The following is a 54,259-nucleotide window of genomic DNA, read 5'->3' on the forward strand; positions in this document are numbered from 1 at the left end:
ACCCGGCCCGCGCCGCCGCAGTTCGTGGCGGTGCTCGACTACACCGTGCTGGAACGCCCCGTCGGTGGCCCGAAGGTGATGCAGGAGCAGTTGCGCCACATTATCGAGGTGGGCCGCCGCCCTCGCGTCCACTTGCACCTGGTGCCGCGCGGCACGGGCGCCTACCCGGGCCTGAACGGAGCCTTCGTCATCGCCACGCCGCCCGAGGGCGGCGACATCGCATACCTCGAAAACCAGTTGCAGGGCTCGATCGTCGAGCGGAAGGTGGACGTACACTCCCTGCAACAGATTTGGGAGTCCGTGCGGGCGGAGGCGATGCCGCACGGGGCCACCCTGGCGGCGATCTCGGAGGCGGCAGAGGCATGGACCTGACCGGCGCGGTCTGGCGCAAGAGCACCCGGAGCAGCGGCAACTCGGGCGACTGTGTAGAGGTTGCCGACAATCTGCCGGGCGTGGTCGGCGTGCGGGACAGCAAGGACCGGCAGGGTCCGGTGCTCACCTTTTCCCCGGCGGGCTGGGCGGCGTTCGTGGAGTTCGCCAAGCGGCGCTGACCGAGATCCCGTTACTCCGGTCGGTGAGCCGGCCGGCGCAATCACTTTGACAGGGCGGCTGCTTCGGTGGCTAGAACAACCGGCATTTCCGGATAAGGATCCGTGATAGGCGCACGCTGTTCGCGGATCCGTTGCCGGACCTCGGCCAAGGCAGGGCCGGCGACGTAGTGTCGGCCCCGCCTCTCTCCTCGTGCCTCTAGCAGGCCCTGGTCAGCAAGGCGGGTCAGATCGCGGGTGGCGGTGCGCTCCTCGACGTTGGTGAGCTTGATGTAGAGGGGGCGGCGGACACGGTATCCCAGGACTGCCTCGTAGAGCAGTCCGGTGACACGCTCCGGGAGTTTCCCTGCGCTCACCACGGCGTCCAGTTCCCTCCAGATCGCCGAGGCCTCCTGAAACCGCCGGGCGACGGTTTGCGCCTGCATGTGATGAGCACGCAGATTGAATGCCACCCACAGAGCCGCCGACCCTCCGGGACTCCAGCGTCCCTTACCAGTGATTGCCAGGACCCGGTAGTAGTCCTCTGTGTTGCTTCCCAACCATTCCTCGATGCTGGAAAAGGCCGGCTCGACGATCGCCTCTCGAGACAGCACCAGCGTCTGGAGCGCGCGGGCCATACGCCCGTTGCCATCGCGAAACGGATGGATCATCACCAGGTTCAGATGGGCCAGCGCGGCCTTGACAAGCGGGTTCGTGGTGTCGTCGGAACGTAGGTGCGCGGTCAGTTCCTCCATCAACTGGGGCACGTGATCGGCGTCCGCACCCTCGTACACACGTCGGTCGGTCCGCTCGTCGTGCACATAGATCGGGCCCTTGCGGTACTGCCCCGGGCTCTTTGCCAGGTCGTGCGACAGCATCATGTAGTGCATGCTTCGGATGACCGATGTGTCGAAGCGGAAGTGGGGGTCGTCGGCGCTCTGCAGAACGTAGCCCAGGGCCTGCCGATAGCCACGAATCTCGGCAAAGGTTCGATCGTCGGCGCTCAGGGGCTCCGCGTCCTCCAGCGCGGCAGCGGCGTCGTCCTCGGCAACGACATATCCCTCAATGCTGTTGGAGCCGAGAATCGCCTTGGCCAGCAAGGTTCTACGCAGCCCGCCGGTCCAGCGACGCGGGGTGCGGATGACATCGGCCAAGCTGCGCCGCATGTCGTGGACCTCCGCCAGCACGGACCGGTCGCGGTCGGTCAGATCGGCCGTAGCGTAGATCATCGCTTCGTGTCCTTATGTCTCTTTGAATGAGACAACCCTACGCCGGTTCGATGCTTGTCGCAAATAAAGAGACAAAGAGACGGGAGGGCGGCCGGCCGCGTCGGCTGCCATGCCGTTCGGGTCCGCCGGTGCCTTGCCTGTGTGGTTACCGGCGAGTAGCGTGCGGGCATGTCCGTCGACTCTCGCCAGGTGGCGGCCGGTCTGCTGGAGGCTGTGCCGTTCGCCCGTACGCTCGGTATCGAATTCGTCGAGGTCGCGCCCGAGGCCGAGGGCGGGGTACGCGCGGTCGTCCGCCTCCCCGACGCCCCGGAACAACGTAACCACGTCGGCGGCCCGCACGCCGGGGCCATGTTCACCCTCGGGGAGACCGCCTCCGGCGCGGTGGTGCTCGCCGCGTTCGGGCAGGTGCTCGACCGGGCGGTGCCGCTGGCCGTGACCGCCACGATCGCGTACCAGAAGGTGGCCCTCGGGCCGGTGCTGGCCACCGCCCGACTGGGGTGCACCCCGGCGGAGGTGCTCGCCGAGCTGGACGCCGGGCAGCGCCCGGAGTTCCCGGTCGAGGTGGAGATCGGCACCGAGGACGGCACCGTCACCTCGGCGATGACGGTGACCTGGACGCTCCGCCCGAATCGCTGACGCCCGAATCGGGTTTGTCCGGCCGGTCCGCTGGATAGGGTCGTAACGTGCTGGGTCTACCCGCTCACGTGACCGCCTGTCTCTTCGATCTGGACGGTGTGCTGACGCAGACCGCCAAGGTGCACAACGCCGCCTGGACGGAGACGTTCGACGCGTTCCTGAAGAACCGTGCCGAGGCCACCGGCGAGCCGTTCCACCCGTTCGACCCCGGCCCGGACTACAACCGGTACGTGGACGGAAAACCGCGCGCCGACGGAGTGCGCTCCTTCCTGGCCTCCCGTGGGATCAGCCTGCCCGAGGGCACGCCGGACGACCCGCCGGAGGCGGACACGGTCAACGGGGTGGGCAACCGCAAGAACGTGGTCCTGCTCGAGCGGCTCCGCGACGACGGGGTCGAGGTCTACCAGGGTTCGGTGCGTTACCTGGAGGCGACGGCCCGCGCCGGGCTGCGCCGGGCGGTCGTCTCGGCCAGCGCCAACGCGCAGGCCGTGGTCGAGGCGGCCGGGCTGGACCGGCTGCTGGAGGCCCGGGTGGACGGGCTGGTCGCCCACGAGCGGGGGCTGCGCGGCAAGCCGTACCCGGACACCTTCCTCGCCGGCGCGCAACTGCTCGGGGTGGTGCCGGCGCAGGCCGCCGTCTTCGAGGACGCCCTCTCCGGGGTGGCCGCCGGGCGGGCCGGCGATTTCGGGTACGTGGTGGGCGTCGACCGGGTCGGCCAGGCCGACGACCTGCGCGCACACGGCGCCGACGTGGTGGTGACCGACCTGGCCGACCTGCTGACGGAGCCGGCCCGATGATCCGGGAACGGGCGTATCCGGTCGAGCCCTGGCACGTCCGCGAGACCCGGCTCGACATGGACGTGCTGGCCCAGTCCGAGTCGGTGTTCGCCCTCTCCAACGGCCACGTCGGGCTGCGCGGCAACCTGGACGAGGGGGAGCCGCACGGCCTGCCCGGCACCTACCTCAACTCCTTCTACGAGCTGCGGCCTCTGCCGTACGCGGAGGCCGGCTTCGGCTTCCCCGAGTCCGGCCAGACCATCGTCAACGTCACCAACGGCAAGCTGATCCGGCTGCTCGTCGACGACGAACCGCTCGACGTCCGGTACGGCGAACTCCTCTCCCACGAGCGGATCCTCGACCTGCGGGCCGGCACCCTGCACCGGGAGCTGCACTGGCGCTCGCCGGCCGGGCGGGAGGTCAAGGTCCGCAGCACCCGGCTGGTGTCGTTCACCCAGCGCACGGTCGCCTTGATCAACTACGAGGTCGAGCCGGTCGACGGGCCGCTGCGGCTGATCCTCCAGTCCGAGCTGGTGGCCAACGAGACCCTGCCGCCGCAGAGCCGCGACCCGCGGGTGGCCGCCGTGCTGGAGTCGCCGTTGCAGGCCGAGGAGGAGCTGACCACCGCCGACGGTGGGCTGCTGATCCACCGGACCAAGGTGAGCGGGCTGCGGGTCGCCACCGCGATGGCGCACGAGGTGCACGGCCCGGAGCGCACCACGATCTCCTCCGAGGGGTACGAGGACTGGGTCCGTACCACGATCGGCGGCGTGCTCAAGCCCGGCCAGACGCTGCGGGTGGTCAAGTACCTCACGTACGGCTGGTCCAGCCGGCGGTCGCTGCCGGCGCTGCGCGACCAGGTCGGCGCGGCCCTCGCCGCGGCCCGCCTGGACGGCTGGGACGGCCTGCGCCGGTCGCAGCGGGAGTACCTGGACGAGTTCTGGGACGCCTCCGACGTGCGGGTGGAGGGCGACCCGGAGGTGCAGCAGGCCGTCCGCTTCGGGCTGTTCCACGTGCTCCAGGCCGGTGCCCGCGCCGAACGCCGGCCGATCCCCGCCAAGGGCCTCACCGGCCCGGGGTACGACGGGCACGCGTTCTGGGACACCGAGATGTTCGTGCTGCCCGTGCTCACCTACACCCAGCCGAACGCGGTACGCGACGCGCTGTACTGGCGTCACTCGACCCTGCCGCAGGCGCACGACCGGGCCCGGACCCTGAACCTGCGGGGCGCCGCCTTCCCGTGGCGGACCATCGAGGGCCCGGAGTCGTCGGCGTACTGGCCGGCGGGCACCGCCGCGTTCCACATCGCCGCCGGCATCGCCGACGCGCTGCGGCGGTACCTGCTCGCCACCGAGGACGAGACGCTGGAGCGGGAGATCGGCCTGGAGCTGCTGGTGGAGACCGCCCGGCTCTGGCGCTGTCTGGGCCACCACGACCGGGACGGGCAGTTCCACATCGACGGGGTGACCGGCCCGGACGAGTACACGGCGGTCAAGAACGACAACATCTACACCAACCTGATGGCCCAGCGGAACCTGCTGACCGCCGCCGAGTGCGCGATGCGCCTCCGGGACCAGGCGCTCGACCTCGGGGTGACCGATGAGGAAGCGGCCGCCTGGCGCGACGCCGCGCGCTCGATGCACATCCCGTACGACGAGGACCTCGGCGTGCACCAGCAGGTGGAGGGGTTCACCCGGTTGCAGGAATGGGACTTCGCGCACACCCCGCCCGAGAAGTACCCGCTGCTGCTGCACTACCCGTACTTCGATCTCTATCGCAAGCAGGTCGTCAAGCAGGCGGACCTGGTGCTGGCCATGCACTGGCGGGGCGACGCGTTCAGCGGCCCGGAGAAGATGCGCAACTTCCTCTACTACGAGCGGCGGACCGTCCGGGACTCCTCGCTCTCCGCCTGCACCCAGGCGGTGATGGCGGCCGAGGTGGGCCACCCCGAGCTGGCGCACCGCTATCTGCGCGAGGCCGCGCTGATGGACCTGCACGACCTGAACGAGAACACCCGTGACGGCGTACACATGGCCTCGCTGGCGGGTGCCTGGATCGCCCTGGTCGCCGGCTTCGGCGGCCTGCGCGACCACGAAGGCATCCTGTCCTTCTCGCCACGGCTCTCCAGCCGGCTGAGCCGCCTGGAGTTCTCGCTCCAGTGGCGTGCCATGCGGCTGCGGGTCGACGTCCGGCCGCACCAGACGACGTACTCGTTGCGACACGGCGGGCCGGACACCGTGCTGGAGCTGCGGCACCACGGCGAGCCGATCCGGGTCACCTGCGAGCAGCCGGTCACCGTGCCGGTGCCGCCGGCCGACCCGTCCGGCCCGTCGCCGGAGCAACCGCCGGGGCGGGCGCCGCTGCTGCACCTGCCCGAGGACGTCGGCTGAGCCGGCCCGGCCCTGGTCGATCCAGGGCCGGGCCGGCCGGGTCGGACGTCAGAACTGGCGGCCGTTGGACGGTCGCCCCTCGGCGTCGCGGGGCGCCATCGCCCGCGGGTCGTCGGCGGTACGCGCCTGCGCCGCTTCGTCCGCCCAGTCCCGGGAGCGCTTGGCGTCCTGTTCGCGGCGTTCCCGGTCGGCGTTCTGTTGCCGGGACCTGTTCTGCTGCTGGGCCATGACGATCCTCGCGATCCGTCCGGGGCGCGGCTGCGCCGGTCCGTGGGTCACCCCGCGCCTTCCCGATCGGCCTGGCGGCAAACGGCGGCTCAGGCGTCGAGGTGCCGGGCGAAGCTCAACCGGAGGTGATTCTTGGGCCGCGAACCGACGATCGAGCCGACCACCTGGCCGCCCCGGAACACCAGCAGGGTCGGCAGGGACATCACCTGGTACGCCCGGGTGGTTTCCGGATTCTCGTCCGTGTTGAGGGTGACGAAGCGCAGCGCGTCGCCGAACTCCTCGGCCAGTTCCGCCAGGTGCCGCGACACCGCCCGGCAGGGCGGGCACCACTCCGCCCAGAAGTCGACCACCACCGGCCGGTCGCCGGCCAGCACGGTGGCGGCGAAGGCCGCGTCGGTGACCGCGGTCAGTCGGCTCCGGGTCGTGTCCTGAGGCATGTTTCCTCCCGTTGGGCGATCGCGCGGGCGAGTTGGTCTTGCAACTGTCGACGGACCGCGCCGAGCCGGTCGAGGTAGTCGTCCACCTCGGCGAGCTTGCGGCGCAGCACGGCGACCGAATCCGGGCAGACGTCGCCGGAGCTGTTGCCGGCGCGCAGACAGGCCACGAACGGGCGGATGTCGTCCAGGTCGAAACCCACCGCGAGCAGCGAACGGATTTCGTGGACGACGCGCAGCTCCGCCTCGTCGTAGCAGCGGTAGCCGTTGGCGGAGCGGCGTGGCCGCACCAGCCCCCGGGACTCGTAGTAGCGCAGCGTCCGGGTGCTCGTACCGGCCCGTTCCGCCAGCTCACCGATCCGCATCCGAACCTCCCTCGCCGGTCACGCTAAACCTTGCCGCCGACGTCAAGGCAACCCCGGCGCGGGAGAGGTGAGGTGGGGAGCGGTGGGGGTATGCGGGTGGTGGGAGGTGCGGGCATGGAGACGCGCGAGGTGAGGATTCCGGTGGTCGAGGGCGGTCTGGCCGCCGACGTGATCATGCCGTCGGGCGCGATCGGCGTGGTGCTCTTCGCGCACGGCAGTGGCAGCTCGCGGCACAGCCCGCGCAACGTGGCCGTCGCGCACCAGCTCAACGCCCGGTCGCTGGCGACCGTGCTGGTCGACCTGCTCACCCCCGACGAGGACGTGCTGGACGCGCGCACCGCCGAGCTGCGCTTCGACATCGGGATGCTCGCCGAGCGGCTGGCCGCCATCGTCGACTGGATGGGCGACGATCCGGCGTTGCGCCCGCTGCCGGTCGGCCTCTTCGGAGCCAGCACCGGCGCGGCGGCGTCCCTGGTCGCGGCGGCCAGCCGGCCGGACCGGGTGGCCGCGGTGGTCTCCCGTGGCGGTCGGCCCGACCTGGCCGGCAACGCCCTGACGGCGGTACGCGCCCCGACGTTGCTGCTGGTCGGTGGACTCGACGAGGAGGTGATCGTGCTCAACGAGCAGGCGCGGGCCGAACTGGGCGAGGTGGCCGAGCTGCGGATCGTCCCCGGCGCCACCCACCTCTTCGAGGAGCCCGGCACCCTCGACCAGGTGGCCGACCAGGCCGGCACCTGGTTCGCCACCCACCTGCGTACGCCGCACCCGGCCTGAGCCGGCTACTCCCCGCGCAGCAGGCTGGGCAGCTCGTCCAGGGTGGTGAGCGGCTGTCCGTCCCAGGCGGGATCGGTGTCGGAGTGCTGGATCGTCCGGATCACCGTCATGCCGGCCGCAGCCGCCCCGCCCAGCTCGCCGTCCGCGCCGTCGCCGACGAAGACACAGTCGGTGGGGTCGACGCCCAGCCGCTCGGCCGCCGTCCGGTAGATCGCCGCGTCGGGCTTGGCCAGCCCGACCGTGCAGGAGAAGACCGCCGCGTCGAAGCGGCGGGCCAGCGCGCTGGAGCGCCACGCCTCGGCGGTCTCGGCGGTGGCGTTGCTGATCAGGCCGAGCGGGCGGCCGTCGGCGCGTAGCGCGTCCAGCAGCGCGAGGGTCTCCGGCGCGACGCCGTCCAGCAGCCGGGCGGCCAGCTCCCGGCGGTGCGCCGCCGCGCGGGCCACCTGCTCCTCGGTCGGCGTGCCGCCGAGCCGCCGGGCGAGATTGCGTACGGTCTCCGCCACGTCCCAGCCCAGCATCCGATCCCGCCAGGTCGCGTGGTACGCGGCGACCAGCGCGGCCGGCTCCACCCCCACCATCAGCGCCATCTCGCCGACCACCCGGTCCCGTTCGGGGTTCGCTCCGTCGACGAGCGTGTGGAAGAGGTCGAAGATCACCGGCTGCGGCACGGCCACATGCTATCCATGGAAAAGGCCGGCCTCCCGCATAGGGGAGACCGGCCCTCGTGGCGCTCGGTCAGGAGCTGTAACCGCGGCTGGCGATCCAGTTGGCCAGGTCGGTCACGTTCATCCAGTACGTCGGCTCGCCCGGGCTGGCCGGGTCGGCGATCAGCACCGTCTTGCCGTCGTCCTTGTAGTCCACCGCCGTCAGGTAGTGACCCGTGTAGCTGTGGGCCACCCCGTCGACGTCCAGGGCGGTACCGATGATGTTGGCGACCACCGGGCGGCCCTGGTCGACCGCGGCCTTGACGTCGGTCCGGAGCTGCTCGACCTGGTCCTGGTTGGCCGCGTTGTCCCGGATCTCGGTGGTCTTGTACTTGCCGTCGGTGTACTCGTTGAGCACCCGGGTGATGTCGAAGGCCGAGTCGGTGCCGTTCACCGTGGTACCCAGCTTCTGGGCCAGCTCGTCCTGGCTGACCTGCTTGCCCTCGGCCGACAGGGCGATCCGGGTCGAGGCCGGGCCGCAGTAGTAGTAGTTCGGCTGGGCCTGGTACTGGTAGCCGGTGCGGCGGTCGCTCTTGCCGCTGCCCTTGTCCGGGGAGGCCGAGGTGACCGGTTTGGCGGTCGCCGGAGCGGCGTGCGCGGCCACGGCGGGACCGGCGACCACGCCACCGGACATGACGAGACCGGCGACGGAGAGCATGCTCCTACGGAAGATCTGGTTCATTTCGAAGCTCCATTCGGGGGTTGACGTCCGGGGACGCGGCACCGGGAGTGGCGCTCGGGTTCCGCAACGACAGCCGTGGGCCGGGCCATTCCGCCCGTCGGCCGTCGTGCTCGTCGTACGAGAAGTGGAACGACCAGGTGGTGGCCGGGATTTCCGCCGGTGGCATGGCCCCGGTCACCCCCGGAAGCGGTCATTCATAACGAACGCCGTGAAGGGTGCGAGTGCCCCCGAAAAGTGGGTCGGTCGGGCCGTGGCCCGGGCCAGTCGTGATCAGGACACGGGACGGCGCGGGTGGACCGGCCCCGGCGGGACGGGCGCGTGACCGGGCGGCCCGAGCTGCGTCGCGCGCCGCCGGGCGGCCAGCCGGCCCAGGTAGAACAGGGCACCGGCCAGCACACCCATGTCGTCCAGGTAGATCGGGTCGGGCAGCAGGTCCACCGGGAGGATCGCGTAGATCAGCGCGCCGTAGAACGCCACCTTGCCGCCGACGCCGAGCGTGCCGAGCAGCCGGCGGGTCCGTACCACCCGGACGGCGAGCAGCACCGCGCCGACCAGCGTCGCCAGCGCGAAGAGACCGGCGAGCACGACCAGAACCCAGGCCTCACGGGACACAGCGTCACGCTAACCGAACCGGGCCAGTTCCGCCCGGTGTCAGTACGCCGGCACCGCCGCCCGACCCCGGGCCGCCGGCGTGATCTCGCGGGTGATCTCGGCGTGACCGGCCGGCAGCTCCCGGGTGGCCTCCGGCCCGACGAGATCCACGATGGACAGCTCCGACTGCGTCTCGGGCTCGGGACGGGTCGCCGCGTACGCCTCGTCGCGCAGGCTCCGCGCGGCGACGGCGGCCAGCTCGGCGGCCTGCCAGGCGGCCTGCTCCCGCTCCCGGGCGGCCTGCTGCCGGCCGTGCAGGTTGTCCCGTACCAGCCGGCGCAGCAGCAGTTCCTGCTCCACCGGGTGCCGGCGAGGGTCCCAGCCCCGGTGCCCGAGGATGTCGCTGAGCTGCCGCACGGTGATCTCCTTGCGCCACTGCGCGTCCAGCGCGGCCCGGTGCAGCCAGCGCTCCCGGTCCGCGTACTCGGCGGGCGTCCGGGCGGTACGCGGCAGGGGCAGCGCGGCGGCGGCGGCCAGTCGACGGACGTCCTCCTCGGCCGCCTCGTACGCCCGCCACGCCTCCTCGACCTCCTCCTGGGCGGCCAACCACTCGGCCCGCCGCCGCTCGGCGGTGGCTGTCGCGCGGGTCGCCGCCACCTCGATCTCCTGCGCGTACCGGGCCCGCTCGCGGGTCTCCTCGGCCAGCTCCAGGCTGCTCGGCCTGGCCGCCTCGCTGATCCGGTCGCCGAACAGCGGCCGGAACCGGCCCGGTCGGACGACCATGGCGGCGACGACGATCGCCGCCACGGCGAGCAGGGCCAGCCAGATCCCGGCGGCCTGGGGAACGTCGGGCAGGACGGTGGAGAAGACGGTCTGCATCACCAGCACCTCATGGTGGAACGGTCGGAACTCGCGGTCTGGGCCCGCTGGGCGGGCGGCGGATCGCCGTGGGCGCGCCGGGCGCGAAGGCACCGCATGGGCCGTACCCGATGGGACGGCGAGGAACGCACCGGAGGCCGCGCGGGCGGCCGACGTGCTCAGGCGCGCGGCGGGCCGCGACGGGCGATCGACGCCCGGCCGGGATCGGCGGCCGGCACGACGACGGCGGTCGCGGCCGGTGCCGCGACGTCGTGGTCGACGTGCCGCGGCGGTACGCCCGGCACCGGCGACACGGACGCCGGGCGCGGCTGCCCAGCCGTGACCTCGGCAGCCGGCGTGGCCAGCCGGACCTCGGCGGCCGACGGGTCGCTCACCGCGTTCGCGGGCCGGACGATCGACGCGGCGGAAGCGGAGGCGGGCGCGGCGGAGGCCGGCGCGGCGGCCAGCCCGTTGAACCCGACGACGAGCACCAGGGCGGTCACCGCCACCCGGGTCAGCTCCCGCAGGGTGCGCAGCGTCGCCGCCCAGAGGGACGGGGCGAACGCTACGGGCAGCACCAGTCCAACGTATCCGGCGGGGCCGAGTTGTGCAGCTCGACAAGAGCGCGGGCGACGTGACCCGCCCCACCCTCCGCCATGGACGGACGGCGTTCGCGCGAGGCGGCCCACCCGGTGCCCCGAGCCACCGGGTGGGCCGTCGGAGTCACTCGAACCGCAACCCGTCCGGACGGGTCAGCCGCCAGAGCACCGGCAGGCTCGCCAGGGTCACCAGCAACACCACCCCGGCACCGAGCCCGACGCCGAGCCCCACCACCGGCCAGCTCACCACCACCGGTGCGCCCACCATCTTGAGCAGGGCCGCCCCCATCGCCACCCCCATGCCGGTGGCGAGCACCAGCCCGGCCAGCACCGGCACCCCGGTCTGGCCCAGCACCGACCAGCCGAGCGTGCTCCGGGGCGTACCGACGGCGACCAGCGCGGCGAGCAGCCGGCGGCGCTCCCGGAGCTGCTCCAGGACGCCGACCAGCATGCTCACCCCGATCAGCAGCAGGGTGACCACCGCACCGGCGAGCAGACCGCGCCGGACGTTGGCGAACTGCGAGCTCTCCCGCACCTCGATCAGCGCGTTCACCGAGGCGAACAGGTCCATCCCGGCGACCTCGGCGCGGACCCGTTCCGCCGCGTCCCGGTCCTCGGGATCCAGGCTGAGCAGCGCGGCGGCCGAGACCTGGGCGCGCGGCAGGGCCGGCATCGCCTTCGGGGTGACCAACACGGCGGTGTGCCGCGCCCCCATCGGGTCGTCGCGTACCGGCACGGTCCGGGCGTTCGCCGGAACCCGCCAGGTCGCGGCGCCGTCGCCGAGGCTCAGCCGGGCGCCGGGACCGATGCCGGCGATGGGGTCGTCCGGCCAGATCAGGAAGACGTCACCGTCGGCGCAGGACCCGAGGTCGCCGTATTCGGCAAGCGTCGCGCAGTCACCGATCAGCACCTCGGCGACGCGGACCTCCGACTCGTCTACGCCAAGAGGGATTGCCGTCAGAAACTGGGTGCCGACGCTGCGCGTCACCCCCGGGATGGCCGCGACCTGCGCCAGGGCCTTTTCGGGCTCGGGCAGGTGGTACAGCCGGACGGCGACCTGGGCCCGGCTCGGGTCCTGGCCGGTGGTCTGCCGGAACTGGTCCTGCACGCCGGCCACCAGCATCTGCAACCCGATGGTGCCGGCCACGGCGACGGCCACCCCGCTGACCAGCCGGGCCGAGGCGGCGCTGTCGAGCTGGAGCCGCCGCACCGCGAGCTGCCAGGGCGGCGGGCCGCCGTGCAGCCGGCGTACCAGTACGTCGACCAGCCAGGGCAGGAGGGCGACCGTGCCGACGAGCAGCAGCACCGTGCCAGCCGTGACCTGGGCCTGGACCGTGTCGGAGCGGGCGGCCCGGACGTCGACGAGCGGCTGGAGCAGCGCGAGCCCGGCCGCGGGCAGCAGCAACCGCCACCAGAGGCGGCGCCGGACCGGGGTGGCCCGGCGGCTGACCCCCAGCGGCGTGACGAGCACACCGCGCAGGGCCAGCAGCGCCACCCCGGCGGCGAGCAGCGGCACCCCCAGCGCCACCAGCGCCACCAGCCACGGCGCCGGGCGCAGGTCGCCCGGAAACACGCTGATGTCGTAGAGCGAGACCAGCGGCGCCAGTTGGCGACCGGCCAGGAAGATCAGCGCGCCGGCGGCGAGCCCGAACAGGGCGGCCGTGCCCGCCTCCGCGGCGGCGATCCGGCGGACCATGCCGGCGTCGGCCCCGAGCAGCCGGAGCGCGGCGAGGCGGCGGTCGCGCTGCTCACCGCCGAAGCGGACGGCCGCCCCGAGGAAGACCATGATCGGCAGCAGCAGCACCACGAAGACCACCACGACGAGCAGCCACAGCACCGGACTGAGTTGCTCGCCCGGGCCGGTGCCGCCGAAGTGGTTCAGGCGCATCCCGCGCTCGGGCGGAATGGCGTCGCGGCCGAGGTAGAAGGCCAGCTCGTGGGGGCCGGACAGGCCCTCGGGAGCGATCGTGCCGGTGACCCGGGCCCCGCCCAGGCGGGGTGCGAACAGCGGACCGTCCGGCGAGTCGAGCAGCGCGCGCAGCGCCGGTGAGACGACCGCCTCGCCGTCGCGGGGGAAAGCGGCGAGCCCGGGTGGCACCGGCGCGTCCGGGCCCTCCGCGTGCACGATCCGCCCCCGCACGAAGCGCCCCCGGAAGTCGGTGTCGACCGGGACGACCAGGAACGTGTTCGCCGCCGCCGACAGATCCGGCTGGTCGACCCAGTCGGACCGGGCCGCGGTCCGGTTGGCGCGGGCGTCGATCGCGCCGGGCGCCGCCGCGGCGAGCAACAGCATCGCGACGCCGACGCCCACGCCGAGCGCGGTCAGCAGGGTCCGCGTCCAGCCCTCCCGCCCGCCGGTGAGGGCCATCCGGGCGCCCATCAGCAGGTCGCCCAGCCCGGCCCACAGCGGGCCGCCGGGGCGTCGGAACTCCGGTGTGGTCACGCCACCTGCTCCAGGCTGCGGGCCCGGCCGTCGCGGACCACCACCTCCCGGTCGGAGTACGCCGCCACCCGTGGCTCGTGGGTCACCAGCAGGACGGCCGCCCCGGACTCCCGGGCCGCGTCGGCGAGCAGGCGCATCACCCGCTCGCCGTTGAGCGAGTCCAGGGCGCCGGTGGGCTCGTCGGCGAACACGACCCGCGGGCCGGTGACCAGTGCGCGGGCCACCGCGACCCGCTGCCCCTGGCCGCCGGAGACCTCGCCCGGGCGCTTGCCGGCGACGTCGGTCACCTCCAGCCGGTCCAGCCACTCGGTGGCCCGCCGTTCCGCCTCGCGGCGGCGTACGCGTTCCAGCCGCAGCGGCAGCGCGACGTTCTCCAGGCAGGTCAGCTCCGGTACGAGCTGCCCGAACTGGAAGACGAAGCCGAACTCCCGGCGGCGCAGCGCGCTGCGGGCCGGATCGGAGAGGGCGGTCAGCTCGATGCCCCGGTAGTGCACCAGTCCCTGGTCCGGGCGCACGATGCCGGCCAGGCAGTGCAGCAGCGTGGACTTGCCCGAGCCGGACGGGCCCATCAGCGCCACCACCTCGCCGGCGCGTACGGACACCGACGCGCCGGCGAGGGCCTGGGTCGGGCCGAAGGACTTGTGCAGGTCCGTTCCGGTCAGCAGGACGTCGCCGGTCATCCGTGGACCTCCTTCGCCAGTTCGTCGAGGCGGGCGGTGGTCAGTTCCAGCCAGCGCAGGTCCGCCTCCAGGTGGAAGAGCGCGTGGTCACAGATGAGCTGGTCGGCCAGGTCGCCGTGGGCCTTGCGTCGGGTCAGCTCGCGCATCAGCCGCAGGTGCTCGGCCCGCTGGGTGTCCAGCAGGTCGGCGGCGGGTCGGCCGGTGAGCAGCGCGAGCACCACCTTGGTGTAGAGCACGCTCTGCAGGTAGGGCTCGGGCTTCTCGGGCTGGGACAGCCAGCGTTGGACGTCGGTCACGCCCGCCTCGGTGATCGCGTACCGCTTGCGCTCGGGGCCCTCGCCGGCCTCGACCGAGTCCACCTCGACCAGGCCGTTGCGGAGCAGCCGGGACAGGGTGGAGTAGACCTGGCCGAAGTGCAGCGGCCGGCTGTGCCCGAAGCGCTCGTCGTACGCCCGCTTGAGGTCGTATCCGTGTCGGGGACTGGATTCCAGCAGCCCGAGGAAGGTGTGCCCGATAGACATGGCGTGACTATACACAGCAGGTATACCTAGTGTGTATACCCCCGTGCGGGAACGCGGACGGCGCGACGACCCCTCCGGTGAGGGCTCGCCGCGCCGTCCGTCAGCGTGCGATCAGTCGGTGCCGAGCACCGGCGGCGGCGCCGGCCGGCCGTCGCCCCAGACCATCTCGTCCTCGGTCAGCCAGGTGAGCCGATCCGCCGACTCGTCGTCGTCGTGCTGGCCGCGCCCGCCCAGCACACCGTTGCGCCCGGCCATCGCGGAACGCGCGTTCGTGCCGCGGCCGCCGTTGGACCGGCCCTCCGACTCCACCACCAGGCCCCGCCCGGAGGCGAGCCGCCCGGTGCCGGACGCCGACCGGTTCTCCAGGCCGGACACCCCGCCGGGCCGCCCGGCCGCCGCCGGGCCCGCGCCGGCCAGCGCGCCGGTGCCCACCACGCCCGGCGCCCCGTAGAGGCTCCCGCCGGCCGAGACGGTCGAGGGGGAGCCGCCCATGCCGGGACCGGTGAGACCGGTGACCCCCGGGCCGGTGGCGGTCACCGGGCCGGCACCGGCGAGCGCGGTGCCGGCGGGGTCGACCGTGCCGACGGAGCCGACGGAGCCGACGGAGCCGACGCTGCCCGGGTCACCCGAGCCGGGGCTGCCGGGAACGCCGCCACCCACCGTGCCGTTGCCCGGTGCCGTGTGGTGGACGCCGGACGTGGTCGCGGTGCCCCCCGGGGTGTGGGCGAACGTGCCGGAGGTCGGCCCGGACGAGGGGGTGCCCACCGACGGGCCGTGGCGCAGCGCCGGATCGCTCGGATCGGAGTGGCCCGGCAGGCGGTCGTCGGGCCGCTCCGGGACGACGACCCGCCCGTACGCGGAGAAGTCGTACCCCTCGGCCAGGTTGGCGACGACCTGCACCATCCGCTGGTGCGCCTTCTCCTGCTCGGCCTTGTCCTGCTCGTGGCCGACGAAGCCGCCGATCACGGCGCCCGGGATGCCGCCGACCAGGAAGCCCTTGCCGGCGCCGGAGAGCATCTTGTCGTTGTCGTCGGTCTCCTCCGGGCTCTCCGCGTTCGACTGGGCGGTGCGCAGCTCGGTGGCCATCATGTCGAGCGCCTGCCGGACGCCGGCCATGCCGTGGGCGAGATTGCCGGAGTAGTCGACGACCAGGTTCAACCGCTGGTGGAACTCCCGGGCGGCGTCGCCCGTCCAGGTCTTGCCCAGCGCGTCCAGATCGTCGGTCAGGTCCCGGCCGAGGCCCTCCAGGGTGTCCTTCAACGAACTCCACTGGGCGCCCAGCCCGTCGATCTGCTTCGGGTCGCCCGAGGTGACGCCGTGGTAGAGCTCCTTGTGGCTGACGGGTGCGTAGCGCTGGGTGTACTCAGACACGCGGATCAGCTCCCTTCGCCGGCTTCATCGCCTCGCTCACCCCGGAGAGCGCGGCGATGATGTCGCCCGCGGCGGCCGCGTTGCGCGCCTCGGCGGTCCGGTAGTTGGTCATGATCGTGTGGGTCGCCTTCTTGGCGGCCACGATCGCCCGGTGCAGCCGCTCGGCGTGGTCGACGTAGCTCGCGTACGTTTCCGAGTAGCGCCGGGCGTTGGCGGTCGCGTCGGTGAACGTGCCCAGCGCCGGGGGCCGGCACTGCATCTCGGTGTTGAGCTTCTTCAGCACCGCCTCGGCCTCGCTCAACCGCCGCTCAAGGCGCTGGTGAAAGTCCTCCAAGGACAGTACGTCAACTGTCGTGCGCCCGGTCATGACTGCATCCCCGTAGTCATCGTCGAGAATCGTTGGCCACGCTCAGGTTAGTCGACCGGGCCCGGACCGGGCGACCCGTGACCGGCCACGCTCCACACCGGAACCCGGTCAGCCGCCCTGGGCCGGCGTCGCCTTCGTGTCCGACGATTCGGACGCCGAGCCGGACGACTCGGACGTCGACCTGGACGACTTGGCGCCCGGATCGAACTGGGTCATGGCATCCCGCTGAACCAGGGTCGGCCCGGTCGGCACCAGGGCCAGCAACGAGGCGGGCACCGACAGCGGGGTGACGTCGGCGTACCCGAGCGCGGCCTTCGCGTTCGGCCCCAGCGGGTGGCGGACCCCCTGCGCGGTGATCAGGTAGACCGTCGCGCCGGCCGCCGCCTCGCCGCCCTCACCCGCCGCCGCCTGCACCAGCACGCCCTTGCCGCCCGGCAGCAGCACGCTCTCGGCGGTGCGTACGGCGTCCCGGGACCCCTGCCGGGCGGCCACCCCGGCCGACGCGGTCAGCTCGGCCGGCGGCTGGTCGAAGACCTCCAGCGTGGTGACCGGCGGCTGCCCCGGCCCGCCCGACCGGTAGGTGGCGCACAGCACGGTCCGCCCGGGCCGCACCTCGTGCAGGGCGGGCAGCTTCTCCGGCAGCCCCGCCGGCTCCAGCCGCTGGTCGGTGAGGAGCTGGCCGGCCTGGTCCGGCGTGAGGTCGGTGACCTGGCCGCCGGCGCCGAGCAGCAGCAGCGCGGTCATCTCGGTGACCGTCACCAGCCCCTGCCGGGTCAGCACGTAGTACTGCTCGGCGGCCCGGAAGACCTGCCCGACCCGGGCCGGCCGGTCACCCATCAGGCCGCTGGTGCCGCCGTCCCCGTCGATCGCCGGCTTCCGCAGCTCCGGCCCGACCGGCAGCGCGTTGAGCAACTGCTGCCCGACGGTGAGCGGCGTCGCGCCGGCCATCTTCAACGCCACCAGCGCCTGCTGGTCGCCGACGATGCGCAGCCGCGCGCCGTTGGTGAGCAGGTACCGCGTGCCGTCCACCCGGACCAGCACCGCCTCGTCGGTGAGCGGGGTGCCGCCCGGCAGCGGCCGGTCGATCACCAGCCGGGTGGTGGAGCGCCGCGAGTCAGCCGGATCGGGCACGTCGCAGACCGACCAGGGCAGCCCGACCAGCGACTTCCGTTCCGGTACGTCGTCCGGGGCGCCGACGATGCCCACCGTCCGGCCGCGCGGCCGATCCTTGATGGACGCCTGGGAGACGGTACGCACCGTCGGCGCGGGCTCGTCGAGGATCAGCCGGGCGGAGGCGTAGTTGAGGGTCGGGTACAGCACCCCTTCGGTGAAGACGTACGTGGCGCCGGTCTCCCGCTCGATCACCAGCGTGTTGGACTCCAGCGGCGCGGCGTTGCCGGTCAACTGCCCGTACGCGCCGGCGCCGCCGAGCACGACGGCGGCGGCGATCACGCTGCCGAACACCGCCATGCCGAGCCGACGCATCGGCAGGTCGTTGGTCTCCGGGTCGCCGGAGAGCAGCGCGGAGACGATGCGGCGGGTGACGAAGCGGTACGCCTGCACCTGATCGCGGCGGGTCCGCATGACTAACCTCCGGCAGGGGTGGGTCCGCGACGATCAGGTCCGAACTCCGCCGCGGGCTTCCCTACGATAAGGGGCCGTCGACGGTTCACCGGGACCCCGCCCGCCCTCCGGCGACACACCGATCCGGCGGATGCCCAGGATGTCCAGAAGGGACGCTCACCGATGACCCAGGTCCAGGCGCCACCCGGTCGTACGGCCACCGCCCCCGCCGTCCCGGCGGACCGACCGGTCACCCCGGCCGACCGGCGTCGGCGCGGCCGGCTCGGCCCGGTCGTCGTCGGTCAGCTCGTGGTGCTGGAGTGCGCCGCGCTGGCCGTCTGGTTCGCCACCGCCGGTCCGGTCTGGGTGCTCGCCGCCGTCGGCGGCCCGGCCGTGGTGGCGGTCGTCGCCGCCTTCGGCCGTCGAGGCGGCCGCTGGTGGTACGAGGACCTGCTGCTCCGCCGCCGGCTGCGCCGCCGCCGGGAGCGGGCCCGGGGGGCGGTGCCGGCCGGCGACCCGAGGCTCGGCGCGCTCGCCCCGGACCTGGCCGTCGTCGAGCTGACCGATCGCGGCACCCGGCTCGGCGTCGGCCAGGACGACCGGGGCTGGTTCGCCGCCGTCGCGCTGACCGGCCGCCCCGGCGCGCCGGACGGCTCCGTCGAGGCGGCCGTGGTGGACCGAGCCCTGGCGGTGCTCACCGACTTCACCGGGCCGGTCACCCAGACCCAGGTCGTCTCGCACACCCTGGTCTGGTACCCGGCGCCGGGCGCGCCACCGGCCGCCCACCGTACGGTCTGGGTGGCGCTGCGGCTCTCGGTCTCCGACGCCCGGGCCGAGACGGTGACCCGGGGCGGCGGGCTGCGCGGCGTGCACCGCACCGTCGCGGCCGGAGTCGGCCGGCTCGGCAAGGCCCTGAACGCGGCCGGACTCGGCCACCGCGTCCTGGGCCGCGACGAGCTGCACGCGGCGGTGGTCTCCGGGGCCGGACTCGACCTGGCGCCCGAGGCGCCGGTGGAGAGCTGGACCAGCCTGCGCGGCGGCGGCTGGACGCAGCGCTGCCTGGCGCTGCGGGTACGCGCCAACGGGTCGCTGGGCGCGCTGGTGGACGCGGTCACGGCGACCTCGGCGCCGTCGCACACCGTCGCGGCGGTGGTGCTCCCCGGCGGGCGTCGGGTGCCGCCGCTGCTGCGGGTGGCGGCGATGGACGGCCACGCCGAGGCGCTGGTGAAGGCCGTCCGGGACGTGGCCGGCCGGTCCGGCGTGCCGGCCCGCCCGCTGGACGGGCAGCACGGTCCGGGCGTCTACGCGACCGCGCCGGTGGCGACCGCGATGGGCACCGTCACGGTCGAAGGTTGACGATCCAGCCGTAGGCGCCGCTCACCCAGACGGCCAGCGGCACCAGGGCGACGATCAGCAGGATCTCGACGATGTCGAGGGTCCGTCCCCAGACCGGCGAGATCCGCTTGCCCGCCACGCTGAGGCCGTAGATCAGGCTGATCACCGCCGCCAGCAGCAGGCCGCCCAGAATCAGCCCGAGCCGGACCGGCAGCGCCCCGGTGCCGAAGGTGGCCGCGGCGGCCAGCCCCAGACCGGCGGTGCCGGCGAGCAGCACCGGGGTGCGCTGGGCGCGGCCGATGAACGGGCGGGCCCGCAGCAGCGACAGCAGGGCCAGGACGAGGCAGAGCAGCACCGCCGGCAGCCGGCCGTTGCCGGCGAGCACCACCTGGCCGCCGAGCACCAGCACCGCGACCGTCCACAGCAGGCCGGTGAGGAACGCGTCGGCCCGCTCGCTGTTGCGCAGCACACGCGGGCCGTCGACCGACTCGGTGTCGGTCTTCAGGTCGTCCGGGCCGGTCGGGATCGACGGCACCGGCAGCCGGGCCAGCCGGTAGGCGATCATCGGCAGCATCGGCAGGGCGGCGAACGCGACGGTCGCGATCACCGCCGCGGCGGCCGCCGCGCCGAGCCCGAAGACCAGGCAGAGCACCGCGCCGATGGCGACCGCCGCGCCCACCGCGACCGCGCCGAGGAACAGCGGCAGCCGGTCACCGACGGCGAGCGCGGCCACCGCGCCGAAGAGCACCACCGCGGTCGCGGCCAGGAGCACGTGTGGGCTGTCCAGCTCGGCCAGCTTCCGGTCCCCGGCGAGGACCAGCAGGCCGCCGACCGCCGCGTAGCCGAGGCCGGCCATGGCCAGCACCGCGCCGGTCCGGCTGTCGCCGGCCGCGCGGGACAGCACCGCGGCGCTCACCACCAGGGCGACCGCGACCACGAGCGCGGCGAGCGCGCCGGGCAACTGCGGCGGACCGGCGAAGAGCGCCGCAGCCGCGCCGCCGGCCAGGGCGACGCCGGCGAAGAGCGCGGCGAACGCCCGGGTGGTGCCGACCTGCCAGGTGCCGGGACGCTGGTTGGTCGCGGTGGCGACGGCGTCCACCACGTCGTCGAAGACGATCTCGGGGGCGGCGTCGGCCCGGGGGTTGAAATAGAGCACCTCGCCGTCGCGCACGCCGAGCTGTGCGGCGGTACGGCCACCGTCCAGCGGCTGCCCACCGAGCCGGGACAGGCTCCACCCGCCGTGCCGCACGCCCTCGTCGGCGAGGTCCTCGCCGGCGTACCGCAGCAGCGTGGGCAGCAGGTCGGCCAGCGGTACGTCCGACGGCAACGCCAGGTCCATCCTGGTCCGCGGCGCCACGATGGTGATCCGGCTCAGCCCGCCGGTCGCCGCCTTCGTCGCCACTGTGGCCTCCTCGTGCTCGCCTACGATCCACCTCGGCCGGTGGTGTCGCACCCCGTGGGTCCACGACGCCCTCGGGAGATTACCTACGATGGCGGTCGCACAGGTTGCCCACCCGACGGCTCGGGTGAGTGGCAGACCGCAATCAGGGCCGCTTCTGGGGAGGAGATGCCGTGAGCACGGTGGTGTTCCGCCGGCTTCCGCGTCAACCGGGGCCCGCGCTGCCGCGCGGCGAGGTGCTGCTGGAGTCCCCGCCGGAGCTGCCCGAGCAGCAGCCGCGCGGGATGGGCCAGGTGTTGATGATCCTGCCGATGCTGTGCGGGGTCGGCGCGATGGCGTTCCTCTACGCCGGGCGCGGCGGCGGCATGATGACGTACGTCGCCGGCGGCCTCTTCGGCGTGTCGATGCTGGGCATGGCGATCGGCACCCTCGGCAACGGCGGCAACGACAAGGCCGAGTTGAACGCCGAACGGCGCGACTACATGCGGTACCTGGCCCAGATGCGCAAGCGCACCCGCCGGGCCGCGGAGCAGCAGCGCGCCGCGATGGCCTGGCGGCACCCGGAGCCGGACGCGCTCTGGTCGATCGCCGCCTCGCGTCGGCTGTGGGAGCGGCGGATCACCGAGGACGACTTCGGTGAGACCCGGATCGCGCTCGGCCCGCAGCGGCTGGCGGTGGAGATCGTGCCGCCGGAGACCAAGCCGGTGGAGGACCTGGAGCCGATGAGCGCGATCGCGCTGCGCCGGTTCGTCCGGGCCCACTCCAGCGTGCCGGACCTGCCCACCGCGCTCTCGCTGCGCGCGTTCAGCCGGATCGTGCTGCGCGGCGACCGGGAGCCGGTGCTCGACCTGGCCCGGGCCGCGCTGGGCCAGCTGGTCACCTTCCACGCCCCGGACGACATGGTCGTGGCGGTGGTGGCCGCACCGGACCGGCAACCGGTGTGGGACTGGGCGAAGTGGCTTCCGCACGCCCAGCACCCAGGGCGTACGGACGCGGCGGGCGCCCGCCGGATGGTCTTCGCCAGCCTCGCCGAGGCGGAGGCGGCGCTCGCCAACGAGCTGGGCGGACGCCCCCGGTTCGCCCCGGAGGCGAAGCCGCTCACCACCGCCCCGCACGTGGTGGTGGTGCTCGACGGCGGCGAGGTCACGGCGACCTGCGCGCTGATGGGCCCGGGCCTGCTCGGCGCCACGGTGATCGACCTCTCCGGCACCGTGCCCCGCGACGCCGGTCGCTGGCTGCTCTGCCTCGACGTCGGCGACGGCAGCGGGCTGGACCTGGTCCGGGGCGCGACGTCGTCCCGGCTCGGCCGGCCGGACCGGCTGACCGTGGCCGCCGCCGAGGGGCTGGCCCGGCAGATCGCCCCCTACCGGCTCTCCCAGCAGCAGGGGGCCACCGCCGAGGAGCCGCTGGCCCGCAGCATGGAGCTGCCGGATCTGCTCGGCGTCGGCGACGCGGCCACCGTGGACGTGCAGCAGACCTGGCGGCCGCGCAGCCACCGGGACCGGCTGCGCATCCCGCTCGGCGTCGGACCGGACGGCAACGTGGTCGAGCTGGACTTCAAGGAGTCGGCCCACGAGGGCATGGGCCCGCACGGCCTGGTCATCGGCGCGACCGGCTCTGGCAAGAGCGAGCTGCTGCGTACGGTCGTGGGCGCGCTGGCCGTCACGCACTCGTCCGAGGAGCTCAACTTCGTCCTGGTCGACTTCAAGGGTGGCGCCACCTTCGCCTCGCTGGACGCGTTGCCGCACACCAGCGCGGTGATCACCAACCTCTCGGACGAGCTGCCGCTGGTCGACCGGATGCGCGACGCGCTGGCCGGCGAGATGAACCGCCGCCAGGAGGTGCTCCGGGCGGCCGGCAACTACGTCTCCCGCTACGACTACGAGAAGGCCCGGGGGGCCGGCGAGCCGCTGGAGCCGATGCCCAGCCTGCTGATCATCTGCGACGAGTTCAGCGAACTGCTCGCCGCCAAGCCGGACTTCATCGACCTGTTCGTGATGATCGGCCGGCTCGGCCGGTCGCTCGGCGTGCACCTGCTGCTGGCCAGCCAGCGGCTGGAGGAGGGGAAGCTCCGGGGGCTCGACACCCACCTGTCGTACCGGATCGGTCTGCGGACCTTCTCGGCCGTCGAGAGCCGGATCGTGCTCGGTGTGCCGGACGCGTACGAGCTGCCGAACGCGCCCGGCCACGGCTACCTCAAGACCGACACCAGCACCATGCTCCGGTTCCGGGCGGCGTACGTCTCCGGGCCGTACCGGGCACCGGGGCAGGTGCAGCGGTCCACCCGGGCGCAGGTGCAACGCCGGATCGTCCCGTACGGCATCGACTACGTGCCGGTGCCGGCCCTGCCCACGGTGGAGGCCGCACCGGAGCCGGAGCAGGCCGCCGACGGCAAGGCCGTGGCCATGCTGGACGTGCTGATCGACCGGCTCAAGGGGCGGGGCCGCGCGGCGCACCAGGTCTGGCTGCCGCCGCTGGCCGAGCCGCCGAGCCTGGGCGAGCTGCTGCCGCCGCTGAGCGTGCACCCGACGTTCGGCCTGTGCACCGCCAACTGGCCGGGGCGGGGGCGGCTCACCGTGCCGGTCGGCATCGTCGACCGCCCGTACGAGCAGCGGCGCGACCCGATGATGGTGGACCTGTCCGGCGCGGGCGGCAACGTGGTGATCGTCGGCGCCTCGCTGAGCGGCAAGAGCACCATGCTGCGTTCGATGCTCGCCTCGCTGGCGCTCACCCACACCCCGCGCGAGGCGCAGTTCTTCTGCCTCGACTTCGGCGGTGGCGCGCTGCGCAGCCTGGAAGGGCTGCCGCACATGTCCGGGGTGGCCGGCCGGCGGGACACCGAGGCGGTCCGGCGGACCGTGGCCGAGGTGGTCGCGATCATCGACGAGCGGGAGCTGCGCTTCACCCAGCACGGCATCGACTCGGTGGCCAGCTACCGCCGGCGCCGGGCGGCCGGTGAGTTCGCCGACGACCCGTTCGGCGACATCTTCCTGGTGGTCGACGGCTGGAACACCCTGCGCCAGGAGTACGAGGAGCTGGAGCAGACCATCACCAACCTGGCCAACCGGGGGCTGGGTTTCGGCGTACACGTGGTCATCACGGCCGTGCGGTGGGCGGAGATCCGGATCAACATGCGGGATCTGCTCGGCACGAAGCTGGAGCTGCGGCTCGGCGACCCGGCCGAGTCGGAGATCGACCGCCGCGCCGCGCAGAACGTGCCGGGCGGCACCCCCGGTCGCGGTCTGACCCGCGACAAGCTGCACTTCCTCACCGGGGTCTCGCGGATCGACGGCAAGCGCGACATCGAGGACCTGACCGAGGCGTCGGTCGCCCTGGCCGGGCACGTGGCGACCAACTGGCCGGGCCGGCCCGCGCCGAAGGTACGCCTGCTGCCGCGCAAGCTGCCCGTCGCCGAGCTGGCGAAGGTGATCGACCGGTCGGCTCCGGGCATCCCGATCGGCGTCAACGAGTCGGCGCTCGCCCCGGTGTACCTGGACCTGGCCAGCGAGCCGCACCTGACCGTGTTCGGCGACGCCGAGTGCGGCAAGACCAACCTGCTGCGGCTGATCGCCCGGGGCATCGCCGAGCGGTACACGCCGGCCCAGGCCCGGCTGGTCATCGCCGACTACCGGCGCGGCCTGCTGGGCGCGGTGGAGGGCGACCACCTGCTCGACTACGCGCCGTCGAACCAGGTGTTCAGCCAGGGGCTGGGCTCGATCCGCAGCGCGTTGCAGAACCGGCTGCCGGGCCCGGACGTGACGACCGCCCAGCTGCGTGACCGGAGCTGGTGGAAGGGTCCGGACCTCTACATCGTGGTCGACGACTACGACCTGGTCGCCTCGGGCGGCAACAACCCGCTCAGCGCGCTGACCGAGCTGCTGCCGCAGGCCCGGGACATCGGCCTGCACCTGATCATCACCCGGCGGGTGGGCGGCGTGGCCCGGGCCCTCTACGAGCCGGTGCTGCAACGCCTGCGGGAGCTGGACTCGCCGGGCCTGCTGATGTCCGGCAGCCGGGAGGAGGGCGCGGTCTTCGGCAACCTGCGGCCGAGCCCGCAGCCGCCGGGTCGGGGCACCCTGGTCCGCCGCCGCGACGGCCAGCAGCTCATCCAGACCGCCTGGACCGAGCCGGCCTAGGGGGAGGGAACCGGCTCCGCCGGCGCCGGGGCGACATTCGTCCATGTCGTACGGTCGGGAGCGGAAGGTGTTGCGGCGTCCCGGCTTGTCGGAAACGACGAAACGGATGCAGGGCTGCGCGGGTTGGAGGTCGTCCGCTACCGTTCGGTTGAAGTGTCCGTCGGTGGGGTGCGCACGCCTTGCCGCGGGGGAGGGGCGCGGCGGATCCGCCGCCACGAAGATGACGGAAGGGTGTGAAGCATGGCGTTCGAGGTCAGTGCAGCGACTCTGCACACCGCCGCGAGTGACGTGCGGTCCACGCGCAGCGACGTCGACGGCGAACTCAAGAAGCTGTGGAACGTGGTCGACGATCTGGCGATGGCCTGGAAGGGCCAGGCGTCCTCGGGTTTCCAGAACCTGATGACGCGCTGGAACGAGGACACGGCCAAGCTGCTGACGGCGATGGACAACATCGCCGACCTGCTCGACAAGTCGGGCACGACGCACCAGGTCAACGACGAAGAGCAGCAGCAGATGCTGGACAAGTTCCACGCTGCTCTCAACCCGTGATCCGCGCTGACGAGCAGAGGGGGAACTGATGAGCATCAAGGTTGACTACGCCGTCCTCGAGAGCAGCAACCAGCAGATGCAGGCCATCTCGCGGACCATCGACGAGAAGCTCGACACGCTGCGCTCGATGCTGACCAAGCTGGAGTGGGAAGGCCAGGACCGGGTCGCGTACCAGCAGCACCAGGCCCAGTGGGACGCCGCCGTGCGGGACATCAACCGGGTCCTCAACGACATCGGCAACGCCGTCGGCATCGCGCGGGAGAACTACATGACCACCGAGATGAGCAACTCGAAGGTCTGGGAGTGAAATAATCGGCCGCTGCGGCTCCGGTCCGGCTCGATCGGACCGGAGCCGCAGTGCATTACGGTCGATCGAGGTCCTGGGAGCGCCATGGGTACGGGGAAACATCGTCGGTCACTGCTGCGTTCCGCCGCCGCGGCGCTGGCGTTGGCCGTGACCGCCGGTACTGGTGTGCTGTTCTCCCCGACCCCCGCCCGCGCGGACACCGTACGCGGTCTCCAGTGGTATTACGACACGTTGAAGATCCCGCAGGCGCAGAAGCTCACCCGTGGCAAGGGCGTCGTGGTGGCCGTGGTCGACAGCGGGGTGTACGCCGCCCATCCCGACCTGAAGGGCCAGGTGCTGCCCGGTAAGGGGCTGGACTCCGACGTCGCCCCCGACGGCCGCAGCGACCCCGACCAGGAGACGGGCCACGGCACCATGATCGCCGGCGCCATCGTCGGCCGCGGCGGTGGCAGCATGCACCTGCTGGGCATCGCCCCCGACGCCAAGGTTCTGCCGGTCGGCCTCGGCGCCGCCCAGCGTGACCGGGACCTCGCCGGGGGCATCCGATGGGCGGCCGACCACGGTGCTGGCGTCATCAATCTGTCGATCGTGGAGGGTCCGACCGCCTATCCCGACACGATGGAGGCGGTGCGCTACGCGGCCAGCAAGGACGTGGTCGTGGTCGCCGGCGCCGGCAACCTGGTGCAGGGCATGCGCGGTGTGCAGTCGCCGGCCAAGATCCCGGGCGTCATCGCGGTCGGGGGCAGCGATCGTCGCGGGGGCGCCTGGTCCGGGTCGACCTCCGGCCCGGAGATGGTGCTCAGCGCTCCCGCCGAGCGGATCATCAGCACCGCACCTCCGGGCGTCACCTCGAACGGCTACGGCGTCTCCGACGGCACCAGCATGTCCACCGCGCTCGTCTCCGGGGTCGCGGCGCTGGTGCGGGCACGCTATCCCGATCTCGACGCGGCCAACGTGGTGAACCGGCTGATCCGCACCGCACGGGACGCCGGACCGCCCGGCCGGGACCCCGAGTTCGGCTTCGGGGTGGTCGACCCGGTCGCCGCGCTGACCCGGTCGGTGCCGGCGGTGACCGAGAACCCGCTCCTCGCGGACGCGGCACCGGCACCGAGCGCGACCGCCAACCAGGGCGGTGACAAGAAGGACGACGAGCCGATGGTCTCCTTCGGGCTCGCCAAGGGCGCCGGTCCGATCATCCAGACCGTGCTCTGCCTGCTGGTGGTCGTCGCGATCGTGGTGGTGCTGGTGCTCGCCCGCCGGCGGTCCGCCCGCCGTCGGGCGGCGCAGACCCCACCCGGCCCGCAGTTCGGCCCCGGGCACGGCCCGCCGCCCGGCTACGGTCCGCCGCCCGGCTACGGCCCGCCGCCGGGCTACGGTCCGCCGCCCGGCTACGCTCCGCCGCCCGGCTACGCTCCGCCGCACGGGCCCGGCCAGTCGCCCGGCTCCGGAATGCCCGGTCACGGATCACCACCGGGCTACCCGCCGGCCCAACCGCATCCGCATCCGTACCCGCCTCGGCTGCCGGGTCAGCCGGTTCCGCCGCAGCCGTTCGCGCCACCGCCCGGACCGGGCGTGCCGCCCGGCGCGGCGGGGCCGCCGACCGGGCCCGACCAGCGCTGACGCCGGCACCACGAGTACTGCCAGGGGAGGACAGGAATGAGCTGGGAAGTCAGCCAGAACGTCAGCAAGGATCCGGACCGGGTCGACCAACGGTTCAACGTTCCGATGCCGGTCAACCCGGGCATGCCGTTCGTCGGCGACGTACGGGGAGTCAGCTTCGACCGGGTCGGTGTCGAACAGGCCCACACCCCCTCCCAACTGGTGGCCGGCGAGGGCGAGCAGGGGGTGCAGACCGAGTGGGACGCCGGCAGCCTCGACTCGGCGAAGACCTGGCTGGAGGCGCACGCCGAGTACGTGTACCGGCTCTCCTACAGCATGTCCGCGATCAAGGATGAACTCGGCGGGGACCAGGCCGCCGCCGGCAGCGGCTCGCTGGGCGGCTTCGCGAACGCCAAGCAGTTGGCCACGGAGCACCTCAAGCTCTACGGCAGCACCGAGCAGGGGTTGCGTTCGCTCTCCGAGAGCCTCTACGCGGCGGCCGACGCGCTGGGCGAGGTCAAGCGGAAGTACGAGGACGCCGAGCACGCCAACTCCATGACGGCGCAGGAGATGCAGCAGGCGTTCAACAATGCCGCTCGTGGCGGCGGCGAGAAGGACTGAGCAGGGGGGACGGGGAGATGGCGGACTGGGAGCAGATGGCCCGCGAGGTGCTCGTGGCGGGCCGCCCCGACAAGGTGCAGAACGCCGCGCTCGGCTGGAAGGAGCTGCTCAAGAACATCGGTTCGGTGGAGGAGAGCCTCCAGCAGAACGTCAAGGACCTCGGCGCGGTCTGGAAGGGGCCGGCGTACGACGCCTTCAAGACGCACATCGAGGGCCTGGGCAAGCAGGCCGGCGGTCTCGTGGACGCCGCGGAGAAGCCCGGGCACGGCCGGGTCAGCATCGTCACCACCCTCGAGAAGGCGGCCACGCAGCTCCAGGACGCGCAGAGCAAGATGCCCATCCCGGCCGCCTGCGTCGGGGACGTGCTGGCCGCGCGGAACGGGGAGATCACGCTCGGCGTCGGGCTCTTCGAGGCCCGGGTGAAGGCAGACCTGATGGGCAGCTGGCCGATGGAGAAGCTCGGCCAGCTCAGCGACTGGGTGACCGGTTGGTTCTCGGACCAGGAGGGCGAGGCGCGGAAGGCCTACGACGAGGTCGACCGCAACTTCCAGGAGCGGGTGATGGAGACCCCCGGCGGCCGCGACTTCACTCGCGTCGCGCCGGTCACGGACACCCCGGATCTGGATCGCCCGGACACCGTCGGCCCGGGAGGCGGCATGCCCGATCTGGGCAAGCCCCCCGCTACCGACATGGGCGGTAAACCAACCATCGACCCGGGCAAGATGCCGGGTGGTGACCCGGGCCGCCCGAACATCGGGTCGGGCGCCCACCCCGATCTTTCCAACGGCAGCAGCCACGTGCCGTCCACCGGCACCAGCCACCTCCCGTCGACCGGCGGGGTGGGCAACGGCGGCAACTACGGCACCGGGTTGGCCGGTGCCGGCGGCGGCACCGGTTCCGGCTACGTCCCGGGCGGTGGCCTCTCCGGCGGCGGCAGCGGCCTCGGCGGCGGTGGGGCGCCGGGCCTGGGTGGCGGCGGTGCCGGCATCGGCAAGCCGGTGAGCCCCGGCCTGCCGCCGATGATGGGCGGCGGCATGGCGGGCGCGGGCGGCCGTGGTGCGGGCGGCCGGATGGGCGCGGGAAAGCTCGGCGCGGGCGGGATGGCGCCCGGGATGGGCGGCATGGCGGGCGGTGGCGGCGCCGGCCGCCGCGGCGCCGGCGATGCCCGGGGCGGCCCGGCCGCTCGGGGCGCGGGTGTCCGGGGCGGCATGGCTGGCGCGGGCCATGGCGGCGGAGCCGGCTACGGCGAGGAGGAAGCGCCGCGCAACAGCTGGCTGGAGGAGGACGAGGACGTCTGGGGCTCGGACTCCGGCGGGAATTCGGGCATCCTGCGCTGAGGCGTCGGCCGGGCGCCGTCCACATCGTCCTGGGCGGCGCTCGGTCCCGGGCCGGCCGAGGGCCGGTGGCCTCAGGCGTCGGCCGGCTCGGAGCGCCGTCCCGGCCGCCAGCCACGACGGCGGCCCAGGGCGAGGACGGGCCGGGCGGTGAGCAGGATCGCGGCCAGCAGTCCGCCGACGGCGGCCACCCAGATCGCCACGGTCCGCTGCCAGCCGAGCGGGTCGGCCGGCGGGACCGGCTTCGGCATCGCCCCGAGCGGCGCGTCGTCGCGCGAGCCCAGCAGGCTGGTCACCGCCCGGTACGGGTTGACCACCCCGTAGCCGATCTCGGCGTTGTGCCCGTCCGGCGGGCTGTCGGCGGTGCGGGTCAGCCGGTAGGCGACCCCCTTCGGGGTGAGCTTCGGGTGGGCGGCGCGGACCAGGGCGGCGACCCCGGAGACGTACGCCGTGGCGAAGCTGGTGCCGCCCTGCGGCTCGGCGAGGTATCCCGAGCCCTGCGGCGCCGGGCCGACGATGTTCAGCCCGGGCGCGGCGATGTCCACGTAGTCGCCGGTGACCGAACTGCCGACGTGTTCGCCCTTGTCGTCGACGCCGGCGACGGCGATGACCCCCGAGTACGCGGCCGGGTACGCCGGCTGGCCCTGCTGGTTCTCCTCCTGGTTGCCGGCGGCGGCCACCAGGATCACCCCCTCGTCGAGGGCGTAGTCGACGGCCTTCTTCAACGCCGGGTCGTCCAATGTGGCCAGCGACAGGTTGATCACGTCGGCCCCGTGGTCGACCGCCCAGCGGATGGCCTGGCCGATCTGGGCCGGGATCGACTCGTCGAAGGTGCGTTTGCCGTCGGCGAGCACGCGTACCGGCAGGATCTTCGCCTCCGGCGCGATCCCGCTGTACGGCGTGCCGGTGCCCTCCCGGCCGGCGATGATGCCCGCCACCAGGGTGCCGTGGCCGACCAGGTCGCACTGCCCCTTGAGCTGCTCCAGGTTGTTGAAGTCCGCGCCGTCGAGCACCCGGCCGCGCAGCAGCGGGTGGCTCGGTGAGACGCCCGAGTCGATGACCGCCACGGTGACCCCCGCGCCGCGGGTGATCCGCCAGGCCCCGGACGGGTCGATGCGGTCCAGCGCCCACGGTCTCTCGGTGGGGGCGGGAGCGCCGGTCGGGCCGCACTTCGGGGCGGCCCTGGCGGGCGCGGGCGGGGCCAGGACGCCACCGAGCAGCGCCGCGACCGCGGCTCCACAGAGGACGGATCGGAGCCGGTGTCCGGTACGGAGGCTCACCGTCGTCCCGTCCGGCCGCAAGCTGTCACGCACGCGCCGAGATTACCGTCGCCGCGCCCACCGCAGGGTGCCGGGCGCGGGCGTCAGGCGTCGGGACCGGTGGCCGGCTCGGCGGCGAAGAGGGCGAGCAGGGCGCCGACCTGCTGGTCGGCCTCCGCCGGGTGCCGGAAGTGGCCGCTCGGGTTGATCGTGTACTCGTTGCGCCGCCCCACTCGGGTGCGGCGCAGGTAACCACCGGCCTCCAGGTCGGCGACGATCGCCTGGGCGGCCCGCTCGGTCACCCCCACCTCGTCGGCGACGTCCCGCAGCCGCGCGGTCGGGTTGCGCGCGATGGCCAGCAGTACGTGCCCGTGGTTGGTGAGGAAGGTCCAGTTACGGCCGCTCCCGTTCTCGCCCGCTGTCGTCGCCATGGTGGTCATGGTATGGCTTCGGGCCGCGCGTCCCGGCTCCCGCCCTGGCCCGGTTCCGCTGCCGTCCGGTCAAGCGTCGACCAACACATGAAATCTGTATCACGTAAATCTTGACGTATCTTGGCTGTGGGTGTGACGGTGGTTCGCGCGGCCGTCTCCGCCGCCGACCGGGTCGACCAGGTCGTTTCGCGCGAGGACGAGGTGACTGCCGTGACGCCGACCACTCCCGAACAGGCGCTCGCCGAGCTGTACGCCGGAAACCGTCGTTTCGTCACCGGCGTACCCCATCATCCGAATCAGGACGCCGGGCACCGGGCCGCCGTCGCGGACGGCCAGCACCCCTTCGCGGTGATCGTCGGTTGCTCCGACTCCCGCCTCGCCGCCGAGATCATCTTCGACCGCGGCCTGGGCGACGTCTTCGTGGTGCGGACCGCCGGCCACACCGTCGGCCCCGAGGTGCTCGGCAGCGTCGAGTACGCGATCACCGTGCTCGGCGTACCACTGGTCGTGGTGCTCGGCCACGACTCCTGCGGGGCGGTGCAGGCCGCCCGGGACGCCGTCGCCACCGGCACCTCCCCGGCCGGGCACCTCGGTGCCGTGGTGGAGGCCGTCGTGCCCAGCCTCCGCCGGGCCGCCCGGCAGGGCATCGAGGACGTGGACGGGATCGTCGACATCCACATCGCGCAGACGCTGGAGGCGCTGCTCGCCCGGTCCACCGTGCTCGCCGAGCTGGTGTCCGCGGGCCGGTGCGCGGTGGCCGGCATGTCGTACCGGCTCAGCGCGGGCGAGGTGCGGATGGTGGCCGAGGTGCCCGCCGGCACCCCGACCACGACGCTGACCGACGACGGCGACTAGAGCAACGACATGTGGACGTGATCGGTGTGGTTGGAGGGCCCGCTGTAGGACTTCCAGCCGGTCGCCGGGAACCAGATCTGCCGGTTCCAGATCACGTAGTAGATGCCCAGCCGGTCCGCGTTGCGGATGAGGAAGGCGGCGACGTTGTTGCCGTACATCCGGGTGTCGTTGTTGTGCCAGGGCGCGAAGCCGCTGTTCTGCAACGACCAGTCGCAGGCCCGGCCCTTCGGGTGCTCCCACGGGCCGCCGGACCGGTAGCAGCCGGCGAAGCGGGTGAAACCGGCTCGCCGGACCTCCTTGTAGGCGTGCAGAGTGCGCGGGGTGATGCAGCCCGAGGTGGTGGGGTCCTTCTCGCTGCACGACTCGGGCTTCCAGCCGCCGTCTGCGCTGCGACCGGGCCCGATCCGGGCCACCGGCGAGGTGGCCGAGACCAGACCGCCGGTGAAGCCACGCCCGCCGACCAGCGACAACGCCTTCTCCGCCGCGACCTTCTCCCGGGCCATCGCGTTCTTCTGCTTCTCCTGCTCGCGCACCTCGCCGTCGAGCGCGATCTTGGCCTGCTCCGCGCGGGTCTTCGCCGCGTTGACCTCCGCCAGCCGCTGCGCGTTGACCATGTTCAGCTCGTCGAGGGCGGCGGCCCGCCGGACGAAGGAGTCGGGTGTGTTGCTCTCCAACAGCATGGCCATCGCGCCGATCCGGCCGGTGCGGTACGACTGCGCGGCGATCTGGCCGACCTGCGGGCGCAGCGCGTCGAGTTCGGCCTGTGCCGCCCGTACCTCCAGGGCCAGTTGGAGTTGGCGCTGCTTCGACTTCTCCAGCTTCGCCTTGGCCTGAAGGTAGGCGCGGTTCGTGGCGTCGAGGACGTCCGTGATGAGCGGAGGATCGTTGTCCTCCTCGTGCCCTGAAGGGGTGGGGTTGGCGGGCGCGGCCATGGCCGGGGTCGGCCCGGCGACGATGGCGAACGCGGCGAGTACGGCCACCACGGGTGTCAACCAGTGGCGCAGGGGTGCCGTCACAGTGTTCCCTTCCGTCGACCGCCGACCGGGTTAGCTGCCGGGTTCGGGACGGAAGTGGCCCCTACCGCTGGCGCGGATTCACCCCAGGTACCTGGTTCCCCGGCTCGCCTTCGAGCGATTGGGCGGTGGCACCGCAGGCGCCGCAGCGCGCCTTCGGCGGTGACCGGCAGCGACGTTACCTGACAGTCCCCGCGGCGATCTACGTCCGGAAGCCGACCAATAGCGCGATTTCGCCGTAGCCCTGCGTGACCAGCGTCGCGTTTCAAGCCGGCGGTCACGCTGCGGAGTTTCACCATGCGGCCTCCGTGCTCCCCGACGGTCCGCGCCGCCCCGCGACCGCCCCGCCGAGCGCCTCCAGGGCCTCGCCCCGCTCCGCCGGTGGCCGGGCCGCGGGCGGCCTCGCCGGCTCGGTGTCCGACCCGGCCCGCCGGCCGGCGGCGGTGACCACCGCGGCCAGCCCGGTGGTCAGCGGTACGGCGGCCACCAGGCCGAGCGTGGCCACGATGCTGCGGACGATCTCCTGGGCCATGAACTCGCTGGTCAGGATCTGGCTCAGCGGGCGGGAGTCGGCGACAAGCAGGAGCAGCAACGGCAGCGACGCGCCCGCGTACGCCAGCACGATCGTGTTGACCGTGGAGGCGATGTGCGCGCGGCCCACCCGGGTGGCCGCCCGGTAGAGCTGGATCCGGGACAGCCCCGGGTTCGCGTACGACAGCTCGGTGACCGTGGCGGCCTGGGTGACGGTGACGTCGTCCAGGACGCCGAGGGAGCCGATGATGATGCCGGCCAGGAGCAGCCCGTGCAGGTCGACCTCGCCCTGGAACATCGACAGGGTGGTGGCGTCCTCGCTGCCGAAGCCGGTCAGATGGGTGGTCGCGGTGGCCACGGCGCCGAGCAGGCCGGTCAGTACCAGGCTGCCCAGGGTGCCGAGCACGGCCACCGAGGTCTGCGTGGTGATCCCGTGGGTCAGGTAGAGCACCACGAACATGATCAGCGCTGACCCGACGATGGCCACCAGCAGGGGCGGCTGGCCCGCGCCGATCCCCGGCAGCACGAAACCGAGCAGGATGGCGAAGCTCGCCACCAGGCCGCCCAGCGCGGCCAGCCCGCGCCAGCGGCCGAACGCGACGATGGCGGCGGCGAACAGTACGGCGAGCCAGACCAGTGGCGCGCCGCGCTGGTGTTCGGCGATCTGGTAGCTCTTCGCCGCCGGGTCGGCCGGGTCCGTCAGCTCGACCAGCACGACCGCGTCGCCCACCTCGACCCGGGGCGCGCCGGGTCCGGCCGGTAGGGGCACCTCGACCTGCCGCCCGGCGGCCGGGCCCTGCTCGGCGGTGACGGTGACCGTTCCGCACGGGCCGGTGGAGTCGCCCGGACCGCCCTCCGGCGTCTCCGCCGCCGGCGGGCAGGGCTCGGTCACCACCCGGGTCACCGTGCCGTGGTAGCGGGGCACGTCCGGGTCGGCCGTCGGCTCCCGGGTGTCCCGTGGCCAGAGCACGATCGCGGCGACCACGGTGAGCAGGAACAGTGGCACCACCGTCGCGACGAGGATCCGTCGTACCCCGGGCGGGGCGGACGGAGCGGGACGGGTGTGGTCGGCGCCCATGGCGAGACTCCCAACGATTCACAGCCGGACACGTGTCGCCGGGCCGGTGGTTCACCGTAGTCGGCCCTGCCGCACCGGCTAGCGTGGTCGGCGTGCGTACGGAGGCGGCGCTGACGACCGGGCGGTGGGTCCGGCTCCTGTTGCTGCTCTGCACGCTGGTCGGGTTGGCCGCCATGCACACCCTCGGGCACGGCGCGCACGGTGCCGCCGGCCGGTCCGGCGGGCATGACGGCGGGCACATCGGCGGGCGCCCGGCCGCCGCCGCGCCGACCATGGTCGAGAGCTGTCCGGGCGACGGCTGTCACGCGGGTGTGCTGCCGCTACGTGACCTCGGCGGCGACCCGTCCGGGTGGAGCGTGTGCCTGGCGGTTCTCGGCGCGTTCGCGGTGGCCCTGCTGGTCGCCGTGCTGCTACGGGCCGGGTCACGGCCCGGCGGGCTGACCCTCGGCGGCCCGGCACGCGCCGCCCGCGGGCCGCGCGCCCCGCCGCCCCGGCCGTACGGGCTGCGCCTGGCGACGGCGTCGGTGCTGCGCAGATAGGACGCCCCGGCGCGGGTGGACCGGAAGAACCGGTGACCCGCGTCCGCCGTCCGCTGCGTATCTTCCGACACCGAAAGGCTCAACCGTGTTCACTCGTACCCTTGTGCGTCGGGCCGCCCTGGCCGGCGCGACCGTCACCGCCGCGCTGGCCCTGGCCGCCTGCGGCGGTACCGACCATTCGACCGCCGGCTCCGGCCACGGCACCGGCTCGGCGGGCAGCGGCTCGCCCTCCGCCGGGGCGTCGTTCGGCGACGCCGACGTGATGTTCGCCCAGCGGATGATTCCGCACCACCGGCAGGCCGTGGAGATGGCCGGGCTGGCCGAGGGCCGGGCCGCCGATCCGGAGGTGAAGAAGTTGGCCGGGCAGATCGAGGCGGCCCAGGCGCCGGAGATCGCCACCATGACCGGCTGGCTCGCCGCCTGGGGCCGGCCGGTCCCGTCGGCGAGCGCCGGCCACGGCATGCCGGAGATGGATCACGGCATGCCGGGGATGATGTCCGACGCCGACATGACGAAGCTGGCGGCGTCCTCCGGCGACGACTTCGACCGGCAGTTCCTGGCCATGATGATCGCCCATCACGAGGGCGCGCTCGCGATGGCCGAGGACGAGCTGGCCGGGGGCGCCAACCCGGAGGCCAGGGCGCTCGCCCAGCGGATCGTCGACGCCCAGCAGGCCGAGATCGAGGCCATGCGGAAGCTGCTCGACCGGCGCTGAGGCCCGTACGCGTCGGGTGCCGGGGTCGCTCGCCGGCCCGGGCACCCGACGCTGGCCGGCTTCGGCAGCCTGTGGGTCGCTGGCGCGGGAGCTCATGCCGCTCGTTTCGGAGCTGATGTCACAGACGGGTCGGCCCGTCCGGATTCGCGCCCGCCATCGCGTTCGTGGCGGTCTCTGGTCAGCCGCGCTTCATCAGCCGGCCGACGGCGGCCATCATCTCGGTGGCCATCTCGTCGGCGCGGCCCTCGGCGGCGCCCTCCCGCATGCAGTGCCGGGCGTGCCCGTCGAGCAGGCCGAGCCCGACCTTGTCCAGGGCGGCCTGGATGGCGGAGATCTGGGTCAGCACGTCGATGCAGTAGCGGTCGTCCTCGACCATCTTCTCGATGCCGCGGACCTGCCCCTCGATTCGGCGGAGCCGCGCGAGCAGCTGGTCCTTGCTGGCGGTGTAGCCCCGGGCCGGGGTCGTCGGTGCGGTCATGAAGACGAGGATAGCGTACCCCTCGGGGGTATGTTATGTTCCTCCCGGAGGCCGATACCCCCACCGGGTAGCGGTAACAGAAGAGTGGCAGCCGTCTCTCCTCCAATTACCCCCAGGGGGTATAGGGTCGAAGGCGGCGGGAAGGGAGATTCGCCATGGTCACCACCATGTACCAGGTGCAGGGCATGACCTGCGGGCACTGTGTCAACTCGGTCAACGCCGAGGTGGGCGCGATTCCGGGCGTCAGCGACGTCCAGGTCGACCTGGCCTCCGGCCGGGTCACCGTCACCAGTGAGAGCCCGTTGGACACGGACACCGTCCGCGCCGCCGTGGACGAGGCCGGATACGACCTCGTCGGGGCGTGACGGGTCCGCCGGACCCGAAGGAACCGAGGTAACACCATGAACACGGCGACGAAGCTGAGCGGCTTCACTCTCGGCCTCGCGGCGGTGTTCGGCACGGCGTACGGGGTCGGCCAGCTGACCGGCCCCGTCACCCCGGCCGCCGAGACCCGCCACGACGCCACCGAAGCCGGCCACACCGGCGACGGCCACGCGGCCACCGCCACCGACCACCTGCCCGGCGGACTGCTCGTCTCCGACCGTGGCTACACCCTGCAACCGGTGACCGCCCCCGCCGGCGAGTTCGCCTTCCGGATCACCGGACCCGACGGTCGGCCGGTCACCCGCTACGACGTCGCGCACGACAAGCGCATGCACCTGATCGTCGCCCGCCGCGACCTCTCCGGCTTCCGGCACGTACACCCGGAGCTGGCCGCCGACGGCACCTGGCGGGTCGCCTCGCCGCTCGCCGGCCCCGGCGTCTGGCGGGCGTTCGCCGACTTCACCCCGACCGGCGCCGACCCGCTGACGCTCGGGGTCGACGTCACCGTCCCCGGCGAGCTGGCGGAACGGCCGCTGCCCGCGCCCGCCACCAGCACCACCGTCGACGGCTACACCATCACCCTGAGCGGGGCCCCGCAGCCCGGCCGCACCAGCCGGCTCACCCTGACGATCAGTCGGGACGGGCGACCGGTCACCGACCTCCAGCCCTATCTCGGGGCGTACGGGCACCTGGTGGCGCTGCGACAGGGCGACCTGGCGTACCTGCACGTGCACCCGGAGGGCACGCCCGGCGACGGGCGGACCCCGGCCGGGCCCGCGGTCACCTTCGCCGCCGAGGTGCCCTCGGCCGGGACGTACCGCCTCTTCCTGGACTTCCGGCACGGCGACGCGGTGCACACCGCGGAGTTCACCGTCGTGGCCGGCGACCAGGCCGTACCGGCGCCGGACGCGCCGGCCACCACCACCGCACCGACCCCGGACGCCGGGCACGGCGTCCCCGGTCACGGGCACAATTGACCGGAGGTGCCGCGATGACATCGACCGCCAAACCACTGCCGGTCGCGCCGAACCGGATCGAACTCGCGATCGGCGGCATGACCTGCGCCTCCTGCGCCGCCCGGATCGAGAAGAAGCTCAACCGGATGGACGGCGTCGAGGCCACGGTCAACTACGCCACCGAGAAGGCCACCGTCCAGTACGCCGACGCGGTCACCCCGGACGACCTGATCGCCACCGTGGAGAAGACCGGCTACACCGCCGTCGTGCCGCCGCCCGCCACGGCCGCCGAGGCGACCGTCGAGCCGGTGGACGAGCTGCGCGGGCTGCGTACCCGGCTGTGGGTGTCGGTCGCGCTCGCCGTACCGGTGATCCTGCTGGCCATGGTGCCGGCCTGGCAGTTCACCTACTGGCAGTGGCTGTCGCTGACCCTGGCCGCCCCGGTCGTGGTCTACGGCGGGCTGCCGTTCCACCGGGCCGCCTGGATCAACCTGCGGCACGGCGCGGCGACGATGGACACGCTGGTGTCGCTCGGCACCCTCGCCGCGTTCGGCTGGTCGCTCTGGGCGCTGTTCCTCGGCGATGCCGGGATGCCCGGGATGACACACCCGTTCCGCCTCGACATCACCCGCACCGACGGGGCCGGCAACATCTACCTGGAGGCGGCGGCCGGGGTGACCGTCTTCATCCTGGCCGGGCGCTACTTCGAGGCCCGGTCCAAGCGGACCGCCGGCGCCGCCCTGCGGGCCCTGCTGGAGTTGGGCGCCAAGGACGTCGCCGTGCTCCGCGGCGACCGGGAGACCCGGATCCCGGTGGACCAGCTCGCGGTCGGGGACCGGTTCGTGGTCCGGCCCGGCGAGAAGGTCGCCACCGACGGCGTGATCGAGGAGGGCACCTCGGCGGTCGACGCCAGCATGCTCACCGGCGAGTCCGTGCCGGTCGAGGTCGGGCCCGGCGACACCGTCGTCGGCGCCACGGTCAACGCCGGCGGCCGGCTGGTCGTCCGGGCCACCCGGGTCGGCGGCGACACCCAGCTCGCCCAGATGGCGAAGCTGGTCGAGGCGGCGCAGACCGGCAAGGCGGCCGTGCAGCGGCTCGCCGACCGGATCTCCGGGGTCTTCGTGCCGATCGTGATCGCCCTGGCCGCCGGCACGCTGGGCTGGTGGCTCGGCAGTGGGGCAGGTACGACCGCCGCCTTCACCGCGGCGGTGGCCGTGCTGATCATCGCCTGCCCGTGCGCCCTCGGGCTGGCCACGCCGACCGCGCTGCTGGTCGGCACCGGGCGGGGCGCCCAGCTCGGCATCCTGATCAAGGGGCCGGAGGTGCTGGAGTCCACCCGCCAGGTCGACACCGTGGTGCTGGACAAGACCGGCACGGTGACCACCGGGCGGATGACCCTGGTCGACGTGCTCCCCGCCGCCGGTCAGGACGCCGACGAGCTGCTGCGGCTGGCCGGCGCGCTGGAGGCCGCCTCCGAGCACCCGATCGCCCGGGCGGTCGCCGACGGCGCGGCGCAGGCCGGACCGGTGCCGGCGGTCACCGGTTTCGCCAACGTCGAAGGGCTCGGCGTGACCGGGTCGGTCGACGGCCGGGACGTGGTGGTCGGGCGGCTCCGGCTGCTGCGGGAACGGGGTCTCGACGTACCGGAGGAGGTCGTCCGGGCGGCGACCGACGCGGAGGCCGCCGGCCGGACGGCGATCCTCGCCGGCTGGGCGGGCCGGGCCCGAGGCGTGCTCGCGGTGGCCGACGTGGTGAAACCGACCAGTCGGGCCGCCGTCGCGCGACTGCGCGAGCTGGGGCTCACCCCGATCCTGCTCACCGGCGACAACGCCACGGTCGCCCGGGCGGTGGCCGCCGAGGTCGGCATCGACCAGGTGATCGCCGAAGTGCTGCCGGCCGACAAGGTCGACGCGGTACGCCGGCTCCAGGACGAGGGGCGGACGGTCGCCATGATCGGTGACGGGATCAACGACGCCGCCGCACTGGCCCAGGCCGACCTGGGGCTGGCCATGGGCACCGGCACCGACGTGGCGATCGAGGCGTCCGACCTGACCCTGGTCCGGGGCGACCTGATGGCGGCCGTCGACGCCATCCGGCTCTCCCGACGGACGCTGGGCATCATCAAGGGCAACCTGTTCTGGGCCTTCGCCTACAACGTGGCCGCCCTGCCGCTGGCCGCCGCCGGCCTGCTCAACCCGATGATCGCCGGTGCCGCGATGGCCTTCTCGTCGGTCTTCGTGGTGGCGAACAGCCTCCGGCTGCGGCGCTTCCGCCCGGTCGACTGAGGGGCCCGACCCGCCGCCGGCCCGGTCCGTCCGGAGCCGGCGGCGCGGCCGTTCATCCCGGTGAGCGCCGGTGGGTTGAGCCACCGGCGGGCGGGGTACCCCCAGCACGTCACGGAAACTGCGAGTGGAGGTTCCCATGGGCATGGACGACAAGATCAACAATACGGCCGAGAAGACCGCCGGCAAGGTCAAGGAGGGTGCCGGTCGGGCCACCGACAACGAGCGCCTCGAGGCCGAGGGCCGCACCGACCAGGCCAAGGCCGACCTCAAGCAGGCCGGTGAGAAGGTCAAGGACGCCTTCAGGAGCTGACGTGTCGCCAGACCACGCCGGGCCGGCAGCACGCCGGCCCGGCGTTCCGCGTGGACCCTGCGCCCGCCGTCGTGCCGTTCCGGTCGCCGGACCGGATCGGCGGTACGTGGCTTGACCGACCCTTTTGGAAGGTGGATGTCGGCTCGCCTTCGGTCATCGTGGTTCGCATCGAGCGCCTAGGATGCGAAGCGACCTCGACCCCGGAGGGAGCCACCCCATGGCGCACCCCGTCGACCCGTCCGGCCTCGGGCGAGTGCTGTCCGAGACGATGTCCGCGCTCGGGCAGTTCACCGCCGGCGCCGAGAGCGACGCGCCACCACCCGAGGGCCACGGCGAGGCGGCCGACGGGCTGGTCCAGGTGACGGTCGGCCCACCCGGCCGGATCACCGCGCTCACCCTCGACCCACGGGCGATGCGCATGGCGAGCGAGTCACTGGCCGAAGAGGTCACCGAGGCGGTCAACGCGGCGCTCGCCGATCTTCAGGAAAAGGTCACCGCCGTTCCCGGACAGATCGACCTCGGATCGCTGGGCGACCAGCTGCGCAAGATCCAAGAAGACGCCGGCAGGCAGTTCAGCGCGTTCACCGACGCTCTGGTGGAGGCGCAGGACCGGCTCGCCCGGCAGGGCGGTAAATGACGGTGATCGAGGTCGACCCGGACGGGCTGAGCCGGTCCGGTCGCGCGCTGGAAGGGGCGGCGACCCGGTTCGGCCAGGCGATCTCGGCGTTCCAGGCCGAGCTGGCCGCGTTCGGCCGGCCATGGGGCTCGGACGACATCGGCTCCCTGATCGGGGCCGCCCACGACGAGGTGTCCGCCTTCGCATTCGAGTGCTTCGACAGCGCCCTGCAGGAGATCGCCGCCGCCGGGACGGACCTCACCGACATGGCCACCCGCTACGCCGAGATCGAGGCCGCCATCAAGCAGGGCTTCGACGGCCTGCACCAGGCCCTGGGCGACTGACGATGGGCCTCGAACTCCCCGGCGAACTGCGCTCGCTGCTCGGCATCCTCGGCTACACCTGGCCGGAGGCGGACGAGGTCAAGCTCTTCGAGATGGGCAACGCCTGGATCCGCTTCTCCGGCACCCTCGGCGGCGTGGTCACCGAGGCGCACGCCGGGGCCGCCGCCGTCTGGTCCGGCCACACCGGTCAGGACATCAACGCCTTCCAGTCCTGGTGGAACCGGGAGGACAGCCCCGCCGACAGCCTGCGCGACGGGGTGACCGCGGCGGTGCTCACCGGCACCGGCCTGATCATCTGCGCCGCGATCGTCCTCGCCCTGAAGATCGCGGTGATCGTGCAACTGGTGCTCCTGGCCATCCAGATAGCGCAGGCGATCGCCACAGCCGCGCTCACCTTCGGCGCCTCGCTGCTGGAGATCCCGATCTTCCAGCAGCTCGCCCGTACCATCGTCGGCAACCTCATCCAAGAGGTCCTCTGGAAGCTCATCGACGGGTGACCCGGGGATGAGCGGAGGCAAGGCCGGCGGCCGGTTGATGCGGGCCGCGTTGCGCTTCCTGAAGCGGAGCAAGGGACGCAACCGCCCCGACCGGATGAACCCGCACTTCACTGAGCACGTGATCGGCGGGGGACATGTCAAGCCGGGAATGCCCAAGGGAACCGGTTATCACTACCGCCCGGGTGGCCAGGACTTCCCGGGACGCAGGCTGCAACCGGGGAGCGTCGTCAAGGATCCGAAGACCGGGGCGTACCGCGCCAAGCCGGAGTTCTTCGATTCGACGCTCAACCCACCGCACGGGGCGTGGAAGCCGAAGAAGGGGCCCAACGGGGAAAGCTCCTTCTTCCCCGATGACTGGACACCCGCCCAGGTGGACAACGCCATCAGTGGCGCCTTCCAGAATGCGACGCCCGTGCCGGGCACCAATCTGTGGCGTGGGAAGCACAAGGACCTCGTGATCGAGGGTTTCTACAATGGCTCGGGCGGGTTCACGCACGGATGGCCCGTCGTCCCCTGATCCGAAGGACCTCTGTTGGCGTTCATCAGTTTCTCGCTGGACGACTACCGCCTGCCGCTGTTCGAGGTGACGGATCAGCGGTACCGGGTGCTCGGCGCCTGGCTGATCACCGACATCTCGGTCTATCACTCGGTCTGCCTCGACGCGCTGGCGATGGTCGACGACGTGTCGCACGGCCGGGCGCTGGCGGACGAGTGGGACAGCGACAAGTACGTCGTGAGCTTCACCGACCACGGCGTCGAGTTCCAGAACGAGTGGGTCGAGAGTGAGCGGGGCAGCTACGCGCTCGACGAGGTGCGCGAGGCGGTCGAGGCGTACTGGCGGTTCCTGGTGAGCCGCCCGGACAATCCCGACCTCATCCGCGAGTACCGGCCCGATCTGCCGCAGTGGCAGGCCGAGCTGGTGCAGTGGGAAGAGCGGTGGGGGCGACCGCATCCGTACCGGGGGCGGCTGTTCTGAGTCAGCGGTCGGCCGCCAGCCGCGCGGCGCGTACCTCCAGGTAGCGCTGCTCGGGCCGGCTGGTGGTCGCCCGGGAGGCGGCCAGGTACGCCTCCCGCGCCGCGTCGCGCTCACCGGCCAGTTCCAGCAGGTGGGCGCGGACGGCGGCGAGCCGGTGGTGCCCGGCGGTGCGCTCGTCGGCGGCGAGCGGCGCCAACAGGGCGAGCCCGGCCCGGGGACCGTCCACCATGGCCACCGCGCCGGCCTGGTTGAGGGTGACCATCGGGTTCGGCGCGATCCGGGCGAGCACCCGGTAGAGCCCGACGATCTGCGGCCAGTCGGTCTCCGCCGCCGTCGGCGCCTCGGCGTGCACCGCCGCGATCGCCGCCTGCACCTGGTACGGGCCGGGCGGTGACCAGGTCAGCGCCTCGGTCACCAGGGCGATGCCCTCCTCGATCTCGCTCCGGTCCCAGCGGGTGCGGTCCTGCTCGGACAGCGGGATCAGCTCCCCACCGGGGCCGGTCCGGGCGGCCCGGTGCGCGTCGGTGAGCAGCATCAACGCCAGCAGTCCGGTGACCTCGCCGTCGTCGGGGAGCAGCCGGCGCAGCTCCCGGGCCAACCGGATCGCCTCCCCGGTCAGCTCCGCCCGGTGCAGCTCACCGCCGCTGGAGGCGGTGTGGCCCTCGTTGAAGATCAGGTAGAGCACGTGCAGCACGGCGTGCAGCCGCTCGTCGCGGTCGGCGGCCGAGGGCAGTACGAGGCGGGCGCCCGACGCCTCGATCCGCTGCTTGGCCCGGCGGATCCGCTGGCTCATCGTCGCCTCCGGCACGAGGTACGCCCGGGCGATCTCCGCCGTGCTCAGCCCGCCGACCGCCCGCAACGTGAGCGCCACCTGGGCGGAGCCGGTGAGCGCAGGGTGGCAGCAGAGGAACAGCAGCCTCAGCGTGTCGTCCCCGGTCGGCGGCTCCTCGTCGGCCGGCGGTGCGACCGCCGCGTACGCCGGCTCCCGGACCGCCACCGCGACCTCGCGGTCCCGGCGGGCCCGCTCGCTGCGCCACTCGTCGGTGAGCCGGCGGGTCGCCACGGTTACCAGCCACGAGCGCGGGTGGTCCGGGACGCCCTGCGCCGGCCACTGGGTGGCGGCGGCCAGCAGGGCCTCCTGCACGGCGTCCTCGCAGGCGTAGAACTGGCCGTGCCGGCGGACGAGTACGCCGAGGACCTGCGGCGCGAGGGTGCGCAGCAGGTCCTCGACACCCGTGGGCGTCAAATCTCCGTCCCGGCCTGGTGCATCAGCGGGCGCACCTCCAGCAGGCCGAAGCCACGCCGCACGTCCGGCCAGCTCGCGGCGATCTCGGCGGCCCGTTCCGGGGTCTCGCAGTCGACCATCAGGTAGCCGGCGAACTGCTCCTTGCTCTCCACGAACGGCCCGTCGGTGATCTCGACACCGCCGGCGCGGGACCGGACCGTACGGGTCTGCGACGGGTGGGCCAGCGCCTCGCCGCCGACCAGCTCCCCGGACTCGGTCAGCTCCTTCATGATCACGTCGACCTCGCCGAAGATCGCGTTCCGTTCCTCCTCGGACAGCGCCTCGACGAAGCCGGGCCGGTTCCAGATCAACAGCATGTACTTCACGGTCACTCCTCGGGTACGGACCACCGGTTGTGGCCCCTCGCAGTACGGGTCGGAGCCGGGACGTCCGATCCGACATCCTCCCGAGAAAAATCAGCGACCGCGACGCACCGCGCGGTGGCCGGGGGAGCCGACGTCGAGCGAGGCCCGGTCGGCGGCCGAGGTGCCCGACGTCCAGCCCTCGGCGTCGCGTACCTGGAGCCGGTACCGGGTGACGCCGGGAAAGAGCTGGTCGACGCGTTCCCGGACCGCGTCCGAGCGGGCGGCGAGCACGGGGAGCAGCCGGTCGTCGCCGCGCTCCTCGGCCGCCGCCCGGTCCGCCGCCGAGGTGGCCGCCCGCAGCCGCTCCCCGATCCGCAGCGCGAACGCGTTGAGGAACGACTCGTCGTACCCCTTGGTGCGCCGGCCGCCGCCCGTACGTCGGCCGCCGCCCGTCCGGCGTTCGCCCCGGCCGCGCAGCATCGCCGTGGTGGCCTGCACCAGCAGCGAGGTGTGCAGCAGCTCGACCGCCACCAGATCGGCGGGGAAGCCGAGCACGGTGGCGAAGCCGAGGTCGTCGGACCACACCGACTCGCACCGGTTCGCCGCCGCCACCTCCTGGATCAGCAGCGCCTTCGCCGCCGCGTACGGGGCGTCGGTGCCGAGCCGGACGCCGCTCGGCTGGTCCGGCCGGTCGGCGGTCGCGTCGAGCAGCGCCGCGTCGATGCTGTGCCGGGCCATCAGCTCCTGCGCCTTCCCGGTGAGCGCCTCCGCCTCCGCCGGGAAGGTGGTCGACTCGGCCTTGGCCAGCAGCGCGCGTACCCGGTCCAGCATCCGCGACCCGCCGGACGGGGTGGCGGCGCGCGGGGCGGCGGCCGGGCCACCGGGCGGCGGGCGGAGCACCGCGATCGGCGGCAGCCCCTCGACCAGCACGAGCGCGTCGACGGCGTCCCGCAGCGCGGTGATCCGGTCACCCTCGGCCCGCCGGTCCAGCCAGCCGGCGTCGCCGGCCCAGCGCGCGCCGAGTTCGGCGAGCTGCTCCTCGAACCACGGCGGAACCGGGTCGGGCTGCTCCCGGCGCTGGGCGGCCAGCACGTCCCGGAGCAGCCGCGCGCCGCGCGCAGTCAGCCGCCGGGTCGCGATCCGATCCAGGTCGACCGGCTGCCAGCCACGCGGCCAGAGCCGCCCCACGCCGCGGCGCAGTCGGGCGAGCAGCGCCGCGTCCACCGTCGGACCGTCGCCGACGACGAGCCGGTCGAGGGCGCGCTCGGCCGCCCGTACGTCGGTGCCGCGCGCCGCCGCGAGGGCGGCGGCGAGCAGCGGGTCGGCGTCCGGCACGGGGCTCTCCTCTGCTCGGGTGGTCCGGCGGGAGCGCCGTGATCCAGGCGGGCGCGGCAGTCGGCGCCCCGCCACAGGTGGGACCGACGCCCGGCGGGACGGTTCGCGCGCCCGAGGAGGAACGGTACCGGCGGAGGGGGTACCGCCGCCCGTGAGCGCCCTCACCTCGGGCGTTCGGCCCTCCGGCCCCCGGGCCGGCGCTCCGCTGCCCGGAGCGGGCCGGTGCGACGGGTCGGGGCGTCCCGGGCGAAGGGGTGGATACTGGCCGGGTGGAGAGCATCCGCCCCCGCCTGCTGCTGGTCGAGGACGACCGTGCCCTCACCGGCCTGCTCGTCGACCTGCTCACCGAGGAGGGGTACGAGGTCGACGTGGCCGGCGACGGGCACCGCGGCCTGCACCACGCGCTGACCCGCGAATACCAGGTAATGGTGGTCGACCGGGGCCTGCCCGCGCTGGACGGGTTGGAGCTGGTCGTCCGGCTGCGGTCCCGCGGGGTGACCTGCCCGGTGCTGCTGCTCACCGCCCGGGGGTCGGTCGACGACCGGGTGGCCGGGCTGGACGCGGGCGCCGAGGACTACCTGGTGAAGCCGTTCGAGCTGGCCGAGCTGCTGGCCCGGCTCCGGGCGCTGCGCCGCCGGCACCCGGACGCGGCCGGCTGGCTGCCGGTGGGCCGGCGGAGGCTGGACGTGGGCAACCGCCGGGTGCTCGACGGTGCCGAGGAGGTGTCCCTCTCCGCCCGCGAGTTCGCCGTGCTGCACGCTCTCGCCGGTCGGCCGACGAAGGTCTTCACCCGGGCGGAGCTGCTCAACGCCGCGTTCGACCACGCCGACGCGCCGGGCACCGTCGACGCCTGCGTCCATCACCTGCGCCGCAAGCTGGGCCGGGACACCGTCCGCACGGTGCACGGGCTGGGCTACCGACTGGGCCCGGGCTGAGGCGGGGGACCGCGTGGACGAGGCCCGGCTGAACCGTGCCCGCCGGCGCAGCGTGGCCCAGACCGCCGGGGCGATCGGGGTGGTCCTGCTGCTGGTCGGCGCGCTGATGTTCGTGCTCACCAGCCGGCAGGAGGGCCGGGAGCTGGACACGCAGCTCACCCAGGTGCTGGCCATGGCCGAGGACGTGGACGATCCGCCGCCCGGCCAGGTCCTCGCCCGGCAGCCGGCCGGCGCGGCGGCGACCGAGACGACCAGGGGCGCGTCGCCGGAGCTGGTCCGCGTCCTGCACGACGCGGTCGGCCGCCGGCCGGGCCGGTACGACACCAGCGCCGGCGACGACCGGCCGGTCCGGGTGCTGGTCCGTCAGCGGGCCGACGGCAGCCGGTGGGCGATCGCCGCCGACCTCGCGCCGCTGCGCCAGCGGCAGGGGCAGCTCGCCGTCGCGCTGCTGGTGGCCGAGCTGGCCGGGCTGGCCGGCGCGCTGGTCGCCGCCGCGCTGCTGGCCCGGCGGGCGGTCGCGCCGCTGGCCACCGCGTTGACCCTGCAACGCCGCTTCGTGGCCGACGCCTCGCACGAGCTGCGCACTCCGCTCACCGTGCTGCACACCCGGGCGCAGTTGCTGGCCCGCCGGGCCCGCGGCCAGCCGGCGGACCGGCTCACCGACCAGCTCGACCAGCTCGTCGCCGACACCCGGGCGCTCGGTGAGGTGGTCGAGGATCTGCTGGTGTCGGCCGCCGCCGAGCACCGGCCGCTGCCGGACACCGAGGTCGACCTGGCCGAGGTCGCCCGCGAGGTGGTGGCCAGCATGTCCGCGTACGCGCAGGGCCGGGCGGTCGAGCTGCGGGCCGAGGCGGCCGGACCGGCCCCGGTCCGGGGTGCCCGTACCGCCCTGCGCCGGGCGCTCACCGCGCTGGTCGACAACGCCGTAGGGCACGTCCCGGACGGCGGACACGTCACGGTGACCGTGGCGGGCCGCAACGGCCGGGTGGTCGCCGAGGTGGCCGACGACGGGGTGGGGCTGGACCCGGCCGAGACGGACCGGCTCTTCGAGCGTTTCGCGCACGGTACGGCGGGGACGGGCCGCCGGTTCGGGCTGGGCCTGGCGCTGGTGCAGCACGTGACGCGGGCGCACGGCGGGACGGTCGAGGTGGCCGGCGCGCCGGGGCGGGGGGCCACCTTCACTCTCCTCCTGCCGCCGGCCTGAACCGCTCCGTACGCCGGGCCAGCGCGACCACCGACGGCCGCGCAAGAAATTCCCAAGAAACGCTGGGCACTGTGGGGGCCGGACAGGACATCGCCGATCGCCGAGGAGAGATCCGTGCCCGACACCGTCAACGGACTGCCGCTGCACCCGCTCGTGGTGCACGCCGTCGTGGTCCTCCTGCCGCTGGCCGCGCTCGGCGTCGTCGCGCTCGCCGTCCGACCGTCCTGGCGGGGCCGTTTCGGCGTGCTCGTCGTGGCGATCGCCGCGCTGGCCACCGCCGCGATCCCGCTCGCCACGGACAGCGGCGAGAGCCTGGAGCGCCGGGTCGGCGACCCGGGCCAGCACGCCGAGTTGGGGGACACGCTGCTCTGGTTCGCCCTGCCGCTGCTGGTCGTGGCGGTGGCGCTGGTCTGGCTGCACCGTCGGGCCAGCCGGCCAGGCGGCGGCGCGACCGAGGCGGTGCGTACCTCCGGTCGGGGCGTGCTGGGCGTGGTGGTCGCGGTGTTGGCCGTGGTGGTCGCGGCGGCGAACCTGGTGCAGGTCTACCGGGTCGGGGACAGCGGCGCGAAGGCGGTCTGGGGCGATACCCCGGCGGCCACCGCCGGACACGGCGGCGAGCGCGACTGACGTCCGTTCAGCGGGAGAACGAGGCCCAGATGTTCTTGGTGTCCCCGGTCGCGTACCAGCCGACGGCGAGGGAGACCGACTGGGCCAGCATCAGCCCGCGCCCACCCGAGTCGAGCGGGTTGGTGTCGTCCAGTTCGGGGATGGTGCTGAGGTCGTGGTCGGCCACGTCGAGGATGAAGCACCCGTCGGCGGTGAGCAGGGTGACGGTGGTCGGTGGCAGACCGTGCCGCAGCGCGTTGCTGGCCAGCTCAGTGGCGACGAGGACCACCAGGTGGGGCACCTCGTCCAGGTCCTCCCCCTGGACCAGGCCGTGCCGGGTCAGCGCTTGGCGCAGCGAGGCCCGCAGGTCGCGCAGCTCGGCCGGGGTGCCGAGGTCCCACCGCTCCAGCGCGGTGGCCTGAGGCGGTGGCGGCGACGTACGCAGCTGTCCCATGATCCTGCCTTACCCCGGGTCGCTGAACGCTATGCCGCCCGGGCGGCCCGGGCCGGGCCGCGAGCCGGCTCCGGACGTCCGGGCCGGCTCCCCGCCCGGGGAACCGGCCCGGCGCGGTCACCGCCGGAGCAGGGCGAAGACCCCCCAGCCCAGGTACTCCCGCTGGTAGCGGACGTACCGCAGCGGGTCCTCGGTCAGTTCCCGGCGCAGTTCCCCGGCCAGTTCGTCGTCGGGGTTGGCGTCCAGCCAGCGGCGCAGGTTCAGCCAGTGCGCCGCCGCGTACCGGTCCCAGCTGTCCTGGTCGGCGAGGACCATCTCCACCAGGTCCCAGCCGCACTCCGCGAAGAGCCGGACCAGCCCGGGCAGGCCCTGGAACTCGTCCCGGGTCCGGGCTTGGCACCCGGTCACGGTCTCCGCGTCGGGCGGGTCGAGCCGCCAGTACGGCTCCCCGACCAGCGCCATCCCGCCGGGGCGCAGGCTGCGGCGGAGGATCTCCAGGGTGCCGGGCACCCCGTCGCCGATCCAGGTTGCGCCGACGCAGGCGGCCAGGTCGACGGGCTCCTCGGGTACGTACGTCGCGGCGTCGCCGTGCGCGAACCGGACCCGGTCCGCGACGCCCAGCTCGGCGGCCCGCTCCCGGGCCGCCGCGGTGAATACGGTGCTGATGTCCACCCCGGTGCCGGTGATGCCGTGGTCCCGGGCCCAGGTGCAGAGCAACTCGCCCTTGCCGCTGCACAGGTCGAGAATCGACGTGCCGGGTTCGAGCTTGATCGCCCGGCCCAGCGTGGCCAGCTTGCCGGCGTCGAACGGGTTGAGGATCCGGAGGTCGCCCTCGCGGATGGTGAAACTACGTGGCAGATCCAATGTCGTCACTCCAGGAAGTGGATGCGGTCGTCGGGAGGCGGTCACGCTGGTCGGCTCGGATCAGCACGCTCGACACCGGCACCAAAACACCCTCTTCGCGATCGGAGTGACGTCGCGTCGACAGTAGGCGGTATCCCGCCGGCGGCCAACCGGAATAGCCCGGTGGGCCGCCCACACCGCCGTCGGTCCGGAGGTGTCGACGGCATGGATATCTGCCGTGGTCAATGTCACGTTAGCGTACCGGCACGCCGGCCGTCCCGCCGGCGCTCCGACGGGAGAACGCCATGAAGACACCGTGGAAAGCCGCCGCCACCCTCGCCGCAGCCCTCCTTCTGGTCCTGCCCGGTGGCACCGCCGCCCGGGCGGCGGGCACGCCGTACACCAAGACCCCGGTATCCGGCTCGCTCAGCACCTACCGCGTCTCCGGCGTGTACGTCGCCGGGGTCTCCTCCGGCGGATACCTGGCCACCCAGCTCCAGGTCGCGTACTCGGCGCGGATCCGGGGCGCGGCCGTCTTCGCCGCCGGCCCGTACTACTGCGCCCAGAACAACGTCGCCCAGGCGTTGTACGGCTGCGGCGACAACATCTACCCGACGTACGTGTCCACCCTGGAGAGCTACACCCGCACCTGGGCGGCGTACGGCTGGGTCGATGGGACCGGCAACCTCTCCGGTCAGCCGGTGTACGTCTATCACGGTGGCAACGACAACGTCGTGAAGAAGTCGGTCACCGACGACCTGGTCCGCTACTACCAGGACTTCGGTGCCAGCGTCCGCTACGACTCCGGCAGCGCCGCCGGCCACGCCTGGGTCACCCCGTACGGCACGGTCGGCTGCACGGCGACCGCCTCGCCGTTCCTCAACGACTGCGGCACCGACCCGCAGGGCAGCTTCCTCGGCAAGCTGCTCGGCTCGGTGTCCGCGCCGAACACCGGCCCGCTCGGCGGCACGCTCATCCGCTACAGCCAGGACAGCTTCGCGGTCAACGGTTGGGCCAACGGGCTGAGCATGGACGCCAGCGGCTTCGCGTACGTCCCGAGCGCCTGCGCGGCCGGCCAGACCTGCCGCCTGCTGGTCGCCCTGCACGGCTGCGCCCAGGGGTACGCCAAGGTCGGCACCGCCTTCGTGGACCGGGCCAACCTCAACCAGTACGCCGACACCAACAAACTGATCGTGCTCTACCCGCAGGCCATCGCCACCGGGGTGAACCCGAACGGTTGCTGGGACTGGTGGGGCTACCTCGGCGCCACCAACTATCCGATCAAGGGCGGTGCCCAGATCGAAACGATCATGAACATGGTCCGCCGGCTGGGCGGCTGACCGCGCCCCCGGTCCCGGTCAGGCCGCCCAGCGGTCGGCGGTACGGGCCGAGCCGGGGTACGGCGGCGGCAACAGCCGCAGCCCGGGGGCGTCGGGCTGCTCCTCGGCGGGCAGGTGCCAGCGCGGCCCCTCCGGGCGGTCGCCCTGCGCCGGGCCGCCGGGGCGCAGCCGGGGGCGGGACAGCGCCACGACGACCGCGTATCCGGCGAGCAGGAAGCCGTGGCTGACCAGTCGGGTCGTCTCCACCCGCTCGGTGGCCAGATCGTTGACCGACAGCAGCACCAGCGTGCCGACGAACGCCGACAGCATCGGCACCAGCCCGGTCGGCGGGGTGCGCCGCGCCGCGACGAACAGGAACCCGGCACCGACGGCCACGTTCCAGGCGGCCGACTCGTGCCACAGGTGCCCGGACGCCAGCGCGCCGGCCGCCGCGTGGTCGTGGACGCCGGTCACCCCGCGACCGATCTGGGTCAGGCCGAGAACGACCTGTAGCGCGCCGATCAGGCCGAGCACCGCCCGGAGGGTGAGCACGATCCGGCCCCGGCGGCGCGGGGCCAGCACCGGCTCCGGCTCCGCCGGCGGCACCGGCACCGGCTCCGGCAGCGCGGCGAGGATGACATCGGTGAGGTCGTCGCCGGCCACGGTGACCGACAGCCGCGCCCGGCGGGTCACCGCGGCAGCCCGGTCGTACCAGGCCCGGCAGCCGCCGCACCCGCTCAGGTGGGCCTCGGCGGCCACCCGCTCGGCGGCCGTCTCCTCCCCGTCCAACAGCGCCGACAGCACCTCACGCCACTGTTCACAGCCCATGTACCGATAGTCGCTCAGAGGGTGGCTCCGGTTCCCGCCACCTCTGCCGAACTCCGCCTTGGCGCAGGTCACCGGGGGTGCGCCCGGTCACACCGCCGCGTCGCCGCCGCGCCGCGAGCCCCAACCGGGCCGGTTTTCGGTGGCGGCGACGAGGTCCTCGCGGGCCCGGGCCACCCGGGAGCGGATGGTGCCGACCGGGCAGCCGCACACCTCCGCCGCCTCGGCGTACGACATGCCGAGCACCTGGGTGGCGACGAACGCCTCGCGCCGCTCCGCCGGCAACGTGGCGATCAACTGCTCCAGCACCACCTGCCGGTCGAAGCCGCCGCGGTACGCGTCGGGGGCGTCGTACCCGTCGGCCATCGGCACCGTACGCGGGCGGGCCGCCGCGGCCCGGACGTGGTCCACCGCGACGCGGCGGGCGATGGTGAGCAGCCAGGTCCGCGCCGAGGACCGGCCGGCGAACGACGGCAGCGACCGCATCGCGCGCAGGAACGTCTCCTGGGCCAGGTCCTCGGACTCGGACGGGGAGGTCAGCGCGGTGAGGAACCGCCGGACCTGCTGCTGCGTCGCGCGGACGAACCGGGTGGCCGCGTCCCGGTCACCCCGGCCGGCGGCCAACGCCCACGCGGTGAGCTCCGCGTCGTCGTCGGCCATCCGGCACCTCCGGCTCGGGCCGCCGACGGGACGCACACCGACGGCGGACACGACAGGTCGTAGTAGTGACTGGCTGGAAGCGTACCGCAGGCCGTGCCCCGCGCTTCTTCATCGTTGCGGTCGTCAGGCCGTCGGTTCGGTCGGGGCGGGATCCGACGTTCAGCCTGTGGTCACGGCGGCGGTCACCTCGACCTCCAGCACCGCGCCGGCCAGGAAGAGCCGGCCCACCTCCACCGTGGTGCTGGCGGGCTTGGCGTGCGGGAAGTACCGGTTGCGGACCGCCGCGTAGCCGGCCAGGTCGCCGAGGTCGGTCATGAACGTGCGGACGTGCATGACGTCGGCGAAGGTGGCGCCGTGCGCGGTGAGCAGGCCGCCGATCAGCTCGAAGATCCGTTCGGACTGCGCCCGGACGTCGCCGGGCGCCACCACGGCGCCGTCGTCGTCGACGCCGACCTGGCCGGAGAGCACGAGCAGCGCCCCGCCCGGCAGGTCGAGGCGGGCGACGTGGGCGAACCGGTCGCCGAACGGCGCGGCGACGGTCGCGGGGTTGTCCAGGGTCACGGTCACTGCTGCTCCTCGTCGTGAGACACGGCGTCCTTGGTGTGGACGCCGGTGAGGACGGCGATGTCCTCGTCCGGGTGGGGTGCGGCCGCCAGCACCGACGCGGCGGCCCGCAGGACGGGTGCCGGCACCCCGCCGAGCGCGTCGAGCGCGAGCCGGGCGTCCTTGGCGGCCAGGGCGACGGCGAACGCGGCGTCCGTGGCGGTCGCCCGGGCGACCGCGCCGCCGAGCGGTCCGGCGGCGAGGGCCTCGACCGCCGTACGCCGGTCCACGCCGACCGCATCCGCGACCGCCAGCGCGTCCGCGGTGGCCGTCACGGCGGTGACCAGGGCGGTGTTGAGCACCAGCTTCAGCGCGGCGCCTCGACCGGTACCGCCGCAGCGGCGGACCGTGCCGAGCAGCCTCAGCACCGGAGTGACCCGCTCCACGGCCGCCTCCGTGCCGCCGGCCAGCACCACGAGCCGACCCGCCTCGGCCGCGCCGGCGCTGCCGGCGACGGGCGCGTCCACGAGCGGTACGCCCGCCGGCAGCCGCCCGGCCAACTCGGCCACGGCCCGTGGGCCGATGGTGGACATCTCGACCAGATGGGTGCCGGGCCGCAGGGCCGGCGCCGCCCCGTCGACGCCGTACAGCACCTCATGGACGGCGGCGGCGTCGGTGAGCATGGTGATCACGACGGCGGCGTCCCGGACCGCCTCGGCCGGGGTGGCGGCGGCCCGGGCGCCGGCCGCGACCAGCGAGCCCGTCCGGGCGGGGGTGCGGTTCCAGACCGTGAGGCGCTGCCCCGTGGCCAGCAGCCGGCGGCCGACCGCCGTGCCCATCGTGCCGGTGCCCAGCAGTGCGATGACTTTCATGGCCCGGAACGCTAGGTGCCGGGCAGCCATGTCACCAACGAATGTTCCGCATCTCTGCCATGCCTCCGCCGCATGGCAGCATGGCGGCATGCAACCGCAGGCCCTCCAGGTCTTCCGCGCCGTCGCCGAGCACGGCTCCATCACCGCGGCGGCGCGGACCCTGCGCTACACCCAGTCCGCGGTGTCACGGCAGATCGCCGCCCTGGAGGCCGAAGTCGGGTCTGCCCTGTTCGACCGGCTGCCGCGCGGCGTCGCCCTGACCGAGCCGGGCCGGTGCCTGCTCGCCCACGCCGAGGCGGTGCTCGATCGACTCGACGCGGCCCGTCGGGACCTGGCCGCGCTGCACGACCTGACCGCCGGCCGGCTGCGGGTCGGCGCGTTTCCGACGGCGGTCGCCGCGCTCGTTCCCCGGGCCCTGGCCGCCTTCCGGTCCGCCCACCCGCAGGTGGCGCTGTCCCTGGTGGAGGGGCTGACGCCAGGTCTGCTGGACCGGCTGCTCGCCGGGGACGCCGACATCGTCGTGGTCAGCGCGGCCCCCGACCAGCCCCTCGACGAGGACCGGTTCGACCTGCACCACCTCCTCGACGAGGTCCTGCTGGTGGCGGTGCCCCGGGCACACCGGCTCGCCCATCGGCGCACCGTACGGCTGCGCGAGCTGGCCGACGAGGCGTTCATCGCCGGTTCGGCCACCGCCGAGGAGACCCTGTTGCGCGCCACCCTGCCGGCCGGCTTCCGGCCACGGATCGACATCGTGGCCGCGGAGTGGACCGGCAAGCTGGGCTGTGTCG

Annotated in this window: 60 protein-coding genes and 1 riboswitch (2 of these 61 only partly in view); of the genes, 30 read left to right on the top strand and 30 right to left on the bottom strand. The window is 73.6% G+C overall.

Annotated elements, in window-relative coordinates; all coding sequences use genetic code 11:
- Both GA0070621_RS25830 and GA0070621_RS25835 read left to right on the top strand, forming a co-directional pair.
- A protein-coding gene (locus GA0070621_RS25830; RefSeq protein WP_091202860.1) for a helix-turn-helix domain-containing protein crosses the window boundary here: on the top strand, positions 1-372 show its 3' portion. The gene continues 429 nt to the left of window position 1, outside the view; 372 of the gene's 801 nt are visible here — the last part of the coding sequence; the start codon falls outside the window, past its left edge; it ends in the stop codon at positions 370-372.
- Positions 363-551, top strand: a complete 189-nt coding sequence (locus tag GA0070621_RS25835; protein WP_091200606.1) for a DUF397 domain-containing protein — start codon at positions 363-365, stop codon at positions 549-551. The genes GA0070621_RS25830 and GA0070621_RS25835 overlap by 10 nt, the downstream gene beginning before the upstream one ends.
- 41 nt (positions 552-592) lie before the next feature.
- Here the strand turns inward: GA0070621_RS25835 and GA0070621_RS25840 are convergent, their stop codons facing one another.
- Positions 593-1,756, bottom strand: a complete 1,164-nt coding sequence (locus GA0070621_RS25840; RefSeq protein WP_091200608.1) for a Fic family protein — start codon at positions 1,754-1,756, stop codon at positions 593-595.
- 168 nt (positions 1,757-1,924) lie between these two features.
- On the opposite strand from GA0070621_RS25840, the gene GA0070621_RS25845 reads away from it, so the two are divergent.
- From GA0070621_RS25845 to GA0070621_RS25855, 3 genes are read left to right on the top strand one after another with little or no spacing between them, the layout of a single operon-like run.
- Positions 1,925-2,392: a DUF4442 domain-containing protein gene (locus tag GA0070621_RS25845; protein ID WP_091200610.1), complete on the top strand. Its 468-nt coding sequence runs from the start codon at positions 1,925-1,927 to the stop codon at positions 2,390-2,392.
- 47 nt (positions 2,393-2,439) lie between these two features.
- Positions 2,440-3,189, top strand: a complete 750-nt coding sequence (locus GA0070621_RS25850) for an HAD family hydrolase (protein ID WP_091200612.1) — start codon at positions 2,440-2,442, stop codon at positions 3,187-3,189.
- Positions 3,186-5,558: a glycoside hydrolase family 65 protein gene (locus tag GA0070621_RS25855; protein WP_091200615.1), complete on the top strand. Its 2,373-nt coding sequence runs from the start codon at positions 3,186-3,188 to the stop codon at positions 5,556-5,558. Before GA0070621_RS25850 ends, GA0070621_RS25855 begins: the two co-directional genes overlap by 4 nt.
- 48 nt (positions 5,559-5,606) lie before the next feature.
- Here the strand turns inward: GA0070621_RS25855 and GA0070621_RS25860 are convergent, their stop codons facing one another.
- The 3 genes from GA0070621_RS25860 to GA0070621_RS25870 form a co-directional block, all read right to left on the bottom strand.
- A complete protein-coding gene (locus GA0070621_RS25860) occupies positions 5,607-5,786 on the bottom strand; it encodes a hypothetical protein (RefSeq protein ID WP_091200617.1) in 180 nt (59 codons plus the stop codon).
- Positions 5,787-5,875: 89 nt separating this feature from the next.
- Positions 5,876-6,223, bottom strand: coding sequence for a thioredoxin (gene trxA / locus GA0070621_RS25865; RefSeq protein ID WP_091200619.1), 348 nt, complete (start codon positions 6,221-6,223; stop codon positions 5,876-5,878).
- Positions 6,193-6,585, bottom strand: a complete 393-nt coding sequence (locus tag GA0070621_RS25870; protein ID WP_091200621.1) for a MerR family transcriptional regulator — start codon at positions 6,583-6,585, stop codon at positions 6,193-6,195. Before GA0070621_RS25870 ends, trxA begins: the two co-directional genes overlap by 31 nt.
- Positions 6,586-6,699: 114 nt before the next feature.
- Between GA0070621_RS25870 and GA0070621_RS25875 the strand changes: the two genes are divergently transcribed.
- Positions 6,700-7,359, top strand: a complete 660-nt coding sequence (locus GA0070621_RS25875) for a dienelactone hydrolase family protein (protein WP_091200624.1) — start codon at positions 6,700-6,702, stop codon at positions 7,357-7,359.
- 5 nt (positions 7,360-7,364) lie between these two features.
- On the opposite strand, the gene GA0070621_RS25880 is transcribed toward GA0070621_RS25875, so the two are convergent.
- From GA0070621_RS25880 to eccB, 11 genes are all read right to left on the bottom strand, one after another.
- Complete coding sequence (locus GA0070621_RS25880; RefSeq protein ID WP_091202861.1) at positions 7,365-8,027, bottom strand: HAD family hydrolase; 663 nt, start codon at positions 8,025-8,027, stop codon at positions 7,365-7,367.
- A 67-nt stretch (positions 8,028-8,094) separates the two neighbouring features.
- A complete protein-coding gene (locus GA0070621_RS25885) occupies positions 8,095-8,745 on the bottom strand; it encodes a C39 family peptidase (RefSeq protein WP_091200626.1) in 651 nt (216 codons plus the stop codon).
- A gap of 270 nt (positions 8,746-9,015) precedes the next feature.
- A complete protein-coding gene (locus GA0070621_RS25890; protein ID WP_091200628.1) occupies positions 9,016-9,357 on the bottom strand; it encodes a YkvA family protein in 342 nt (113 codons plus the stop codon).
- 39 nt (positions 9,358-9,396) lie between these two features.
- Complete coding sequence (locus tag GA0070621_RS25895; protein WP_091202863.1) at positions 9,397-10,215, bottom strand: hypothetical protein; 819 nt, start codon at positions 10,213-10,215, stop codon at positions 9,397-9,399.
- Positions 10,216-10,373: 158 nt separating this feature from the next.
- Positions 10,374-10,772, bottom strand: coding sequence for a hypothetical protein (locus GA0070621_RS25900; protein WP_091200630.1), 399 nt, complete (start codon positions 10,770-10,772; stop codon positions 10,374-10,376).
- A 145-nt stretch (positions 10,773-10,917) separates the two neighbouring features.
- Entirely contained in the window at positions 10,918-13,236 is a 2,319-nt protein-coding gene (locus tag GA0070621_RS25905) for an FtsX-like permease family protein (RefSeq protein ID WP_167667383.1), read from the bottom strand.
- Positions 13,233-13,916 carry an ABC transporter ATP-binding protein gene (locus tag GA0070621_RS25910; protein ID WP_091200632.1) on the bottom strand — a complete coding sequence of 228 codons (684 nt, stop codon included), beginning with the start codon at positions 13,914-13,916 and terminating at the stop codon, positions 13,233-13,235. Before GA0070621_RS25910 ends, GA0070621_RS25905 begins: the two co-directional genes overlap by 4 nt.
- A complete protein-coding gene (locus tag GA0070621_RS25915; protein WP_091200634.1) occupies positions 13,913-14,437 on the bottom strand; it encodes a PadR family transcriptional regulator in 525 nt (174 codons plus the stop codon). The genes GA0070621_RS25910 and GA0070621_RS25915 overlap by 4 nt, the downstream gene beginning before the upstream one ends.
- Before the next feature lie 111 nt (positions 14,438-14,548).
- Complete coding sequence (locus GA0070621_RS25920) at positions 14,549-15,808, bottom strand: WXG100 family type VII secretion target (protein WP_091200636.1); 1,260 nt, start codon at positions 15,806-15,808, stop codon at positions 14,549-14,551.
- A complete protein-coding gene (locus GA0070621_RS25925; protein ID WP_091200638.1) occupies positions 15,801-16,175 on the bottom strand; it encodes a hypothetical protein in 375 nt (124 codons plus the stop codon). Before GA0070621_RS25925 ends, GA0070621_RS25920 begins: the two co-directional genes overlap by 8 nt.
- Positions 16,176-16,283: 108 nt before the next feature.
- Complete coding sequence (gene eccB, locus GA0070621_RS25930) at positions 16,284-17,759, bottom strand: type VII secretion protein EccB (RefSeq protein ID WP_091200640.1); 1,476 nt, start codon at positions 17,757-17,759, stop codon at positions 16,284-16,286.
- A 162-nt stretch (positions 17,760-17,921) separates the two neighbouring features.
- Here eccB and GA0070621_RS25935 point away from each other — a divergent pair, with 162 nt between their 5' ends.
- Positions 17,922-19,094, top strand: a complete 1,173-nt coding sequence (locus GA0070621_RS25935; RefSeq protein WP_091200643.1) for a type VII secretion protein EccE — start codon at positions 17,922-17,924, stop codon at positions 19,092-19,094.
- Here GA0070621_RS25935 and eccD read toward each other — a convergent pair.
- On the bottom strand, positions 19,078-20,475 hold the full coding sequence (gene eccD / locus GA0070621_RS25940; protein ID WP_091200645.1) for a type VII secretion integral membrane protein EccD: 1,398 nt from the start codon (positions 20,473-20,475) through the stop codon (positions 19,078-19,080). The two genes, GA0070621_RS25935 and eccD, sit on opposite strands and share 17 nt — an antisense overlap.
- A 170-nt stretch (positions 20,476-20,645) precedes the next feature.
- Here eccD and eccCa point away from each other — a divergent pair, with 170 nt between their 5' ends.
- The 6 genes from eccCa to GA0070621_RS25970 all read left to right on the top strand — a co-directional run bounded on the left by eccCa (position 20,646) and on the right by GA0070621_RS25970 (position 29,021).
- Complete coding sequence (gene eccCa / locus GA0070621_RS25945) at positions 20,646-24,608, top strand: type VII secretion protein EccCa (RefSeq protein ID WP_091200648.1); 3,963 nt, start codon at positions 20,646-20,648, stop codon at positions 24,606-24,608.
- Positions 24,609-24,848: 240 nt separating this feature from the next.
- Positions 24,849-25,157: a WXG100 family type VII secretion target gene (locus GA0070621_RS25950; protein WP_091200650.1), complete on the top strand. Its 309-nt coding sequence runs from the start codon at positions 24,849-24,851 to the stop codon at positions 25,155-25,157.
- A 28-nt stretch (positions 25,158-25,185) separates the two neighbouring features.
- A complete protein-coding gene (locus GA0070621_RS25955) occupies positions 25,186-25,464 on the top strand; it encodes a WXG100 family type VII secretion target (protein WP_091200651.1) in 279 nt (92 codons plus the stop codon).
- Between the two features lie 147 nt (positions 25,465-25,611).
- Positions 25,612-27,084 carry a S8 family serine peptidase gene (locus GA0070621_RS25960; RefSeq protein WP_167667385.1) on the top strand — a complete coding sequence of 491 codons (1,473 nt, stop codon included), beginning with the start codon at positions 25,612-25,614 and terminating at the stop codon, positions 27,082-27,084.
- 36 nt (positions 27,085-27,120) lie between these two features.
- Entirely contained in the window at positions 27,121-27,684 is a 564-nt protein-coding gene (locus tag GA0070621_RS25965; protein ID WP_091200656.1) for a hypothetical protein, read from the top strand.
- A gap of 17 nt (positions 27,685-27,701) precedes the next feature.
- Positions 27,702-29,021 carry a WXG100 family type VII secretion target gene (locus GA0070621_RS25970; protein ID WP_091200658.1) on the top strand — a complete coding sequence of 440 codons (1,320 nt, stop codon included), beginning with the start codon at positions 27,702-27,704 and terminating at the stop codon, positions 29,019-29,021.
- Between the two features lie 71 nt (positions 29,022-29,092).
- Here GA0070621_RS25970 and mycP read toward each other — a convergent pair whose 3' ends face one another.
- Together mycP and GA0070621_RS25980 are read right to left on the bottom strand one after the other, a co-directional pair.
- On the bottom strand, positions 29,093-30,331 hold the full coding sequence (mycP, locus tag GA0070621_RS25975; protein WP_167667387.1) for a type VII secretion-associated serine protease mycosin: 1,239 nt from the start codon (positions 30,329-30,331) through the stop codon (positions 29,093-29,095).
- A 50-nt stretch (positions 30,332-30,381) separates the two neighbouring features.
- Positions 30,382-30,717: a helix-turn-helix transcriptional regulator gene (locus GA0070621_RS25980; protein WP_091200662.1), complete on the bottom strand. Its 336-nt coding sequence runs from the start codon at positions 30,715-30,717 to the stop codon at positions 30,382-30,384.
- Positions 30,718-30,918: 201 nt separating this feature from the next.
- Between GA0070621_RS25980 and GA0070621_RS25985 the strand changes: the two genes are divergently transcribed.
- Positions 30,919-31,563, top strand: coding sequence for a carbonic anhydrase (locus GA0070621_RS25985; RefSeq protein WP_091202866.1), 645 nt, complete (start codon positions 30,919-30,921; stop codon positions 31,561-31,563).
- On the opposite strand, the gene GA0070621_RS25990 is transcribed toward GA0070621_RS25985, so the two are convergent.
- Together GA0070621_RS25990 and GA0070621_RS25995 are read right to left on the bottom strand one after the other, a co-directional pair.
- Positions 31,560-32,579, bottom strand: a complete 1,020-nt coding sequence (locus GA0070621_RS25990; protein WP_091200664.1) for a coiled-coil domain-containing protein — start codon at positions 32,577-32,579, stop codon at positions 31,560-31,562. The two genes, GA0070621_RS25985 and GA0070621_RS25990, sit on opposite strands and share 4 nt — an antisense overlap.
- Before the next feature lie 4 nt (positions 32,580-32,583).
- Positions 32,584-32,714: riboswitch (cyclic di-AMP (ydaO/yuaA leader) on the bottom strand.
- Between the two features lie 154 nt (positions 32,715-32,868).
- A complete protein-coding gene (locus GA0070621_RS25995; protein WP_091200667.1) occupies positions 32,869-34,185 on the bottom strand; it encodes a YibE/F family protein in 1,317 nt (438 codons plus the stop codon).
- Between the two features lie 92 nt (positions 34,186-34,277).
- On the opposite strand from GA0070621_RS25995, the gene GA0070621_RS26000 reads away from it, so the two are divergent.
- Entirely contained in the window at positions 34,278-34,724 is a 447-nt protein-coding gene (locus GA0070621_RS26000; RefSeq protein ID WP_157740054.1) for a DUF6153 family protein, read from the top strand.
- A gap of 85 nt (positions 34,725-34,809) precedes the next feature.
- The gene (locus tag GA0070621_RS26005) at positions 34,810-35,439 is read left to right on the top strand and encodes a DUF305 domain-containing protein (protein WP_091200671.1); all 630 of its coding nucleotides are present in this window, start codon (positions 34,810-34,812) and stop codon (positions 35,437-35,439) included.
- Positions 35,440-35,617: 178 nt separating this feature from the next.
- Here the strand turns inward: GA0070621_RS26005 and GA0070621_RS26010 are convergent, their stop codons facing one another.
- Positions 35,618-35,917, bottom strand: coding sequence for a metal-sensitive transcriptional regulator (locus tag GA0070621_RS26010; protein ID WP_091200673.1), 300 nt, complete (start codon positions 35,915-35,917; stop codon positions 35,618-35,620).
- Between the two features lie 155 nt (positions 35,918-36,072).
- Here GA0070621_RS26010 and GA0070621_RS26015 point away from each other — a divergent pair, with 155 nt between their 5' ends.
- The 9 genes from GA0070621_RS26015 to GA0070621_RS26055 all read left to right on the top strand — a co-directional run bounded on the left by GA0070621_RS26015 (position 36,073) and on the right by GA0070621_RS26055 (position 42,285).
- Positions 36,073-36,282: a heavy-metal-associated domain-containing protein gene (locus tag GA0070621_RS26015; protein WP_091200675.1), complete on the top strand. Its 210-nt coding sequence runs from the start codon at positions 36,073-36,075 to the stop codon at positions 36,280-36,282.
- 36 nt (positions 36,283-36,318) lie between these two features.
- Complete coding sequence (locus tag GA0070621_RS26020; RefSeq protein ID WP_091200677.1) at positions 36,319-37,278, top strand: hypothetical protein; 960 nt, start codon at positions 36,319-36,321, stop codon at positions 37,276-37,278.
- A 14-nt stretch (positions 37,279-37,292) separates the two neighbouring features.
- Positions 37,293-39,542 carry a heavy metal translocating P-type ATPase gene (locus GA0070621_RS26025; protein ID WP_091200679.1) on the top strand — a complete coding sequence of 750 codons (2,250 nt, stop codon included), beginning with the start codon at positions 37,293-37,295 and terminating at the stop codon, positions 39,540-39,542.
- A 136-nt stretch (positions 39,543-39,678) separates the two neighbouring features.
- Positions 39,679-39,852 (top strand): CsbD family protein, encoded by a 174-nt coding sequence (locus GA0070621_RS26030; protein ID WP_091200681.1) that lies wholly within the window; start codon positions 39,679-39,681, stop codon positions 39,850-39,852.
- Between the two features lie 217 nt (positions 39,853-40,069).
- On the top strand, positions 40,070-40,489 hold the full coding sequence (locus GA0070621_RS26035; protein WP_091200682.1) for a YbaB/EbfC family nucleoid-associated protein: 420 nt from the start codon (positions 40,070-40,072) through the stop codon (positions 40,487-40,489).
- The gene (locus tag GA0070621_RS26040) at positions 40,486-40,812 is read left to right on the top strand and encodes a hypothetical protein (protein WP_091200684.1); all 327 of its coding nucleotides are present in this window, start codon (positions 40,486-40,488) and stop codon (positions 40,810-40,812) included. Before GA0070621_RS26035 ends, GA0070621_RS26040 begins: the two co-directional genes overlap by 4 nt.
- A 2-nt stretch (positions 40,813-40,814) precedes the next feature.
- A complete protein-coding gene (locus GA0070621_RS26045) occupies positions 40,815-41,309 on the top strand; it encodes a WXG100-like domain-containing protein (RefSeq protein ID WP_091200685.1) in 495 nt (164 codons plus the stop codon).
- A gap of 7 nt (positions 41,310-41,316) precedes the next feature.
- The gene (locus GA0070621_RS26050; protein ID WP_167667391.1) at positions 41,317-41,826 is read left to right on the top strand and encodes an EndoU domain-containing protein; all 510 of its coding nucleotides are present in this window, start codon (positions 41,317-41,319) and stop codon (positions 41,824-41,826) included.
- A gap of 15 nt (positions 41,827-41,841) precedes the next feature.
- Positions 41,842-42,285 carry a hypothetical protein gene (locus tag GA0070621_RS26055; protein WP_091200687.1) on the top strand — a complete coding sequence of 148 codons (444 nt, stop codon included), beginning with the start codon at positions 41,842-41,844 and terminating at the stop codon, positions 42,283-42,285.
- A gap of 1 nt (position 42,286) precedes the next feature.
- On the opposite strand, the gene GA0070621_RS26060 is transcribed toward GA0070621_RS26055, so the two are convergent.
- The 3 genes from GA0070621_RS26060 to GA0070621_RS26070 all read right to left on the bottom strand — a co-directional run bounded on the left by GA0070621_RS26060 (position 42,287) and on the right by GA0070621_RS26070 (position 45,210).
- Positions 42,287-43,531, bottom strand: a complete 1,245-nt coding sequence (locus GA0070621_RS26060) for an RNA polymerase sigma factor (RefSeq protein ID WP_091200689.1) — start codon at positions 43,529-43,531, stop codon at positions 42,287-42,289.
- Entirely contained in the window at positions 43,528-43,887 is a 360-nt protein-coding gene (locus GA0070621_RS26065) for a YciI family protein (RefSeq protein ID WP_231921101.1), read from the bottom strand. The genes GA0070621_RS26060 and GA0070621_RS26065 overlap by 4 nt, the downstream gene beginning before the upstream one ends.
- Positions 43,888-43,986: 99 nt before the next feature.
- Complete coding sequence (locus GA0070621_RS26070) at positions 43,987-45,210, bottom strand: DUF2786 domain-containing protein (protein ID WP_091200691.1); 1,224 nt, start codon at positions 45,208-45,210, stop codon at positions 43,987-43,989.
- Between the two features lie 269 nt (positions 45,211-45,479).
- On the opposite strand from GA0070621_RS26070, the gene GA0070621_RS26075 reads away from it, so the two are divergent.
- From GA0070621_RS26075 to GA0070621_RS26085, 3 genes are all read left to right on the top strand, one after another.
- Entirely contained in the window at positions 45,480-46,145 is a 666-nt protein-coding gene (locus GA0070621_RS26075; RefSeq protein ID WP_091200693.1) for a response regulator transcription factor, read from the top strand.
- A 13-nt stretch (positions 46,146-46,158) separates the two neighbouring features.
- Positions 46,159-47,349, top strand: coding sequence for a sensor histidine kinase (locus tag GA0070621_RS26080; RefSeq protein ID WP_091200695.1), 1,191 nt, complete (start codon positions 46,159-46,161; stop codon positions 47,347-47,349).
- Positions 47,350-47,463: 114 nt separating this feature from the next.
- Positions 47,464-47,976: a DUF2231 domain-containing protein gene (locus GA0070621_RS26085; RefSeq protein WP_091200697.1), complete on the top strand. Its 513-nt coding sequence runs from the start codon at positions 47,464-47,466 to the stop codon at positions 47,974-47,976.
- Between the two features lie 7 nt (positions 47,977-47,983).
- Here the strand turns inward: GA0070621_RS26085 and GA0070621_RS26090 are convergent, their stop codons facing one another.
- Positions 47,984-48,409 (bottom strand): ATP-binding protein, encoded by a 426-nt coding sequence (locus GA0070621_RS26090; protein ID WP_091200699.1) that lies wholly within the window; start codon positions 48,407-48,409, stop codon positions 47,984-47,986.
- A gap of 117 nt (positions 48,410-48,526) precedes the next feature.
- Positions 48,527-49,282, bottom strand: coding sequence for an SAM-dependent methyltransferase (locus GA0070621_RS26095; protein WP_167667393.1), 756 nt, complete (start codon positions 49,280-49,282; stop codon positions 48,527-48,529).
- Positions 49,283-49,557: 275 nt separating this feature from the next.
- On the opposite strand from GA0070621_RS26095, the gene GA0070621_RS26100 reads away from it, so the two are divergent.
- A complete protein-coding gene (locus GA0070621_RS26100; RefSeq protein ID WP_091200704.1) occupies positions 49,558-50,592 on the top strand; it encodes an extracellular catalytic domain type 2 short-chain-length polyhydroxyalkanoate depolymerase in 1,035 nt (344 codons plus the stop codon).
- Positions 50,593-50,610: 18 nt separating this feature from the next.
- Here the strand turns inward: GA0070621_RS26100 and GA0070621_RS26105 are convergent, their stop codons facing one another.
- The 4 genes from GA0070621_RS26105 to GA0070621_RS26120 form a co-directional block, all read right to left on the bottom strand.
- Positions 50,611-51,399, bottom strand: a complete 789-nt coding sequence (locus GA0070621_RS26105; protein WP_091200706.1) for a zf-HC2 domain-containing protein — start codon at positions 51,397-51,399, stop codon at positions 50,611-50,613.
- An 87-nt stretch (positions 51,400-51,486) separates the two neighbouring features.
- A complete protein-coding gene (locus GA0070621_RS26110) occupies positions 51,487-52,056 on the bottom strand; it encodes a sigma-70 family RNA polymerase sigma factor (RefSeq protein WP_091200708.1) in 570 nt (189 codons plus the stop codon).
- A 159-nt stretch (positions 52,057-52,215) separates the two neighbouring features.
- Positions 52,216-52,623 (bottom strand): RidA family protein, encoded by a 408-nt coding sequence (locus tag GA0070621_RS26115; protein WP_091200710.1) that lies wholly within the window; start codon positions 52,621-52,623, stop codon positions 52,216-52,218.
- Positions 52,620-53,471, bottom strand: coding sequence for an NAD(P)-dependent oxidoreductase (locus GA0070621_RS26120; RefSeq protein WP_091200712.1), 852 nt, complete (start codon positions 53,469-53,471; stop codon positions 52,620-52,622). Before GA0070621_RS26120 ends, GA0070621_RS26115 begins: the two co-directional genes overlap by 4 nt.
- Positions 53,472-53,559: 88 nt before the next feature.
- On the opposite strand from GA0070621_RS26120, the gene GA0070621_RS26125 reads away from it, so the two are divergent.
- On the top strand, positions 53,560-54,259 hold the 5' portion of the coding sequence (locus GA0070621_RS26125) for a LysR family transcriptional regulator (protein ID WP_091200714.1). The gene runs 221 nt beyond the window's last position; 700 of the gene's 921 nt are visible here — the first part of the coding sequence; its start codon is at positions 53,560-53,562; the stop codon falls past the right edge of the window.

Origin of the sequence: Micromonospora narathiwatensis, assembly GCF_900089605.1 — a bacterium.
GTDB lineage: Bacteria > Actinomycetota > Actinomycetes > Mycobacteriales > Micromonosporaceae > Micromonospora > Micromonospora narathiwatensis.

Bases quoted from the DNA above. Each gene is read 5' to 3' on its own strand.
- GA0070621_RS25950 (WP_091200650.1), top strand. From the start codon at position 24,849: ATGGCGTTCGAGGTCAGTGCAGCGACTCTGCACACCGCCGCGAGTGAC.
- GA0070621_RS26040 (WP_091200684.1), top strand. From the start codon at position 40,486: ATGACGGTGATCGAGGTCGACCCGGACGGGCTGAGCCGGTCCGGTCGC.
- GA0070621_RS26050 (WP_167667391.1), top strand. From the start codon at position 41,317: ATGAGCGGAGGCAAGGCCGGCGGCCGGTTGATGCGGGCCGCGTTGCGC.
- GA0070621_RS25980 (WP_091200662.1), bottom strand. From the start codon at position 30,717: ATGACCACCATGGCGACGACAGCGGGCGAGAACGGGAGCGGCCGTAAC.
- GA0070621_RS25955 (WP_091200651.1), top strand. From the start codon at position 25,186: ATGAGCATCAAGGTTGACTACGCCGTCCTCGAGAGCAGCAACCAGCAG.
- GA0070621_RS26100 (WP_091200704.1), top strand. From the start codon at position 49,558: ATGAAGACACCGTGGAAAGCCGCCGCCACCCTCGCCGCAGCCCTCCTT.
- GA0070621_RS26065 (WP_231921101.1), bottom strand. From the start codon at position 43,887: ATGCTGTTGATCTGGAACCGGCCCGGCTTCGTCGAGGCGCTGTCCGAG.
- GA0070621_RS25915 (WP_091200634.1), bottom strand. From the start codon at position 14,437: ATGTCTATCGGGCACACCTTCCTCGGGCTGCTGGAATCCAGTCCCCGA.
- GA0070621_RS26025 (WP_091200679.1), top strand. From the start codon at position 37,293: ATGACATCGACCGCCAAACCACTGCCGGTCGCGCCGAACCGGATCGAA.
- GA0070621_RS25935 (WP_091200643.1), top strand. From the start codon at position 17,922: ATGACCCAGGTCCAGGCGCCACCCGGTCGTACGGCCACCGCCCCCGCC.
- GA0070621_RS25875 (WP_091200624.1), top strand. From the start codon at position 6,700: ATGGAGACGCGCGAGGTGAGGATTCCGGTGGTCGAGGGCGGTCTGGCC.
- GA0070621_RS25885 (WP_091200626.1), bottom strand. From the start codon at position 8,745: ATGAACCAGATCTTCCGTAGGAGCATGCTCTCCGTCGCCGGTCTCGTC.
- GA0070621_RS25840 (WP_091200608.1), bottom strand. From the start codon at position 1,756: ATGATCTACGCTACGGCCGATCTGACCGACCGCGACCGGTCCGTGCTG.
- GA0070621_RS26105 (WP_091200706.1), bottom strand. From the start codon at position 51,399: ATGGGCTGTGAACAGTGGCGTGAGGTGCTGTCGGCGCTGTTGGACGGG.
- GA0070621_RS26090 (WP_091200699.1), bottom strand. From the start codon at position 48,409: ATGGGACAGCTGCGTACGTCGCCGCCACCGCCTCAGGCCACCGCGCTG.
- eccB (WP_091200640.1), bottom strand. From the start codon at position 17,759: ATGCGGACCCGCCGCGATCAGGTGCAGGCGTACCGCTTCGTCACCCGC.
- GA0070621_RS26110 (WP_091200708.1), bottom strand. From the start codon at position 52,056: ATGGCCGACGACGACGCGGAGCTCACCGCGTGGGCGTTGGCCGCCGGC.
- GA0070621_RS25965 (WP_091200656.1), top strand. From the start codon at position 27,121: ATGAGCTGGGAAGTCAGCCAGAACGTCAGCAAGGATCCGGACCGGGTC.
- GA0070621_RS25855 (WP_091200615.1), top strand. From the start codon at position 3,186: ATGATCCGGGAACGGGCGTATCCGGTCGAGCCCTGGCACGTCCGCGAG.
- GA0070621_RS26010 (WP_091200673.1), bottom strand. From the start codon at position 35,917: ATGACCGCACCGACGACCCCGGCCCGGGGCTACACCGCCAGCAAGGAC.
- GA0070621_RS26015 (WP_091200675.1), top strand. From the start codon at position 36,073: ATGGTCACCACCATGTACCAGGTGCAGGGCATGACCTGCGGGCACTGT.
- GA0070621_RS25835 (WP_091200606.1), top strand. From the start codon at position 363: ATGGACCTGACCGGCGCGGTCTGGCGCAAGAGCACCCGGAGCAGCGGC.
- GA0070621_RS26045 (WP_091200685.1), top strand. From the start codon at position 40,815: ATGGGCCTCGAACTCCCCGGCGAACTGCGCTCGCTGCTCGGCATCCTC.
- GA0070621_RS25970 (WP_091200658.1), top strand. From the start codon at position 27,702: ATGGCGGACTGGGAGCAGATGGCCCGCGAGGTGCTCGTGGCGGGCCGC.
- GA0070621_RS26030 (WP_091200681.1), top strand. From the start codon at position 39,679: ATGGGCATGGACGACAAGATCAACAATACGGCCGAGAAGACCGCCGGC.
- GA0070621_RS25845 (WP_091200610.1), top strand. From the start codon at position 1,925: ATGTCCGTCGACTCTCGCCAGGTGGCGGCCGGTCTGCTGGAGGCTGTG.
- GA0070621_RS25925 (WP_091200638.1), bottom strand. From the start codon at position 16,175: ATGACCGGGCGCACGACAGTTGACGTACTGTCCTTGGAGGACTTTCAC.
- trxA (WP_091200619.1), bottom strand. From the start codon at position 6,223: ATGCCTCAGGACACGACCCGGAGCCGACTGACCGCGGTCACCGACGCG.
- GA0070621_RS25860 (WP_091200617.1), bottom strand. From the start codon at position 5,786: ATGGCCCAGCAGCAGAACAGGTCCCGGCAACAGAACGCCGACCGGGAA.
- GA0070621_RS25870 (WP_091200621.1), bottom strand. From the start codon at position 6,585: ATGCGGATCGGTGAGCTGGCGGAACGGGCCGGTACGAGCACCCGGACG.
- GA0070621_RS25895 (WP_091202863.1), bottom strand. From the start codon at position 10,215: ATGCAGACCGTCTTCTCCACCGTCCTGCCCGACGTTCCCCAGGCCGCC.
- GA0070621_RS25910 (WP_091200632.1), bottom strand. From the start codon at position 13,916: ATGACCGGCGACGTCCTGCTGACCGGAACGGACCTGCACAAGTCCTTC.
- GA0070621_RS25995 (WP_091200667.1), bottom strand. From the start codon at position 34,185: ATGGGCGCCGACCACACCCGTCCCGCTCCGTCCGCCCCGCCCGGGGTA.
- GA0070621_RS26120 (WP_091200712.1), bottom strand. From the start codon at position 53,471: ATGAAAGTCATCGCACTGCTGGGCACCGGCACGATGGGCACGGCGGTC.
- GA0070621_RS26020 (WP_091200677.1), top strand. From the start codon at position 36,319: ATGAACACGGCGACGAAGCTGAGCGGCTTCACTCTCGGCCTCGCGGCG.
- GA0070621_RS26035 (WP_091200682.1), top strand. From the start codon at position 40,070: ATGGCGCACCCCGTCGACCCGTCCGGCCTCGGGCGAGTGCTGTCCGAG.